Source organism: Rhodococcus sp. P4_E4 (assembly GCF_056401575.1).
The window spans coordinates 1-56,817 of record NZ_JBFUJB010000004.1; the positions used below are offsets into that span (position 1 = coordinate 1).

Consider the following 56,817-nt stretch of genomic DNA (forward strand, 5'->3'; position numbering starts at 1 on the left):
TGAAGAAAAACTGGATTGTGTTCGCCAGGCACTTCGTACAACCTCGTGTCACTCACCCTCGCAGGTGGGAGTCGGTGTCCGTGTCGCTCTGACCTGGACAAAGTTACGCGAAGATCAACACAACACCAAATCGCCAGGTCAGAGCACTGCGGTCGGTAAACTTCACGGAACCCAGTACCTCTCGGCCAGTTCTTCGACGATCGGATCGCCTTCCTCGGCCTGTTCCAACGCTTCGAGATCGTCGTTGATCGACACCAGCCGGGGATCGTCACCCTCAGCTTCCTGAATCGGGTGCCGACCGTCCTCGGCGAGTTGCCTCAGTAGCTTTTCCTTGACGCGCGCTTTCAACGAATCAGCCATACCGCCAGCATGTGCCGCTCCGGCCCAGTTGTCGAGGCCTACTCGTCGTCCTTCTTGCCGAAGACACGTCGTGCCGTCGGAATCAGGATGATCAGCGCGCCGAGCAGAACGATGAGCGAAAAAACCTGCAGTGCCATGTCGACCTCTTACCGTCACGCCGGCGCGAGCCAGCTCCCCCACGGGGTGTTTCGAACAACCGTAAATGCAACGAGAACTCCGAGCACCACGATCGTCACAGTCGGCCGAAGCACGATCATGCGATCCCGCGTGCCTTTCCAACGGCGCACTGTCCAACCGATCCACGCGATCACCAACACCGCGACAAACGGCACGATCAAGACATTGCTGGACACTGCGGCGCCAACATCCAGATTAGTCAGGTCATTGACCGCACGAAGGCCACCACACGCCGGGCACCACAATCCCGTCAACGCATACATCGGACAAACGCCGTAACTACCCGCACTGTGGGGATCACGGAAGTGGAGAACCGCGGCGGCCGCCACCGCCACTGCAGCAACACCGACGGGTGCGGCCAGCGCGCGTCGTCGACTTGCGACCACTTCCAACTCCATGACACCCACTGTAAGAGACCTCGGCAGCGACTAGCGCGCGCGAACGACTACCGACCGGACCACCATGTCGTGCCAGCACTGGTGCTTCGAGTCCCAGAGCGGCCAGAGATAGTTGAGGAAGCAGGCGCCACCCAGGATCGCCATCATGATCCAACGAAGCAGCGCCATCACCGGGCCGAGAGGCACACCGTCGGACTCCCGAATCACCGAAATTCCCAGCCACTTCTTGCCGAGCGTCTGTCCGGTGTTCCCTTGCCTGAAGACGAGATTCCACACCTCGATCAAGAAGATCGCCAGTATGCCGACGACCATGACGATCACCCCGACCGGATTACCGCCTTCAGCGCTCACGCTGCCGTCGTCGTATGTGGTCACTTCGGATCCGGAGAACGCGATCACTGCTCCGATGCCCGCGAGGATGACGCCGGGGAGCGGAACGACAAAGCCGTCGAGAATTGACGCGAGCACCCGAGAGATCCAGCTTGCGTACGGATAGGCGGGCGTCGGCGGCTGAAAACCCTGCGGCGGCATCGGCGGCATCTGCCCGTACGGCGGCTGATTCTGCGATGGATGGCCTGGTCCCCAGTTCTGATCCGACATCGAGGTCTCCCCTGTTCAGGCACGTGTTCGCCGAACTCAGGATAAACCGCACATACGCAAGAATTGGGAACTAACGACAAGAGCCCCACATCCGGATTTCCGGGTGTGGGGCTCTTGGCCGAGCTGCCTGAGAGAATCGAACTCTCGACCTTTTCATTACGAGTGAAATGCTCTACCGACTGAGCTAAGGCAGCGTGCCTTTCGGCGGTGGCGAGTCTATCTGGTCAACCCCCGGATCGCGAAAACGGGGGTCGGAAAGCGGCTCCGATGGAGGCAACCATCGCATCGAGCGCCCACTGCAACTTGACGTTGAAGTCGACGGCCTCGCGGCATTCGAGCACCGCTTCGATGCACTTGAGCAACCCCTCCGGGGACGTGCGTGCAGCCAACTCGGCGGCCTGCCGAGCCATGTCGGGATGGGTCGCCGTCGACGTCGACCCCAGCGAATAGGAAAGCGCGTCCCGGTACATGCCGGCCAGGTCGATCAGCGTCCGGTCGAGAAGATCGCGGCGGGCCCGGGTGTCGCGCGATTTCTGACGCGCTTCGAGGTCCTTGATCAGACCAGCCGATCCGCGCAGAGTCCCGGCTGTTCCCTTGCCGGTTCCACCACCACCCAAGGAGACCTTGAGCTCCTCGAGTTCCTGTTCCTTGAGTTCGGCGTAGAACGCCTTGGTGTCAGCCTCGATCGACTTCACCAAGTTCTCTGCGGCCTTGTACGCCGTCGAAGCACCGATCGCGTCTGCGGCCAGCCGAAGCGAACGCTGACGCTCGTCCCGCGCGCTCTCGTCAGTGGCGAGGCGCCGCGCCCGACCGACATGTCCGCCGCTGATCGATGCGGCGATTCTCGCTCGCTCCGGATCCAGCCCGTCGCGGTCGATCAGTACCTGGGCGATCGATTCGACGGACGGCGTCACCAACGGCATGTGCCTACACCGCGAACGGAGGGTGACAGACATGTCTTCCGGATCGGTCGTCGGCGCGCAGAGCAGGATGACCGTGCGGTCCGGTGGCTCCTCGACAACCTTCAGCAGGGCGTTGGCTGCGCCTTCGGTCAAACGATCGGCATCCTCGACCACGATGACCTGCCACCGCCCCGTCGTCGGCCGACGCGAAGCGATGTTGACTATCTCGCGCATGCCTTTGACGCTGATGCTCAGGCCGTCGGGGATGATCCGTCGTACGTCACCGTGGGTTCCACCCATCGTCGTCGTACACGCATGACACTCACCGCACCCTGGTGCACCGTCGGAGGTGCATTGCAGGGCTGCGGCGAAGCAGAGAGCAGCAACCGAACGACCAGAGCCGGGTGGCCCGGTGAAGAGCCACGCGTGGGTCATCTCCGAGCCGCTGGAATCGCCACGAGCCGACAGCGCAGCATCACGCAGGCTCTGCTCGACGTCGTGCTGACCCACCAGCCGACCGAACACACCTCGTTCGGCCACTTCAGTACTCATGCAAAAACCCTAACCGTCGGCACCGACGAAGCCTTACGAGTCCTTCTTCGCCGGAGCCTTCTTGGCGGCAGCCTTCTTGGCCGGGGCCTTTTTTGCGGCTGTTTTCTTGGCAGCGGCCTTCTTTGCCGGAGCCTTCTTGGCTGCTGCCTTCTTCTTGACGGGACCGCGGGCCCGACGATCAGCCAGCAACTCCGACGCACGAGCATCAGAAATGGATTCGACGTCGTCGTCCTTGCGAAGGCTGGCGTTGGTCTCGCCGTCAGTGACGTACGGACCGAAACGGCCGTCCTTGATCACCATCGGCTTCTCGCTGACCGGATCGACGCCCAACTCACGCAACGGAGGCGTTGCCGATGCCTGACGCCCACGACGCTTCGGCTCGGCGTAGATCTTGAGCGCTTCGTCGAGCGTGACGGTGAACATCTGCTCTTCGTTGGCGAGCGAGCGTGAGTCCGTGCCCTTCTTCAGGTACGGACCGTAACGGCCGTTCTGCGCGGTGATCTCTTCCTTGGATTCGGGGTCGACACCCACCACGCGCGGAAGCGACAGCAGACGAAGTGCATCTTCCAAGGTGATCGTCGCCAAATCCATGGACTTGAGCAGCGATCCCGTCCGCGGCTTGGGGCCCGCGACCTTCTTGGCAGCCTTCTTCGCGGGTGCCTTCTTGGCTGCGGCCTTCTTCACCGCAGTCTTGGTACTGCCCGAACTGATTTCTTCCGGCTCGGGAGCGGAGACGGGAACGATGTCCGGTTCCGGCTCGGCCGGCGGTTCGGGCAGGATCTCGGTCACGTAGGGACCGAAGCGGCCTTCCTTCGCGACGATCTCGTGGCCCGTCAGTGGGTCGACGCCCAGCTTGCGGCCCTCTTGAGGCGTCGAGAACAGTTTCTCGGCGTACTCGGGAGTGAGCTCGTCCGGCGGCAGGTCGTCGGGAAGATTTGCCCGCTGCGAGATCAGATCGCCTTCGGGATCGTCCGGGTTCTGAACCATGCGCTCGAGATACGGGCCGAACCGGCCGACGCGCACGTGCACCTCGCGGCCCTCGGCGTCGTCGAAGAGACGGATGGAGTTGACCTCGCGAGCGTCGATCTCCTCGAGGTTGACTCCGACCATCTTCTTCAGCCCGCCCTCGCGGGCGACCGAACCTTCTGCGCCTGTCTCGCCGCCGAAGTAGAAGCTGCTCAGCCAGTTGCCGCGCTGCTCACGGCCACCGGCGATCGCGTCGAGATCGTCTTCCATTCCTGCCGTGAAGTCGAAGTCGACCAGCCGGCCGAAGTGCACCTCGAGCAGTCCGATGACGGCAAACGCCACCCAGGACGGAACCAGCGCGCTGCCACGTTTGTAGACGTATCCGCGATCGAGGATGGTCTTGATGATCGACGAGTAGGTCGAAGGACGGCCGATGCCGAGTTCTTCGAGCGTCTTGATCAGGCTGGCTTCTGTGTAGCGAGCGGGCGGGTTGGTGCTGTGCCCGTCCGGATCGAGCTTGGTGGCCGTGACTTCCTGGCCCTTGACCAGTACCGGAAGCCTGGATTCGGCGTCGTCGGACTGACCGCCGGCTTCTTCGTCGACACTTTCGACGTAAGCCTTGAGGAAGCCGGCGAACACGATGGTGCGACCCGAAGCGGAGAACGTGCAGTCCTCGCCGGTGCCTGCCGTGCCGGAGATGCGGAGCGTCAGCGTCGTACCGCGGGCGTCGGCCATCTGCGAAGCGACGGTCCGCTGCCAGATCAGTTCGTACAGCTTGAACTCGTCGGAATCGAGCTTGGAGTGCAGCTGACCCGGGGTCTGGAACACGTCGCCGGCGGGGCGGATCGCCTCGTGCGCTTCCTGCGCGTTCTTGACCTTGCGGGTGTACTGACGCGGCGTCGGATGCACGTATTCCGGACCGTACAACTCGGTGGCCTGCGCACGAGCGGCTGCGATCGCCGACTCCGAGAGCGTCGTCGAGTCGGTACGCATGTAGGTGATGTAGCCGTTTTCGTACAGACGCTGCGCGATACGCATGGCGCGCTCGGACGTGAAACGAAGTTTGCGTCCGGCTTCCTGCTGGAGCGTCGACGTCATGAACGGCGGGTAAGGCTTGCGCGTGTACGGCTTGTCCTCGGCGGAGGAAACCGTGAGGTCGACGCCCTGCAACGCTTCCGCGAGACGACGCGCGTACGCCTCGTCGAGCACGGTGACCGCGCTGCCCTTGAGCTTTCCGTCAGCTCCGAAATCACGGCCGGAGGCGACACGCGAACCGTCGACGGAGACCAGGCGAGCACCGAAACTACGCGGGCTGGCCTCTGCACCGGCGTCGAGCGTCGCGGAAATGTCCCAGTACGACGCCGACTTGAACGCCATGCGCTCGCGTTCACGCTGGACGATGACGCGAGTGGCCACCGACTGGACGCGGCCGGCCGAGAGCTTCGGCATGACCTTCTTCCAGAGAACCGGGCTGACCTCGTAACCGTAGAGACGGTCGAGGATGCGGCGGGTTTCCTGAGCATCGACGAGGTCGGTGTCGAGTTCGCGGGTGTCTTCGGCGGCAGCACGGATTGCCGGCTCGGTGATCTCGTGGAAGACCATTCGACGAACCGGAATCTTGGGCTTGAGAGTCTCGAGGAGATGCCAGGCGATTGCCTCGCCCTCACGGTCGGGGTCAGTTGCGAGGAAGAGCTCGTCGGCGTCCTTCAACAGAGACTTGAGTTCGGCGACCTTGCCCTTCTTTTCCGGGCTCACGACATAGAGCGGCTCGAAGTCGTGATCGACGTTGACGCCGAGACGGGCCCATGACTCGCCCTTGTACTTGGCCGGAACGTCTGCTGCGCCTCGCGGCAGGTCGCGAATGTGACCGACCGATGCCTCTACGACGTAGTCCTTACCGAGGTAGGGAGCGATTTTGCGCGCCTTGGTCGGTGACTCGACGATCACGAGGCGACGAGGGTTACCGGACGCTCCCTGACCGCTGCCGTTGTCCGCTTTAGCCACCTGCTGCCCGAGCCTTCCTTTGGACGTTCACTGCCGTCGGCAGATCTTCAGAACTAGACGTGTGGAGCAAGTTATACCCCGTGTCTCTCTTTACAGAGTGACATACCCGCAAGACATTCGTGCAGATCAGTACAGTATGGGCTCCGTCGGACACGCGGCATGAGCACCGTCGGACACGAGGCAAGAGCACTGTCAGACGTGCGGCCAGGCGACCGAAGTGTCGACGTGTTTCGGCGCCTCACCGAGGTATTCGACGAGCTTTGTCAGTCTCTTCTTTCCCGACACACGGAGCCCCGGGCCCGGTGTCCGGTTACCCAGTTGAGTCGGCGCGATACCAACCCGCATCAAGGCCTGAGCCAGCGGTGCGTGCGTCTCCTTGGCATGGGGGTCGAGGCCGAACACGAATCGCTCGCCGCCTTCTTCGAGCCTGCCGGCCGCGACGGCCCACACCCGGAGTTGGCGGGAGTTCGGTACCCAACCGACCGGCACCGCCTTCACAGCTCCCTTGGTCCACTGCACGGACAGCGGAAGGAGTGCGGGCGTCGACTGAGTGCGGACCAATGGGCTGCCTTCTTCACTACGCGTCACCTCGGCCCCGAGTCCGCACTGCGCGATCAACTCGGCAACGGCCTGCGCTCTCCAGTCCCGATCCACGACGATCGAGATCCGGGCCCGGTCCTCCGAGGTCACGACCTGACCCGGTCCGGCCAGCATTCCGGCGAGGTCCGTCACGGCAGGTGGAATCGACTCGGCAGAGAAAAAGGACAGTTGGCTCACAGAGTGAAACGTAAGCCACGAAGGTACTGACGGCATAGACGACCGGCCGTGGTCGAACAGCTGCGTGCATTACCTCGGACAGAGAAAGACTGGCTCAGCCCGAAAAGATTTGTCCCCCACCGCACGGATGCGATGGGGGACAAATACTGTCCGAACTAATCGCTCAGCGAGTGAGCGGAAAAATCAGACCGCGCGAACGCCGGTAGCCTGGGGACCCTTGGTGCCCTGGCCGACCTCGAACTCCACACGCTGGTTCTCCTCGAGGGTACGGAAGCCGTTGCCCTGAATTTCGGAGTAGTGAACGAAGACGTCTGCGGAACCGTCTTCGGGAGCGATGAAGCCGAAGCCCTTTTCAGCGTTGAACCACTTCACAGTGCCCTGTGCCATGCTTTTCCTTCTCTTTCTAACACCGGATTCGGTGAACAGCCCTTACAGTCCACCGGGCCGGTTCCGACCGCTGTACGTCTTTATTTCCCCCTCAGGAAAGGCAGAGCACCGCGCCCGCAACAACGATCCTGCGAGCGTGCACTTTCTCAAGCCTACGAACACAGAAGCTGCGACCGATTGTCAGTCAACCATGTTCTCCGCGTGCACAACAGTCGAAAAGGGAACTAAAAACGTTAAAAGTTCGCTACGAGAAAAACGGCCCACGATCGTGGCTTCCCGCTTGCGCGCCGACCACCCGGTTCCACCAAGACCGCCGGCCGTTGCGTATCATCAAAACTGCAGGTAGCGACAGTTTCCGATTGCCGCCACACCCCAACGCCGAGCCCGGAGAGTCACGTGAACGCACCTTCCCCGATCCCCGCCCCGGGAGGGAAGCCTGGCGACACCTACGGGCAGATGCTGCTCGATCGCGTCGTCGCCGGGGTCAGTGGAAGCGAAAAACCACTGATGTTCACCGCGCAGTTGCCTGCTCGCGTAGCCGAGTTCACCGAATGGCCGGAGTGGGTGCACCCCAGCGTCGTACGCGCGCTCGCCGAGCACAGCGTGCGGTCCCCGTGGATCCACCAGAGTGAGGCCGCCGACCTTGCTCACGAGGGAAAACACGTGGTCGTGGCCACCGGTACGGCGTCGGGTAAGTCACTGGCATACCAACTCCCGGTGCTGACGGCCATGGCGACCGATCCGCTCGCAACTGCCCTGTACCTCTCCCCCACCAAAGCGCTGGGCTCGGATCAACTGCGAGCAGTGCTGTCCCTCACCGACTTCGACGTCGAACTTCGCAGCACGAACGCCAGTGCGTACGACGGCGACACCTCGCAGGAACTCCGCACCTGGGCACGCGAGAACTCACGCTGGCTCTTCACCAACCCCGACATGATCCACATTTCGCTGCTCCGCACCCATCAGCGATGGGCGCACTTCTTCCGCAACCTGAAATACGTGATCATCGACGAATGCCACTCCTACAGGGGAGTCTTCGGATCCAACGTCGCGCTCGTGATCCGGCGACTTCGCAGGATTGCAGCGCGCTACGGCGCCGAACCTACCTTCATCCTGGCCAGCGCGACCACGGCAGATCCCGGCGCAGCGGCCTCGCGGCTCATCGGCGCACACTGCACCGAGGTCACGGAAGACGGATCGCCGCACGGCCCACGCACCGTCGCACTGTGGGAGCCGCCGCTACTCGAGGCATTGACCGGCGAAAACGGTAGCCCGGTACGACGTCCCGCGGGCGCGGAAGCAGCGCGGATCATGGCTGACCTCATGATCGAGGGCGCCCGTACTCTCACCTTCGTCCGCTCCCGCCGCGGTGCCGAACTGACCGCGATGGCCACCAAACGTCTACTCGCCGAGGTGGACCCGGACCTCGCCGAGCGAGTCGCGTCGTATCGCGCCGGATATCTGGCCGAGGACCGTCGCGAACTGGAAGCTGCGCTCGCCGACGGCACGCTGCTGGGCGCAGCCACCACCAACGCGCTGGAGCTCGGCGTCGACATCGCAGGCCTCGACGCCGTTGTCGTGGCAGGCTTCCCGGGGACCGTTGCCTCGTTCTGGCAGCAGGCCGGTCGCTCCGGGCGACGCGGCGAGGGTTCACTCGTCGTGTTGATCGCCCGCGACGATCCACTCGACACCTACCTCGTTCACCATCCGTCGGCGGTACTCGACAAACCCGTCGAGGCGACGGTGACAGATCCCGGAAATCCGTACGTCCTGGGACCACAACTTCTCTGCGCTGCAATGGAACTCCCACTTTCCGATGTCGAGGTGGACGCTTTCGGGGCTCTCGAGGTTCTGACCAGGCTGTCGGAGGAAGGCAAGATCCGGCGCCGAAAGCACGGATGGTTCGTCACCGCCGATTCGAACCCCCACGGCTCTTTGGACATTCGCGGCGGTATCGGAACTCAGGTGGCCATTGTCGACGGTGAATCCGGCCGGATGCTGGGTACTGTCGATGCGGGCCGCGCTCCGGCCACAGTTCATCCCGGTGCCGTGCACATTCATCAAGGCGAGACCTATGTCGTCGATGAACTGGACCTCGACGTCGGACTCGCATTGGTACACACCGAGAATCCGGACTGGACCACCTCGGCCCGCGAGACCACCGAAATCACGATCACCGAACAACTCGAGCACAAGAACTACGGCGACATCGCCGTCGCTCTCGTCCAGGTCGAGGTGACACATCAAGTCGTCGGGTACCTACGACGGTTGACTTCGGGTGAAGTCCTCGACTCGATCGAACTCGACATGCCCGCACACACTTTGCCCACCAGGGCAGTGATGTACACGGTCACGCCGGAACTACTCGAATCCATCGGGGTGCCGCCCGAACGGTTCCCCGGATCACTGCATGCCGCCGAACATGCCGCGATCGGCCTGCTGCCACTGGTGGCGATCTGCGACCGCGGAGACATCGGCGGCGTATCGACGGCGATGCACGCGGACACCGGACTCCCGACCGTCTTCGTCTACGACGGTCACGCCGGCGGCGCCGGGTTCGCCGACCGGGGGCACAGCGAACTGTCACGGTGGCTCACCGCGACGCGCGACGCCATACTCTCCTGCGAGTGCGCTCACGGATGCCCGTCCTGCGTCTATTCACCCAAGTGCGGCAACGGAAACGACCCACTCGACAAAGACGGCGCGGTCAAGGTTCTGACCGCCGTCATCGATACGATCAGCTGAGACACGATCAGCCGATCGGACCCGCACGAGCGTAGGCCTGCGCATCGCCGATCCCGAAGCCCGACAACAACACCGGTGCACGTATCTCGACAACTACATCCCACCCCTGCACCTCACATTCCGCGAGCACCGTACGCATACGCTCCGCGATCGCCGCGGACTTCGCACACGCAGACGCCTCACCTCCGTCCAAGGCGCCCGCACCGCCGAGAGCCGAAAGATCAGCGGCCGACTGAGCAGTGTGCCGGGCCACCACCGCGGACCCGACATGCAGCGTCCCACCAGTCACCATCACGATCGCTGCCAGAACGCAGCACGCCAGAACCGTCGCAACACCTTCGTCGTCACGTAGGTTCACCCCTCTTCCACCCCTGACTCCACAGCTGCCACAGCCTCGGAAGAAATGTCGACCAACGGCAGCAACGTACTCTCGGCGCTGACAACGGCAACGGCAAAGCCGTCAACGATCTCCACCGAGATCGACGCATCTTGGGGTGCGATCCGGCGGGCCGTGGCGACCGCAGACTCACGATCACCACGTGCCACCAACCGCGCGGCCTCACGAGCGGCGTCGACACACCGAACCTGCATCGACACCGCGAGGACACCACCGATACACAGCACGACCACCGTGACGATCGAAGCCAGAGCAATCGCGGCCTCGACCGTCACGGCGCCGTCGTCGGCTTGCCGAATACCTCTCGTGGACAACATCACACAGCTGTCTTGAGCGCCTTGTCGATGATGCCCGTCAGCGCCGAGACAATGGAGTCGCCGGTGACAACCGTGTACAGGACGGCACCGAATGCGGCAGCCGCAATCGTGCCGATCGCATACTCCGCGGTAGACATACCGTCGTCCTCCGTTACCAACAGCGCAAATCTGGCCGACATCGTCCTGAACGTCTTCGAAATCATTTTTCCCCCTTCAATCAAAACCTGTGGCAGCAGTTCTGCCGCAGGAGCTTTCACACGGATCCGGCTCACAACAGGCCGTTACCGAGCACAGTCGTGGCAAGCCCGATCACCACCGGGACGATGCCCAAGGCGATGAACGCCGGCAGGAAACACAGTCCGAGTGGACCGCTGATCAGCACTCCCGCACGTTCGGCCGCGGCAGCAGCCAGATCCTCGGCGTCACCTCGACTGCGCTCGGCGAGTTCGGCCATGGACGAGGACAGCGACGAACCCGAACGGGCGGAACGCCGAGCCATTCTGGCGAGCGCCTCGGTATCGGGATCGAGAGCGGCTTCGCTCCACGCGGCGTCGGGGTCGGCACCGAGCGCGAGAAGGTCGGCCACGCGACTGAGCGTGTCGGCCATCGGTTTCGGCGCGGTCGACGCCATCGCTGTGATCGCGGCGGAGACGGGAAGCCCCGCTCGCAGGCAGGCCCCGAGAAGGTCGAGACTTGCGGCAACTGCGAGTGGATCCGGCTTGTCCGGGGCTGAAACCGAATTTTCTGTTGTTGTGTCCGCGAACAGAATTTCTGCCGCCCTGGCCGAAGCGCCGCGGCGAGCGGGAATGATCGCGAGCGCCAACGCGATCATCGCCACGGATGCCCAACTCACGACGTGACCTTCGCAGTTATCCGGTCGGTCCAGAGCAAACCAGCTGAGACACAGGCAGTTCCGATCACGAGCAGCACGCCGCCGAGCCCACCGCCGAACAGCACGCGCAGAGGCGACGCCCCCATCAACTGGCCGAGGCCGATCCCCAGCAGCGGTAGAAAAGCCAGCACCGCAGCCGTCGCCCGAGCGCCCGCCAACCCGGCCTCGGTGCGCTGACGAAAGCGTCTACGCCCCAACATGTCCGTCCGGACCGCGCCGAGTAGTTCAGCCAGAGCCAGACCGTGTTGGTCTGCGACCCGCCAGACGGATCCGATGCGGGAGAACTCACGCTCGATGCACGAATCCGGTACCGCGAAGGCCGCCGCGGCAGAACCACCGAGACGCGCCCTGGCCCCAGCGGACCGGAACACCGCACTTACTTCGCCGCTACATTCCTCGCCTGCAACAGAACTGGCAACTGCGGGATGCGCGCCGACGCTCAGCTCGGCGATCAGCACCTCCAGACCGGAGAGCAGCATCTTCTGTGAGAGGTCCCGGTTTTCGGCCGCCTTCGCGCGGCGCCCACGAAAGATCAAGGTTCCGGCGAGGACGACCGCCGCGCATCCTGCCGACAAGCCTCCGATTACCCATGCGGCCGACACCGCGAAAAATGCGGCGACGAACTCCCACGGAGTGCGCCGGGCGGGCCTGTGGATAGTCGGCCTGTACGTAGCGAGCCGCGCACGTGAATCCCGCACGGGTGCAAGCACGACCGCCAACGCGAGGACCAGGAAGGAAACTGTCACCTCCCGACCTCCCAGTTGCGAAGCCGGAACATCCGCTCGAGCCGCTCACGACCCGAATCGCCGTCCGGCCATGCCTGCATGATTTGTACGTATCCGTCCGCACCGCGGTCGATGACGCCGATCTGTTCGAGACGCCTCGATCCGTCGGCCGATCTGTGTACGTGCAGGATCACTTGAACTGCCGCGGCAAGTTGACTGTGCAACGCGTGGCGATCCATACCGCCGAGCGCAGCCAACGCCTCGAGTCTGGCCGGCACCTCTTCGGGCGAATTGGCGTGAACTGTGCCGGCGCCGCCGTCGTGGCCGGTGTTCATCGCCGTAAGCAGATCCGTCACCTCTGCACCGCGGACCTCACCGACGACGATGCGATCGGGACGCATCCGCAGTGCCTGCCGAACCAGATCGCGCACCGTCACCTCTCCGACGCCCTCGACGTTGGGAGCCCTGGCGACGAGGCGGACGACGTGCGGATGCGGCGGCGCTAGTTCGGCCGCGTCCTCGACGCAGACGATTCGCTCGCGCGGGTCGACCGCGCCGAGCATGGCGGACAACAACGTGGTCTTTCCCGCGCCGGTCCCGCCGATCACCAGGAAGGCCAAGCGAGAAGAGATGATGCGATCGAGGAGTTCGCGCGCGTCCGGTTCCACGGCGCCGTGAGCACACAGCGCGTCGAGACCCTGTGTTGCGGGCCGCAGCACTCGCAGTGACACGCAGGTTCCGCCCTGGGCCACCGGTGCGAGTACGGCATGAAGTCGCACCCCGAAGTGCCCGTCGCCGACGCCCCGCAGACGGCCGTCGACCCACGGTTGGGCGTCGTCGAGGCGTCGACCTGCCGACAGTGCCAACCGCTGCGCCAGTCGACGCACGGCTGCCTCGTCGGTGAACCGGACCCCGGACCTTTCGAGGCCGACCCCGCGGTCCACCCAGACCTGATCCGGCGCGGTCACCAGTACGTCGGCGACACCGGGTTCGTGCAGCAGTGGTTCGAGCGGCCCTGCGCCTGTCAGTTCCGTCTGGAGCACCCTGACGACCTCCAACAGATCCGTGTCCGCCAGAACGCCGGAGGACTCGGCTCGCACGGCGTCGGCAACGGTGGCCGCCGTCGGCTCGGCGACCGACGACGCCGTCAGCCGCTCGCGAACTCGGTCGAGCAGTTCTGTCGTGACCAACGCGCTCATGCCGCAGCCCTGCGCGGGCGTGCGCCGGATTCGACGGCGTCGAGTACCGCCGTTGCCACCACACTCAGCGGACAACCTCGGGTCAATTCGAGGCCACCGCGCTCGAGCATCGGCGCCAGCGAGCGGTGGCCGCGCATCACGGCCGTCAGCGGCAGGCCGAGCATGTCTGCCACATCGGCGCCGCGTAGGCCTCCCGGCGCCGGCCCACGCACGACGAGCCCGACATTGGAGTTGTGTCGCACCACCCAGGCTCCGACTTTCTCGGCAGCGACGCACGCAGCCACGGTGGCCGGAACCACCACGAGAACCAAATCCGACATCTCCAACGCGGCCTGACCTACCTCGCTGGGATGACGTGGCACGTCGCAGACCACGAGTCCGCCGGAACTGCGACCTGCGTCCAGCACGGCGCGAACGGCGGTCACTGTCGGACCGTCGATCTCGCGGCGACTGCTCGCCAGAACCCTCAAGAACTTTCCCTTTGCCGGCAGGGCATCGCGCAGCGCATCCGGGGCCAACCGCCCGCCCTCGACGGTCAGTGCACCCCAACGCAATCCGGGGGTCGTCTCGATGCCCAACAGCACATCAGCGCCGGAGCCGAGGGCGTCGACGTCCACCAGTAACGTCGGGACGTGACGTGCCGCCGACGTCAACGCGACAGCCGCAGCTGTTGCCGAGGCTCCGCCGCCGCCACAACCACCCACCACGCTCACGACGGTGCCGTCACCACTCACGTCTACGTGGCCGGCCAGAACTGCGACCAACGCGTTCTCCTCTTCCGGCAGGGACAGAACGCTGTCGGCTCCGATCGCGGTGGCGCTCTTCCAGTCGTCGACGGTCGGTGTGCCGTCGCACACGAGGAACACTCGCGTTCGTTTAGGGGAACGAGCCAGAGCATCCCGCGCAGCCGACGCGTCCAATACGACCGCCGAGGCCCGGTTCCACTGTTGCCGGGAAACGGGATGCTCGGCCTCGTCCAGACGGCGGTCCACCGCGGCAGCGACGCGTCGCACGCTCGCGAGGACCTTCGCGTCGTCGACGAGAACCAGAATGGGAGCCCCGGTTTCCCGAGAGTTGATCGTCGTGTTCATGACTGCAGAGCCTGAACGAGCACCGGCACCGAAAACAGTGGGTCGAGAGAGCCTGTGGACAACTGGGAAGTTGTGGAGAAACAGGCCTGAGACAGAGGACGACCCCCGCCAATGGGGGGAGGAGGCGGGGGCCGTCTGAGTTCAGCCCCGGGGGGTCGGGCTGAACTAGTTCGAACGAATCGAACAGCAACGATCTTACACCCGCCATTGGCGAGAAATGCAAGCCTGAGCTGCACTGAACTGCTGTTTTTCGCCGAAAGAGGACGCTTGCCGAGGAGCACACGAACCGCCTGTCGGACTATCCTCATTCCTGTGACCGACAAGCCTGCGAACGGACTGAATACCGGGCGGACAGCCGCTTTCTTCGATTTGGACAAAACGATCATCGCGAAGTCGAGCACCCTGGCGTTCAGCAAGCCATTCTTCGCCCAGGGTCTGATCAATCGGCGCTCGGTTCTCAAGAGCAGCTATGCGCAATTCCTGTTTCTTCTGTCCGGCGCCGATCACGATCAGATGGAGCGCATGCGCGAGCACCTGACTGCGATGTGCGCGGGCTGGGACGTGGAACAGGTGAAGGCCATCGTCGCGGAGACTCTGCACGACATCGTCGACCCACTCGTCTTTGCCGAGGCGGCCGATCTGATCGCAGATCACAAGCTGCGTGGACACGACGTCATCGTGGTGTCGGCGTCGGGCGAGGAAATCGTCGCGCCGATCGCCCGCGCCCTCGGCGCCACCCATTCCGTGGCGACGTCGATGAGGGAAGAAGACGGCCACTACACCGGCGAGGTCGACTTCTACTGCTACGGTCCGGGCAAGGTCGAGGCGATGGAAAAACTCGCCGCGGAATACGGCTACGACCTCGCCGCCAGTTACGCCTACTCCGACTCGGTGACCGATTTGCCCATGCTCGAGGCGGTCGGACATCCCACCGCAGTCAACCCCGATCGTGCATTACGCAAGGAAGCGGCCGTAAACGGTTGGCCCATACTGACTTTCTCGAACCCGGTCTCGCTTCGCGCGCGATTGTCAGCCCAGTCCACGACGACGGTCGCCACAACTGCCGCGGTGGGAATCGCAGCTCTGGTGGCCGGCGCCATGACCTTCGGGCTACTGCGTCGGAAACGCTGAAATCCAATGCCCACAAACAAAAATTGGTACTTGCTGTGAGCCCGGACACAGGGTACAAAGGAGTTACGGAAGAACGGAAGGCCAGGAACGGCTCGGAAGAGAAGGACCGTTTCCCCAACCGAAATTCCTAGCACGGGCACTAGGGCACCCACGCGGAGCACAAGCCACTATAAGGGCAGAAGCGTTGTGGGCCTGCGAGATTCGTTCAATTTGAGCGAGGACCCCGCACCGGTTGCGGGGACGACCTCAGAAAGTGCGATCCCTCGCCGAGGCCACCCACACAACCCACCGAGCACGCTTGGTAACGAGTAGTCCGTGCTGACGGGCGGCGAAGTCGATTTATCGGCAGCGCCGCCCGTTCGTTATGTGCCGGCCCCGCCCTGTTGCAGACTATCCAGTCGCCGCGTCGGCGATCGAAGTCGCTTCTCGCGCACCGGCTTCGAGAGCTCCGCAGCACAAGATCACCCAACTGCCGACACCCGCTGGATTTCCCGAAGCGAATCCAGCCGCGCCGTCCGTGTACGCCTGCGGCCGCCGAAGCCAACTGACCTCGGGGACTCCCAGATTGTGCGGATCCAACCCGGACGAGACCGCAACCAGACGCGAAGCCGCACGTGCAACGATGCCGTCAGCGGTGCCGAACGGGCTCAGCGCCAAGAGTTCTCCGTGTACGACGGCCGCCAGAACCGGCGCCGGCGCACTGGTTCCGCCGGTAACGAGTTGTGCGAGAGCGTCCAACCGCTCCCCCACTCCGCGATCCGACCGTGGCCGTCCCAGTTGATCCGCGTCCTCGACGAGGTCTGCCGCGGCCAGCAGGTGCAGCCGGGCCAAAGCCTGCAGCGGGGCGCGCTTCCACGTCGACTCCATGAGCGGAAGACTGTCGCCGTCCAGAGCCTGAGCCACGCGCAGAGCACCCGCGAGAATCGGATCACCGGCCATGCCCTCGGCCGGCAATTCGGTGGTGCCACCGGCGAGCGATGCGGAAGCTCGCGCAGCGCGAACCGCGGCTTCGGCGGCAGTGGTGGGCCAACCGCGACGGTTGGTCTTGTGCCGATGAACCTCACCCAGAGCGTCGCGCGCATGATCGGCGGCGGCGCGTACGCCTGGAAGATCGACGAGGGGCTGCAAGGGGTCCGTCACGATCAACGACGGTACCCTTGCAGCCCCTCTGCGGACTTGCCTACCTACCTGTTGCGTCAGCTTCCCAGCGTGATGGACCCGCCGGGAATCGCGTCGAGCAACTTGCGGGTGTAGTCCTGTTGCGGATTGCCGAACACATCGTCGATCGGTGCCGATTCGACGATCGAGCCACGCGACATCACCAACACGTTGTCCGCGATCTGACGAACCACGGCCAGGTCGTGCGTGATGAAGAGGTACGTCAACCCGAACTCTGCCTGCAGGTCGTTGAGCAGGGTCAAGATCTGATCCTGCACGAGTACGTCGAGAGCGGAGACCGCCTCGTCGCAGATCACGACCTCCGGCTGAAGTGCCAACGCTCGCGCAATTGCGACGCGCTGACGCTGTCCGCCGGAGAGCTCGTTCGGGAACCGTCGCATGACCGACTGGGGCAGACCGACCTTGTCGAGAAGTTCGCGGACGCGAGCCTCCCGTTCGGCTTTGGTCCCGACCTTGTGGGTACGCAGCGGCTCTTCGATCGTGCGGTAGATCGAGTACATCGGGTCGAGCGTGCCGTAAGGGTTCTGGAAGATCGGCTGCACTCGACGACGGAACGCAAAGGTTTCCTTCGCACCGAGTTTGGACACGTCCTGACCGTCGAAGACCACGTTGCCTGCAGTGGGCTCGAGCAAACCGAGAACCATCTGCGCGACCGTCGACTTACCGGAACCCGATTCGCCGACGATTGCAGTCGTGGTTCCGCGGCGGACCTTGAAGGACACGTCGTTCACGGCTGTGAAGTCGGTGGTCTTGCGGAAACCCTTGCGCAGCTTGAACACCTTGGTCAGATGATCGACGACAAGAACGTCGTCGGTCGCCTTGCCGAAGGACTCTGCCGCACTTTCCTCGGCCTTGACCGCTTCGGCGACCTCTTCCGCCTGTTCGCGAATCTCGGCGCGCGCCACCGACGAGCTGAGCCGCTTCGACGCCAACGACGGCGCAGCAGCGACCAGCTTCTGCGTGTACGGATGCTGCGGGCGCTTCAGAATCTCCAGTGCCGGACCGGATTCGACGATACGACCCTTGCTCATCACGATCAGATGCTCGGCGCGCTCGGCGGCCAAGCCCAGATCGTGAGTGATGAGCAGAACGGCGGTGCCGAGTTCCGTTGTCAGACCGTCGAGGTGGTCGAGGATCTGACGCTGGACGGTGACGTCGAGCGCCGACGTCGGCTCGTCCGCGATCAGGAGCTTCGGACGAGCGGACAACCCGATCGCGATGAGTGCGCGCTGACGCATACCGCCCGAGAACTCGTGCGGGTACTGCCCCAACCGGCTCTCGGCTTCGGCGAGTCCTGCCTCTTCGAGCAGTTCGGCGGCCCGAACCTTGGCTGCCTTGCCCTTGGCGATCCCGTTGGCGGCCAGTGCTTCCTCGATCTGGAAGCCCACTTTCCACACGGGATTCAGATTCGACATCGGGTCCTGCGGAACCAAACCGATCTGGCTTCCCCGGATGTGGACGAAGTCCTTCTCCGAGACCTTCGAGATGTCCTTGCCGTCGAAGATGATCTCGCCTGCCGTCACCTTGCCGGTGCCGGGAAGCAGATTGATGATCGAGTGGGCGGTGGTGGACTTACCCGAACCCGATTCGCCGACGATCGCGACCGTTTGACCCGGGTAGACGGTCAGGCTGACGCCTCGAACTGCCGGAACCGGACCGGAATTGGACTGGAAAGACACCTCGAGATCACGAATCTCGAGCAACGGAGTTTCCTCCGAGGTGAGAGTTTCCTTGGTGGTCATCGTGCTCACCGCTTCCGCGACTTGGGATCGAGGGCGTCGCGCAGAGCGTCACCCATCATGATGAATCCGAGAACGGTGATCGCCAAAGCCGTTGCCGGGTAGAACAGAATGGTCGAACCCTGACGCAGCGTCACCTGAGCGTTGCTGATGTCGCCGCCCCACGAAACCTCGGTGGACGGAAGACCGATACCGAGGAAGGACAGCGTCGCCTCGGCAACGATGTACGTACCGAGCGAGATGGTGGCGACCACGATGATGGGCGCCAACGAGTTCGGGATGACGTGGCGGATCAGTGTCTTGAGCTTCGAGACACCCAACGCTTCCGAAGCCATGACGTAATCGTTGTTCTTCGCCGAGATCACCGCGCCTCGAGCAATTCTTGCCATCTGCGGCCAGCCGAAGAGCGCCAGCACGCCGACGACGGTCCAGATGGTGCGATCGGTGAACAGCTGCATCAGGACGATGGCAGCCAGGATCAGCGGGATGCCGAAGAAGATGTCGGCGACACGGGAGAGGATCGAATCGGTCCATCCGCCGTAGAAACCGGACAGCGCACCGAAGATCACGCCGATCACCAGCACCGACGCAGTGACACCGACGCCCACGAGTACGGATGCGCGAGCACCGTAGATGGTGCGCGAGTACACGTCACAGCCCTGGCGGTCGAAACCGAACCAGTGCCCTGAGGTCGGCCCCTGCATGCTGTAGGTCAGGTCGCAGAACCGCGGATCGGTGCTCGTGAACAAGCTCGGAAACGCTGCGATGACGATGACCGCGAGGATGATGATCGTCGAGATGATGAACAGGGGGCGCTTGCGTAGGTCGCGCCACGCATCGGTCCACATGCTGGTCGGCGCCTGATCGAGTTTGACGGCGTCCGTCTCCCCCGGTGCCGCAACTTCGGGCGGTGCCACGAAATGACTTTGCCGGACTGCGCGTCCGGTCTTCACGGTCTCAGACATAGCGGATCCTCGGATCGAGCGCGGCGTACAAGAGGTCGACGAGCAGATTCGCGATCAGGTAGATCACGATCAGGATGGTGACGAACGAAACCACCGTCGGCGCTTCACCTCTGGTCACGGCCTGGTAGATCGTGCCACCGACGCCGTTGATGTTGAAGATGCCCTCGGTGACGATGGCGCCGCCCATCAACGTCGCGAGGTCGGCACCCAGGAACGTGACCACGGGGATCAGCGAGTTGCGCAACACGTGCACGCGAACCACTCGTCCACGGGAAAGTCCCTTGGCGGTAGCGGTGCGGACGTAATCGGCAGTCAGATTCTCCGCCACGGACGTTCGGGTCAGTCGCAGTACGTACGCAAACGAGACCGAACCAAGAACCAGGGCAGGGAGCAGGAGATTGGTGAAGCTGGTGTTGCCACCGACCGTCGGCGGGACGATGCCCCATTTGACGCCGATGAAGAACTGAGCCAGGAAACCGATCACGAAGATCGGGATGGCGATGAGAACGAGGCTGAACAGCAGGACGGTGCTGTCGAAGAATCCGCCCTTACGCAGGCCCGCGATGAGGCCGAAGCCGACACCGAAGACCGTCTCGACGATCAGTGCCATGAAGGCAAGTTTCATCGTGATCGGAAATGCCTGTGCCAGAACTTCACTGACAGGTCGTCCGGAGAACGACGTGCCGAAGTCCAGCGTGAAGATGCCCTTCAGGTACAGCAGGTACTGCTGATAGAAGGGGAGATCGAGGTGGTAGCGCTCCCGAAGCTGTGCTGCCACAGCCGGACTGAGCGCCTTGTCGCCCGCCAACGCGGCAATCGGATCACCGGGAAGCAGGAAGACCATGGCGTAGATCAGAAGAGTGGCCCCGAGAAAAACCGGGATCATTTGAAGCACTCGGCGACCGATGTACCAGAGCATCGGATCACCTCCTTGTCGATGATCGTGTACGTCAGCGGACAGTCCGGTGTGAACACGAGTTCGGGACGGCAGGCAGGGCGCCTGCCGCCCCGAACTCACGTTTCAGATGCGGATCGTTCTACGCGTCAGTTCTTTTCGATGTCTTCGTAGACCGGAACACCGTTCCAGCTGATGGTCACGTTGGAAACGTTCTCCGACCATCCACTGGCAGCGTTGCGGTACCACGTCGGAACTGCGGGCAGGTCCTTGAGCAGGACTTCCTGGGCCTGATCGAGCAGTTCCTGAGCCTTCGCCTGATCGGTCTGGCCGGCCGATTCGCGCAGGAGGCGGTCGAACTCGGGGTTGGAGTAGTCACCGTCGTTGGAGCTGCCGCCGGTCTGGTAGTTCTGCGCCAGGAAGCCGTACTGCTGCGGGTAGTCGCCCTGCCAACCGGAGCGGAAAGAGCTCTGGATGGTGCGGTCGGTGGCTTCGGTGCGGATCTGAGCGAAGGTGGCGTACTGCTTGCCCTTCGCGTCGATACCGAGGGTGTTGCGGATGCTGTTCGCCGTGGCATCGACCCATTCCTGGTGTCCGCCGTCGGAGTTGTAGGCGATCTCGAAGCTGCCGGACCACGGTGCGATGGCGTCGGCCTTGGCCCAAGCAGCCTTGGCCGCCTCGGGATCGAACTTCACGTTGCTGTTACCGGTCAGCGAGTCGTTCCAGCCCTTGATTGCGGGGCTGGTGAAGTCGAGTGCAGGCGTCCTGGTCTTGTTGAAGATCTGCTGGGTGATCTGATCGCGGTTGATCGCCATCGAGATCGCCTGACGGCGGAGCATGCCCTCTTCGCCGCTGAAGTGCGGCAGGCGACCCGGGATCGTGAACGTCTCGATGGTTGCCGACGGCTGGTTGACGGTGCGTCCGGGCAGGTCCGACTCGAAGGTCGTGACGGCGCTCGGCGGAACCTGGTCGAGAACGTCGACGTTGTTGGCCAGGAGATCGGTGTACGCCGTGTCGAGGCTGTTGTACATGATGAAGTCGACGCCGGCGTTCTTCGGCTTACGGTTGCCGTTGTAGTCCGGGTTCACGACGGTGTCGATGCGGACGTTGTGCTGCCACGCGCCGGTTCCGTCGAGCTTGTACGGGCCGTTGCCGATCGGGTTCTCACCGAAGGCGGTCATGTCCTTGAACGCGACCTCGGGCAGCGGGTAGTACGCCGTGAAGCCGAGGCGATCGGGGAACGCCGACTCGGGCTGCTTGAGTTCGATGGTGAAGGTGGAGTCGTCCACAACCTTCAGACCCGACATGGTCTGTGCCGTCGGAACCTCGGCGGCAACTTCGTCGTAGCCCTTGATCGGATCGAAGAACGATGCCTGAAGCTGAGCGTTGGTGGAGAGGGCTCCGTAGTTCCACGCGTCGACGAACGACTTCGCGGTGACGGGGGTGCCGTCCGTGAAGGTCCAGCCGTCCTTGAGCTTGACGGTGAAGTTCTGACCGTCGGTGCTCTCGATGGACTCGGCAACCTCGTTCTCCGTACCGCCGTCTGCGGTGTACGAAACGAGACCGGAGAACAGTGAGTCGAGGACGCGGCCGCCCATGTTCTCACTCGTGTTCGTGGGGATCAACGGGTTCTGAGGCTCGCCCGCCCAGGCGTTGACGACGCCACTGGACGATCCGCCCGACGAATCGCCGGACGAACATGCCGTGATCAGCACTGCCGTCATTCCGAGCGCGACCGCGCCGGTCGCTATGCGTGAGATACGCAAAGGAATTCCTTCCACATCTAAGTGACCCCGAGCATGCTCGCGGCCTGCCGACAGCCGTAACTGCCGGCGTCGTGTCGCCTACAACTGAAAGTGAACGTGACTTCGAGTTGCGGTCGAATAATGGTTTGACAATAGACACATCGAACCCGAAGCGCGCACCGCACCCATTGTTGGAAAATTGGGGGTAATTGAATTCGGGCACATTCATTCGTCGGCGGAAGTGACCACCCGTCGCATCGATTCGACCGATCGTCGCAGGACAACGGGTTGCAACGTGATGCAACGGTGCGTTTGAGCGAGCTTGTGACTACCCTCACACGGAGTCAGAAAAGTGTCGATCAATGTGGAAAGAAGGCCGTCAGCCATGACAAGCGCAGCCGAAACAGACGTCCCCCAGGCATATCCGCCGAGCGCAGAGTTCGCTGCGGCCGCCAACGCGGGACCGGAGTTGCAGGCTGCCGCAGATACCGACCGCCTCGCTTTCTGGGCGAATCAGGCTGAGCGCCTTCACTGGCACGAGAAATGGACCGACGTCCTCGACTGGACCGACGCCCCCGTCGCCAAATGGTTCGTCGGCGGAAAACTCAACGTCGCCTACAACTGCGTCGACCGCCACGTCCTCGCAGGCAACGGCGACCGCGTCGCCATTGCATTCGAAGGCGAACCAGGCGATTCCCGGAATCTGACCTACAACGACCTCCTCGCCGAAGTCAGCCGCGCCGCAAACACTTTCACCGACCTCGGCCTCGTCGCCGGTGACCGCGTAGCGATCTACATGCCGATGATCCCCGAAGCGATCGTCACCATGCTCGCCTGCGCCCGCCTCGGCCTGACCCACTCGGTCGTCTTCGCCGGATTCTCCGCCACTGCCCTACGCTCGCGCATCGACGACGCCCAAGCCAAGCTCGTCGTCACCGTCGACGGCCAGTGGCGACGCGGCGCCGCAGCACCCATCAAAACAGCGGTCGACGAATCCGTCGCCGGCGCCGACTCCGTCCAGAACGTGTTGGTGGTCAACCGGACCGGCATCGACGTCGAGTGGACCGACGGCCGCGACCTGTGGTGGCACGAGACCGTCGCGCAGGCCTCACCTGAGCACGAAGCGCAGGCCTTCGACGCCGAACATCCCCTGTTCATCCTCTACACCTCCGGCACCACCGGTAAGCCCAAGGGCATCATCCACACCTCCGGCGGCTACCTCACCCAGGCGTCGTACACCCACCACAACGTCTTCGATCACAAAGCGGGACAAGACGTCTACTGGTGCACCGCCGACATCGGCTGGGTCACCGGACACTCTTACATCGTCTACGGCCCCCTCTCCAACGGTGTCACCCAGGTCGTCTACGAAGGCACCCCCAACTCCCCGAACGAGCACCGCCACTTCGACATCATCGAGAAGTACGGCGTCTCCATCTACTACACCGCACCCACCCTCGTGCGCACGTTCATGAAGTGGGGCCGGGAAATCCCCGACGCCCACGACCTGTCCTCGATCCGCTTGCTCGGATCTGTGGGCGAGCCCATCAACCCCGAAGCGTGGCGCTGGTTCCGCGACGTCATCGGCGGCAACAAGGCCCCCATCGTCGACACCTGGTGGCAGACCGAGACCGGCGCGATCATGATCTCCCCGCTGCCCGGTATCACCGCCACCAAGCCCGGATCCGCGATGGCACCGCTGCCGGGCATTTCCGCGAAGATCGTCGACGACGACGCCAAGCCCCTCGGCCCCGGCGGCAACGGTTACCTCGTCCTCGACGAGCCGTGGCCGGCGATGCTCCGCGGCATCTGGGGCGACATGGACCGCTACCGCGACACCTACTGGTCCCGCTACGCCGAAGAAGGCTGGTACTTCGCCGGTGACGGCGCCAAGTACGACGACGACGGCGCCCTCTGGGTCCTCGGCCGCGTCGACGACGTCATGAACGTCTCCGGTCACCGCATCTCCACCTCCGAGGTGGAATCGGCACTGGTGAACCATCACGGAGTCGCCGAAGCCGCCGTCGTCGGTGCCGCGGACGAGACCACCGGACAGGGCATCGTCGCGTTCGTCATCCTGCGCGAAGGCGTCGAGAACACCGGTGAGGTTCTGATCGCCGAGCTCAAGGCGCAGGTCTCCACCGACATCAGCCCCATCGCCAAGCCGCGTCAGATCACGATCGTGCCGGAACTGCCAAAAACCCGATCAGGCAAGATCATGCGCCGCCTCCTGCGCGACGTCGCCGAAGGCCGCGACCTCGGAGACACCTCAACCCTGGTCGATCCCAAGGTATTCGACGCAATCCGCGGCAAGTAGGGCCTTCGGCCCCCGTGCGCCTTTCTGGTAGTCCCCACTACCGGAAAGGCGCACAGGGGCGGAGCCCCTCTCGCAACTTCACTTCCTCTTTCGACGTCAGCCAAGACTCCTCGGCCACGCGAATGTCTGCGGCAACCCGCTTGTGCAGAGACTTTCCACGCGAGGAGAGAAACACGCGCACCTTCCGGCGATCGTCCTCACCGACCTCCCGATAGATCAGCGCAAGCGAGACCAACTTGTCCGCAACTCGCGTCAGCGTCGGAGCCGGTGTTCCCGTTCGATCGCGCAGCTCAGCCATCGTCAGCCCCTCGGTCGACGCCAAGGCTTCGAGCGTCATCCAGTGATCGAGAGTGAGATTCTCAGCCGCCAGCGTCTTCTCCGCCGCTGCCGCGGCCATTCGAGCCGCTCGGACCAGCGCGGTCGTCAGCGAAGCATCAAGAATTCCGGAGTCACTTTTTCCCACTGATCGCTCCCCCGCTGTTGCGTACTTCACACTTCTCGGGCAATACTTTCAAATGAAATGATAGTAACCCAGGCCAGGCCGCTGACTTCCGATTCCGGCGGCGACGCATGAGCGCTACCGGCGCGCTCGAACGCGCGCGCAGCGCCGTATGGCGCCTGGGCATGGTGGTTCCCCTCCAAGGACCGGCCGGACTGTTCGGTCCGTCGTGTGAGGCGATCAGCGAATTGGCCGCCCGCGACCTCAACAACTCCGGCGGCGTACTGGGACGCGAAGTCCAGATCGAAGTGATCGACGGCGGCGCCTCGCCGGGCGTCGTCGCAGCCCGCGTGCAACAGCTACTCGACGCAGGTGACATCGACGCCGTCAGCGGTTGGCACATCTCCTCGGTCCGCCACGCACTCGCACCGGTGGTCGCAGGCCGTATTCCGTACTCGTACACCTCGCTCTACGAGGGCGGCGAGGTCAGACCAGGAATCTACTGTTCAGGCGAAACACCACGACAGCAGATCGCGCCGGCACTGAAGTGGCTGCGCGACAACGTCGGAGCGCGCAAGTGGTTCGTCGTCGGCGACGACTACATCTGGCCTCACAGCTCGCTCGGGGCCGTGAGGCAATTCGCCACCGAACTCGACCTCACCCTGGTCGGCGGTTCGTTTGTCGATCTGGGGCGCGGCAACATGAAGCAGTTGGTCGAGACCGTCTCGAACTCCGGTTGCGACGGCGTGATCATGCTCCTCGTCGGGCAGGACGCCGTCGACTTCAACCGAGCCTTCGCCCGCCGAGGCCTCGACGAGTCGATGATCCGGTTCAGCCCGTTGATGGAAGAAAACATGCTGCTCGCAAGCGGCCCCCGCGCAACCCGGAACCTGTTTGCCTCGGCAGCGTACTTCCGCTCGATGGTCGACGGTAACTCCATGGACCTGCTCGGGCGCTACATCGCACTGCACGGCGCGCACGCCCCGGCACTGAACAACGCTGCCGAGTCGTGTTACGAAGGGATACATACCCTTTCGGCCCTGGTTCGACGCGCCGACAGCACCCACCCGCACGCCCTGGACGCCGTCGTCGAAGGCGCCGCGTACGACGGCCCTCGCGGAACCGTCGAGTTTCGCGATCGCGTTGCACGACAGAAGATTCAGCTGGCCGTCGCCGACGGACTCGACTTCTCGATCATCGCCACCCTCTGAAACCTTCCCCTGAGATCCACCTCTTGACTTCTGTGGCGCGCATCACTTAGTTTCATTTGGAATCATTTCATTTGAAAGTAACCCGTCCCGAAAGTAACCGGAGGTGCCCGATGGGCAGTGTTGGTTTGCTTTACGTGGGAGCCGTCCTCTTCGTCAACGGACTGATGCTGCTCGGCACAGTTCCCGTTCGATCCGCCTCGGTCCTCAACCTCTTCGTCGGCGCACTTCAATGCGTCGTCCCCACCGTTTTGTTGATTCAGGCACAGGGAGATTCGAGCGCCGTCCTGGCGGCCTCAGGTCTCTACCTGTTCGGATTCACCTACCTCTACGTGGGAATCAGCAATCTCGCCGGCTTCGAACCGGAAGGAATCGGGTGGTTCTCACTGTTCGTCGCGTGCGCCGCGCTCGTGTACTCCTTCCTCTCGTTCACGGTGAGCAACGACCCCGTCTTCGGGGTCATCTGGCTCGCATGGGCAGCACTGTGGACGCTGTTCTTCCTGGTGCTCGGCCTCGGCCGCGAGAACCTCAGCCGCTTCACCGGCTGGGCAGCAGTCCTGCTGAGCCAGCCCACCTGCACTGTTCCTGCCTTTCTGATCCTGACCGACAACTTCCACACCACACCCGCGGTAGCCGCCGGTTGGGCCGGAGCGCTTCTGGTTCTCCTCGGCCTGGCCAAGATCCTCGCCGCACCCAAAGCCGCAGTACCCCAGACTCATCCAGTCTTCAACTGATCCACACAACCAAGGAGTGAAAGACAATGCGACACGGTGACATCTCCTCGAGCAACGACACGGTCGGCGTAGCAGTAGTCAACTACAAGATGCCCCGCCTGCACGATCGCGCCGGAGTTCTCGAGAACGCGCGCAAGATCGCCGACATGATGATCGGCATGAAGACCGGACTCCCCGGAATGGATCTGGTGGTATTCCCCGAATACTCCACGCAGGGAATCATGTACAACGAAGAGGAGATGTATGCGACAGCGGCAACCATCCCCGGTGACGAGACCGCAATCTTTTCCGCCGCTTGCCGCGAGGCCGATACCTGGGGAATCTTCTCCATCACCGGTGAACAGCACGAAGACCACCCGAACAAGCCGCCGTACAACACGTTGATTCTCATCGACAACAAGGGCGAAATCGTTCAGAAATACCGAAAGATCCTGCCCTGGTGCCCCATCGAAGGTTGGTACCCCGGCGACACCACGTACGTATCCGAGGGTCCCAAGGGCCTGAAGATCTCGCTCATCATCTGCGACGACGGCAACTACCCGGAGATCTGGCGTGACTGCGCGATGAAGGGTGCAGAACTCATCGTCCGCTGCCAGGGCTACATGTACCCCGCCAAGGACCAGCAGGTGATGATGTCCAAGGCAATGGCCTGGGCCAACAATTGTTATGTGGCAGTTGCCAATGCGGCCGGATTCGACGGCGTCTACTCCTACTTCGGACACTCCGCGATCATCGGATTCGACGGTCGGACGTTGGGTGAAACCGGTGAGGAGGAATACGGAATCCAGTACGCACAGCTGTCCGTTTCCGCCATTCGCGATGCACGCGAGAACGATCAGTCCCAGAACCACATCTTCAAGCTCCTTCACCGCGGATACTCCGGCGTGCACGCTGCAGGAGACGGAGACAAGGGCGTCGCGGACTGCCCGTTCGAGTTCTACAAGCTGTGGGTCACCGATGCCCAGAAGGCTCAGGAACGCGTCGAGGCCATCACCCGAGACACAGTGGGCGTAGCGGACTGCCGCGTCGGAAACCTGCCGGTCGAGAAGACAATCGAAGTTTAAGGATCTCGCTGTGCCGTATATCACCGACATGCTCCATGACCGGAACAGTGCAGCACCGCCACCAGCCGAGGAACGATCCGAACCCGTACCGGTCGGGGCCTTCGACGCTCGCAAGCTCTCGAAAGCCCTCAGTTCCAAGATCGTCGGACAACAGGCCGCCGTCGACGCAGTGGTTCGGGCGATTTCGATCGCGCATGTCGGTGCCACGGATCCGACGCGTCCGCTCGCCAACATCCTTCTGGTCGGCCCCACCGGCGTCGGCAAGACGGAGTTGGTGCGGCGCGTGGCCGCGGAACTACGGTCCGGGCCCGACGATCTGTGCCGCATCGACATGAATGCTCTTGCTCAAGAGCATTATGCGGCGTCGTTCTCCGGGGCACCGCCTGGGTACGCCGGCAGCAAGGAGTCCTTCACACTGTTCGACAAGAACACCGTCGAGGGCGATCCGTACACCCCCGGAATCGTCCTGTTCGACGAAGTGGAGAAGGCCGACCCCACCGTTCTACGTGCGCTCCTGCAGGTCCTCGACAACGGCGAACTCCGGTTGGCGAACGGTCAGCAGAAGATCTCGTTCCGCAACAGCTACGTGTTCCTGACCTCGAATCTCGGTTCTGCTGCGGTGGCGGAACGTCGACGGTCCCGGGTGCGGCAGCTCGCCGATCGCGTCCGGATCGATCGACCACACCATGGTCACCACTTGGTGCAGCGCGCTCTCGAGAAGTTCTTCGACCCCGAGTTCTTCAACCGCATCGACGAAACCGTGATCCTCGACGAGTTCGACGAACAGACCGCAGAACAAGTGACCCGGCTCGAGATCGAACTGATCACGACTCGGTTGGCCAGGAGAGGCGTCGACGTCGACGTGGACGACAGCGCCGTCGCACTGTTGCAACGGCGCGGATTCGATCCGGTGTACGGAGCACGTGGCCTGCGCCGAACCATCCGAAACGTCTTGGCCGACCCGGTGGCCGCCGCCGTTCTCGACCTACGACCAGTCGGGACGCAGCCACTCGCCTTGCAGGCGCGGGCAGTTGGTGATCAGATACAGGTAAAGAAAGTCCCATGAGTGCTCGCTCACGTTGCGGATCGAATCCGCAACGTGGGCGACACATTTCAAACATGTCCGCGTAACGCCACCTCCCTAGGTTGGGTGCCTGCACCACAAAGTGCACATGCACAGGCACCCAGGGGAAGTGACGTCATGACAGCAGTGAACGAGCAGGTGTCCGCCGGCGCACCGGACAGGGCAGATCTCGGTGAGAACGCCGCACTGAAGGAGACTCTGGAGGACTACACCCTCCGATTTGCGCCACGCAGCTACCGCAAATGGGGAACCGGCGTCGTCGCGACCTCCGCACTCGGCGGAATCGCGTATCTCGCAGACTTCTCGATCGGCGCCAACATCGGCATCTCGTACGGCACCGGTAACGCATTGCTGGGCATCGCCGTGTTTGCCGTCGTCATCATGGCCACCGGCTTCCCACTCGCCTACTACGCCGCGCGATACAACATCGACCTCGATTTGATCACGCGCGGAAGCGGTTTCGGCTACTACGGCTCCGTGGTCACCAACGTCATCTTCGCGACGTTCACCTTCATCTTCTTCGCGCTCGAAGGTTCCATCATGGCCCAGGGTTTGAAACTGGGGCTCGGGATCCCACTCTCGATCGGCTACGCGGTCTCGACCCTGATGGTCATTCCACTGGTCATCTACGGAATGAAGGCTCTGGCAAAGCTCCAAGTGTGGACGACGCCTCTGTGGCTCGTCATGATGGTGCTGCCGTTCCTGTATCTGCTGTTCAAGCACCCAGATTCGGTGAGCGCGTTCTTCGCCTTCGGCGGTGAGGACGGCGCAAACGGCAAGGGCGTCAACTTCGGATCGGTGATGCTGGCCGCGGGTGTCTGCCTGTCGCTGATCGCACAGATCGCCGAGCAGATCGACTACCTACGCTTCATGCCGCCCAAGACGCCGGAGAACACCCGTCGTTGGTGGGCTGCAGTAATTCTCGCGGGGCCCGGCTGGGTCATCTTCGGCGCGTTCAAGCAGATCGTCGGACTGTTCCTCGCCGTGTACATCATCGCGAACGTCGTCGACGGATCTTCGATCGCCAACCAGCCCGTGCACCAGTTTCTCGAGATCTACCAGGACATGATGCCGCACTGGCTGGCCATGACCCTTGCCGTGATCCTCGTGGTCATCAGCCAGATCAAGATCAACGTCACCAACGCGTACTCCGGCTCACTGGCCTGGACCAACTCGTACACCCGCGTCACCAAGACCTACCCGGGACGCATGATCTTCGTTCTGGTCAACCTGGCGATCGCACTGATCTTGATGGAAGCCAACATGTTCGACTTCCTCAACACGATCCTGGGCTTCTACGCCAACTGCGGTATCGCCTGGGTCGTGGTCGTCGCCTCCGACATCGCGATCAACAAGTACTGGTTGAAGCTCTCCCCGAAGGTCCCCGAGTTCCGACGCGGGATGCTCTACGACGTCAACCCCGTCGGCTTCGTGTCGATGCTGCTGGCCGCGGGCATTTCGATCCTGGTGTTCTTCGGCGCATTCGGTTCGGCGATCAAGCCGTTCTCCCCAATCGTCGCGATCGTCATCGCACTGGTGATGCCGCCGGTCCTCGCCGTCGCCACCAAGGGCAAGTACTACCTACGACGCACCGACGACGGCATCGACCTGCCGATGTTCGACGAGTACGGGAACCCCTCGGGTGAAACGCTTCTGTGCTGCGTCAGCGGCATCGAGTTCGAGCGACCCGACATGCTCGCGTCGAACGTTCCCGGCCCCAACGGCGAGAAGCAGTACATCAGTTCCTTGGCCTTGAGCACCGACAAGACCGGTGAGCACGTCCTGCCTGCTCAGCTTCCCTGACAACTGCTGTGCGCCTTTATTAACCGCCGGGGGTTAATAAGCCGTAGTTCTTCGCGAGGTAGACGGCGATGAACGGCGCCACCGCAGCGCCCAGAATGCTGGCGGTGTTGTACGCGATTCCCGAGCCCGTGTAGCGGACGTTGGTCGGGAAGAGTTCCGGGAGAACGGCACTCATCGGTCCGAAGGTCAGGCCCATGAGCAGCATGCCCACGATGAGGAACGCCAACATACGACCGTCGTTCATTCCGTCCGGTTCGAGGAACACGCCGAAGGTCAAGCCGAACACCATGATCAGGCCGGTGATGATCAGCAGTGTGATACGACGCCCGTAGCGGTCGGCAAGCCAACCCGAGACCGGCACGGCGGCAGCGAAGAACACGACTGCGATGAGCTGCAGGACAAGGAAATCGGTGTACTTGAAGCCGGCGCCAGTTCCGCCGTCGGCCGCCGTCTTGCCGGTTCCGTGGCTGAGTACCCAGGTGGTCATGATGTAGAAGAGCGTGTACGTCGCGAGCATCACGAACGTACCGATGATGAGCTGACGCCAGCTGGTCTTGAATACCTCGGCGACCGGGGTCTTGACCTTCTCGCCGCGCTCGACTGCACGCGCGAACACCGGGGTCTCTTCGAGCTTGAGCCTGACGTACAGGCCGATCATCACCATGATTGCGCTGAGCAGGAACGGAATTCGCCATCCCCAGCTCAGGAAGGCACCCTCAAGGTCCGGGCTGGAATTGTCGTGGTTCATGAACAGCGTGATGATCAGGAACAGTCCGTTGGCCATGAAGAAGCCGATGGGTGCACCGAGCTGCGGCCACATGGCTGCCCAGGCCCGCTTGCCTTCCTTGGCCGTCTCGGTCGCGAGCAGAGCCGCGCCCGACCATTCGCCGCCGAGTCCGAGGCCCTGACAGAAACGCATGAGCGCCAACAACGCCGGGGCCAGCAGACCGATCTGGTGATAAGTGGGCAGCAGTCCGATGAGGAAGGTCGCGATACCCATCGTCAGCAGCGAGCCGACCAGAGTTGCCTTGCGTCCGACGCGGTCACCGAAATGCCCGAAGAGAATCGAGCCGAGGGGACGGGCGACAAACGCGAGGCCGAACGTCGCCAACGACGCGAGAAGCGCGGTGGTGTCGTTGCCCTTCGGGAAGAACAGGTGCGGGAACACCGATACTGCCGCTGTTGCATAGATGTAGAAGTCGTAGAACTCGATGGACGTACCCACCATGCTGGCAACCACGATTCGGCTGCGCGGCACTCCGGCGACGGTATCTGCGTCGCTGCCCTCCGGCTTGGGTGGGTTCTCACTGACTGACGTGCTCAAAACATGCTCCTGCGCCGTTATACGAAAATTGTCCAATTGGTGGGATGGTGTCCCAATCAGTAGGAATTGAACACCCGCGGGGTTTTCCGGCGCAAATTCGGTTCGCTAATTCGGCTCAGCGAGCAATCCGCGATAAAATCCCGTAAAGGTGAGCCGGGAAGTCTGGTCGGCACGTGCATTCGATGCTTTACAACGTCGATCACGTTCATGTCTGTTGCATCCGAACTCGGGTGCACGAACAAAGGTCGTCCCCACGCGTGATCTCCACTTTGCGTTCCGAACTGTCCCGCTATCTCCGCACCGAAACGGTGGGCGGATCGATACTGCTCATCGCCGCTGCCGTCGCTCTGATCTGGGTGAACTCACCTTTCGGTGAGAGCTACATCGCACTGCGCGACTTCCAGATCGGCCCGTCTGCACTCCATCTGGACCTCAGCCTTGGCACCTGGGCGCAAGACGGACTGCTTGCCGTCTTCTTCTTCGTCGCCGGCCTCGAACTCAAACGCGAACTGGTGGTCGGCGAGCTCGCGGACCGCAAAGCCGCGATGCTCCCGATCATCGCGGCGTGCGGCGGCGTCCTGGTCCCCGCGATCATCGCGGCGTCCATCGGCTTCGGCACTCCAGGTATGGACAAGGGCTGGGCCATTCCCGTCGCGACGGACATCGCTTTTGCCCTCGGCGTGCTCGCTCTCACCGGATCGAAGATCCCCGCAAGCGCCCGAGTCTTCCTGCTCAGCCTGGCCGTCGTCGACGATCTGCTCGCCATCATCCTCATCGCCGTACTGTTCACCGGCTCCCTCGCGATGTTGTGGCTGCTGACCGCGGCCGCAGCCCTCGCTGTCTACGCCTACGCCCAGCACAAGCGCATCACGACGCCGTTCCTCTACGTCCCGCTGGCACTACTGACCTGGTACGCGATGCACGAAGCGGGGATACACGCCACACTCGCGGGCGTCGCGCTCGGCCTACTCACCCGTGTCAGGCGCGATCCGGACGAGGAATACGCGCCGGGCAGCCGCCTCGAGCACCGCATTCAGCCGTACTCCGCAGGCTTCTGCGTCCCCGTGTTCGCACTGTTCGCCTCCGGTGTTCCGATCAACGCCGCGGTACTCGGCGACATTTTCACCGACCCCGTCGGGCAATCGGTTGTCGTCGGCCTTCTGGTCGGAAAGACCGTCGGAATCTTCGGAATTTCCCTGCTCGCGATCAAATTGGGCATAGCCACCAAGCCCAAGACACTGGAATTGAGAGACATGTTTGCCCTCTCAGTTCTCGGTGGCATCGGGTTCACCGTTAGCCTGCTTGTAGCAGACCTCGCATTGGACGGGGTCGGCGATGGCAGCGAGGCCGAGATAGCGAAGGCCGCAGTTCTCGTGACATCGTTGGTGGCATCGCTGATCGGATCAGCGCTGCTGTGGCGACGTGGACGAGTTCATGCGGCTCGAGACGACGCTTCCACCGCCATTGCCACGGACGCGAGAGAACTACCTGGAGAGGTCGACAAGTGAGCTTGACCAACGGAGAGAGCCAGCGCTTCACCGGAGATGGAGTACCGAACACGGTCTCGTCCATCCCTCTCACCGATGTGGACGCCCGCACGCCGGGTGAGGCCACCATCGGGGCCCTCGTCAAGGACGCGACCGCACAGGTCTCCACCCTCGTGCGCGCCGAGGTTGAACTTGCCAAGGCCGAGGTCACGGGCGAGGTCAAGAAGGGTCTGCAGGGCAGTGTCTTCTTCATCCTGGCCTTCACGGTTCTGCTGTTCAGCTCGTTCTTCTTCTTTTTCTTCTTGGCCGAGATGCTCGATACCTGGGTGCCGCGCTGGCTGGCGTTCCTCATCGTCTTCCTGATCATGGTGGTGACCACCGCGATTCTGGCGCTGCTCGGTTATCTGCGTGTGCGCAAGCTGAGGGCTCCGGAGAAGACGATCGAATCGCTCAAGCAGGCCAAGAACGTCCTTCCCGGCAGCCATGACGACGCAAAGCCGTCTGTCGATTTCAACGCGCGCCGGTAGCGAGTCTGATCGAAAGTGGCAGCCCCAGATCCATCCACCGTCAGGTTCGACGGCCCCTGGATTCACCGGGACATTCACGCCAACGGCATCCGGTTTCACGTCGTCGAGGTAGGCGACGCGGAGCCGGATGCTCCGTTGGTGGTCCTGTTGCACGGATTCGCCGATTTCTGGTGGTCCTGGCGCCATCAGTTGACGGCACTGTCGGAGCAGGGATTCCGCGTCGTCGCCATGGATCTTCGTGGGTACGGCGATTCCGACAAGCCCCCTCGCGGCTACGACGGTTGGACGCTCGCCGGTGACGTAGCCGGTCTCATTCGTGCGATGGGTTACGGCAAGGCCACGCTGATCGGTCATGCCGACGGCGGGTTGGTGTGCTGGGCGACCGCGCTCCTGCATCCACGCCTGGTGCGGTCGATCGCGTTGATCTCGTCGCCACACCCGATGGCACTCAAGAAAGCAGTCGTGCGCGACCCATATCAGCGCCGCGCGCTTTTGCCCTCGTTCCTGGCCTATCAGGTACCGCTACGCCCGGAACGTCGGTTGACGGCCGACAACGGCGCCGAGGTGGAGCGTCTGGTTCGCTCGCGGTCCGGCCCCACCTGGCCGCAGCAACCCGAGTTCGCGGACGTGATGACCAAGATGCGGGCCGCGATCCGGATCCCGGGCGTCGCGCATTCCACGCTGGAGTACCAGCGCTGGGCCTTCCGCAGCCAGCTCCGGCCCGAGGGTCGTCGTTTCATGCGTTTGATGGATCAGGTTCTTCGCATTCCGATCGTCCAGATTCACGGCGAACTCGACCCGTACGTGCTCACCCGTACCGTGCGGCGCGACAAGCATTGGGCTCCCGGCGAAAAACTGCGCACCATTGCCGGAGTTGGTCACTACGCGCATCAGGAAGCCCCCGAGCGCGTCAACCGCGAACTCGAGGACTTCCTCCTTACGGAGAAGTGACCGCTACAGAATGCAGGCGCCTGTCGGCACCGGCGTCGACGCCGAGGCAGCCGCGTTCAACTGGCGCGATACTTCCTGGGCGGTGAGGACGAATCCGGTGTCGCTGTCGTCGACGGCAGCACCGAACACGACGCCGAGGACGCGCCCCTGATCGTCGACCATCGGCCCACCAGAGTTGCCCTGCCTGATGGATCCGCGGACGGTGTAGACCTCACGTTGAGTGGTTCCGGCCTTGTAGATGTCCGGTCCGTTCAGGTTCAGGACCTCACGAACGCGGGCTGCGCTGGCCGTGTACGGACCGCCGCCGGGGTAACCGAGCACCAACGCGTTGTCGCCGGTCTGAGCCTGCTCCGGAGCAAACGGCAGCACCGGTGCGTCCAGTCCGGGAACCGCCAGAATCGCGATGTCGACGGCGGAGTCGAAGAGAACCACCTGCGCGGGCAGCGCGCCCTCCATGGTGTCCACCGTGATGCTCTCGGTTCCGGCAACCACGTGTGCGTTGGTCATGACGCGTTCGGGGGCGACGATGAATCCGGATCCCTCGAGCGCGCGCTGGCAACTCGGTGCGACACCGTTGATGCGTAGAACACTCGGACGCAACTGCGCCGCCAACGGACTGGCCAGAACGCTCGCGTCGGGTGCTTCGACCTCGGTGATGGGCGTACGCCCGAACGGGCCGATGACGTCCGGCAGGCCGGAGGTGTCGAGCAACGCCGAAAACTCCGTCGGGATGCGGCGCAGCCACTGCGGCGCCAGTTCGTCCACGCTGGCGAGAACATCCGAACCACGAACAGCGGCGGCAATATTCGGCTGCGACGAAGAAGTGAGCGGAATCGCGAGCAACCACGCCGCGACCACGACGGCCACCGCCTGTAGACCCGCACCGATGACACTGTCGACGGATCGCGCCGTCGGACTGTGCATTCCGCTGCGCGCCGCGCGTCCGAGCACCATGCCGGCGACTTCGCCGATGATGACCAACACCACGATCAGCGAGATGCCCGCGAGGATGCGCAGCTTGCCTTCGGTGACGTGCACGAGCAGGTGGGGCGCCAACAGAATTCCGGCGACGGCACCGAGGATCACGCCGACAAACGCCAACGCCGACGCCACCGCACCCTGACGCCATCCGGATGTGGCCGCGATGAGGGCGACCAGAACGATGGCGATGTCCACCCAACGAGAACCTGTCATCGCGGCACCGCCGAATCCTCGACACCTTCACCGAACTCGGACAGCGCTGTGTCCAGGTCTCTCACGTCCTCGTAGTTCCACGGAATCTCCCAGCCCGACACCGTGAACAGCGCCGCGAGGATTCCTGCTGTGAACCCCCAGACCAGCATGCCGTCGGCGCGGAACGCCGGGCCCTGGTATCCGAGGGGATGGCGAACCTGAAACCGGTTGTCGGGGTCGAGCAACGTGCGCAGCGGCACCCTGGCCACCCGTCCGACCTCGCCCTCGTCCTGAATCCCCACCGTCGTCGGCTGCTCCCAGTAGCCGAGCACCGGCGTCACGTCGAAACCCGACGGCGGGATGAAGATCTCCGGCAGCACGGTGAGCGGCTGAACTCCGCTCGGATCGAGCCCGGTTTCCTCCTGCGCTTCACGCAGCGCGGTGCCGATGGGGCCGTCGTCGCCCGGATCAGCGGCGCCGCCCGGGAATGCGACCTGTCCGCTGTGCTGACGCATCGTCGACGCCCGTTGGGTCAGCAACACGTCTGCGCCCTCCGGCAAGCCGCCGACTGCGAGAGGGTCTGCCTCACGCGGTCCGCCGAAGAGCACGAGCACCGCGGCCGGACGCGTCACGGTCCCGCGCGGCGCGCGACGCTCGAGGACGGGGTTGATCCGGTGTGGATCGGTGGGCTCGGTGCTGGCGACAGCTCGCAACCACTCGGGAACCGGTGTGCTCATACGACGACTCCCAGATATTGCGCCGCAGCGGCGGCGATTTCGTCCGCACTGCGGAAAGGTTGAGGCAAGACCTTGGCGACTGTTCCATCCGCGCGCACGAGCACCGACACCGGCAGCACCGGCGGTGCGCCCACTGCGATCCGTACCTTGCCGTCACCGTCCTGGACGCCAGGCAAACGCACCGAGTAGTCGATGAGTCGCGTCAAAGCGTTCTCCTGATTCGGATCCGAATGCACCGTCAGAACGTTGATGCTGCCCTCGGCGCGCTCCGCGAATTCCTGAAGGTACGGAAGCTCTTCGGCGCATGGCGCGCACCAGTACGCCCACAAGTTGAGCAGAGTCGGTTTTCCGCCGACCGCTGCGGCAAGGTCGACGGGCCGACCGTCTGACACGCAGTCGAGGGTGATTCCGGCCAGAGCCGAGCCGGCCGGAGCTTCGCCCGTCGGAGTCGGACAGGGAGCCAGTGAGGCCTGGCTACGGAGTTGATCGAGCGATTCCGACGACGGAGTGAACGTCGGCGGCTGATACGCGGACGACGACGGACCCGTGGACGTGGGCGCCGTGTCGTCTCCCCCACGCGGCCAGATCGCCACGACGAGAGCCGCGACGACCACGAGCGCAGCGAGAGACCATCTTCCAGCACTTGTCATCGGCGATCACAACCCTGCCAGGGCGAGCAGATGGTCGGTCTCGGGGCCTTTCACCAGGGCCGCGGCCTCGGTTTTGTCGGTCGGGCCGAGTCCGTACGACGGGCAGTCCTTGGCCAGAACGCACACCCCGCACGCGGGCTTGCGCGCGTGGCAGACCCGTCGGCCGTGAAAGATCACGCGGTGCGAGAGCAGTGTCCATTCCTTACGTTCGATCAGTGCCCCGACGGCGTGTTCCACCTTGACGGCATCTTCTTCCTCGGTCCACTTCCACCGGCGCACGAGCCGACCGAAGTGGGTGTCGACGGTGATTCCCGGGATGTCGAAGGCATTGCCCAGCACGACGTTCGCGGTCTTGCGTCCGATGCCTGGGAGTTTCACCAGATCTTCGAGCTTGTTCGGGACCTGACCGTCGTGGCGTTCGAGTAGCGCCTGACCGAGTCCGATCAACGACGTCGTCTTGTTCCGGTAGAAGCCGGTGGAGCGGATGTACTCCTCGAGTTCGGTCCGATCGGCTTCCGCGTATGCCTTCGCGTCGGGATAGCGGGCGAAGAGCGCCGGCGTGACCATGTTGACGCGGACGTCGGTGCATTGCGCCGACAGGATTGTCGCCACTGCCAGTTCCAACGGAGTCGTGAAGTCGAGTTCGCAATACACGTGCGGGAAAGCCACAGCGAGCTCGCGATTCATCCGACGCGCCCGGCGTACCAATCCGAGGTGTGATTCTTCCTTCCGCGCACCCCCCGAACGCGGTTTCTTCCGCTGCTCTGAACTGCCTGTCGGGGTGGTCTGCACTCAGACAACTGTACGGATACGACATGAGTGGAGACTCCGTCGTGTCGATTCTGAGACCTTCGACGTGTTTACTTCCCCCTATGCAAGGACTCGCAGTAATTCTCTTTCCGCTACTGCTGATGCTCTTTGCCCTGGCGATGGAACGAGTCGAAGGGCGATTGCGTCGGCTCTCGGTTCAAGAGCACGAAGTAGAAGACTTCCTCGATCAGGCAAGTCACGACGACGTCGCCCGCCTGGCAAGCGATGGGTTTCCCCATGCGTTCGCTCGCTTCCACCGGAAGCGGAAGGGCCGTCAGTCGGAGGCTCCCGAGAGCGCCAGCCTGGGCGAAATCCGGACACAACGGGCAAGTTGACGGCCATACAAAGTAGTCACCGCAGCGGATTCCGGAAGAATTTTCGGCTCTTACGTGGCATCAATCACTCGTCGCGAGCTATCGGGACGTAGACTTCGATGCCGTACCTGTTGCATTGAACACAGATTGCATTGGACACAGTGTCTCACTCATGAGGGCTGAGCCTGTGTACGACGGTTTGTGCGCAGCGCGGGTACAAAGATAGTTAGCGCAAAAATGACACCACAAACGAACAAATCCCAACAAGGAGCGCACGTGGACGACGTCCTGGCAAGAGCCGGCATCTTCCAAGGAGTCGAGCCCTCAGCGGTAGCGGCGCTGACAAAGCAGCTGCAGCCCGTCGACTTCCCCCGTGGACATGTCATCTTCAACGAAGGTGAACCCGGTGACCGCCTGTACATCATCGTGTCCGGCAAGGTGAAGATCGGTCGACGCTCACCCGACGGTCGCGAGAACCTACTGACGATCATGGGCCCGTCCGACATGTTCGGCGAACTGTCCATCTTCGACCCCGGCCCCCGCACCTCGACGGCTACGACCGTCACCGAGGTTCGCGCCGTGAGCATGGACCGCGACGCTCTCAAGGCATGGATCCAGCAGCGCCCCGAGATCGCCGAGCAGCTGCTGCGCGTTCTCGCCCGCCGACTGCGTCGTACCAACAACACCCTGGCCGACCTGATCTTCACGGACGTTCCCGGCCGTGTTGCCAAGGCGCTCCTGCAGCTCGCGCAGCGCTTCGGCACTCAGGAAGGTGGCGCCCTGCGCGTCACTCACGACCTCACGCAGGAAGAGATCGCCCAGCTCGTCGGCGCTTCCCGCGAGACCGTCAACAAGGCGCTCGCCGATTTCGCACACCGCGGATGGCTGCGCCTCGAAGGCAAGAGCGTTCTGATCTCGGATTCCGAGCGTCTGGCTCGTCGCGCCCGCTAGTTTCTTCCTTCTCGACTCTTTCGGCCGCTCCCACTTCGGTGGGGGCGGCCGAAGTCATTCCCTGGACTCTTGTTGTACCTATCGGTAAAGTATGTACCGATAGGTACACATCCGATCGAGAGGCCACGCAATGACCGTCCGAGCACCGATTCCGCCCTTCACCCACGAAACCGCCGTCCAGAAGGTCCGCCTCGCCGAGGACGGATGGAACTCACGCGATCCGCACAAGGTGTCGCTGGCCTACACGCCGGACAGTTGGTGGCGCAATCGGTCGACGTTCGTCACCGGCCGATCCGAAATCGTCGAACTTCTGACCGAGAAGTGGACCCGCGAGCTGGACTACCGGTTGATCAAAGAGTTGTGGGCACACGGCGACGACCGCATCGCCGTGCGATTCGCGTACGAGTGGCACGATCACGACGGGCAGTGGTTCCGCTCCTACGGCAACGAGAACTGGGAATTCGACGCGGACGGCCTCATGCACCACCGTCATGCCAGCATCAACGACGTCCCCATCGCGGAGTCCGAGCGAAAGTTCTTCTGGGATTCGACCGGACCACGCCCGCACGATCATCCGGGCCTGAGCGAGTTGGGTCTGTGATGAAAGGATGAATCCATGGCCAGACAGGTAGCTGAACGCTCGGACACGATCCCCGCCCTCGCGAACGTGTTTCGAACCTACGGGTTCGACGGAGCAAGCCTGGCCGTCATCACCGAACACACCGGTTTGGGCAAAGGCAGTCTCTACAACTTCTTTCCGCGAGGAAAGGAAGAGATGGCCGAGGCCGTACTCGACGAGGTCGACGGATGGTTTCGCACCGAAGTCTTCGAACCGCTTCGAGCAGAGTCGGTTCCACCGCGGCAGCGTATCCAGAGCATGTTCGCTACCGTCGCCGACTACTTTCGGTCAGGGCAACGCATTTGCCTGTTCGGCGCATTTGCACTCGGTGAAGAGCGAAACCGCTTCGGCGCCAAGGTGCGAACCTACTTCGACGAATGGACAGCAGCTCTCGAGGCGGCACTCGTCGGCGCCGAAGATTCCACCGGACTCGCCGAAGAAGCCGTGGCCGGAATCCAAGGCGCAATAGTGATGTCCCGAGCCCTGGACGACGGTGCCGTATACAGCCGAGTAACGACGCGACTCGAAGATCGACTGGTTCAGGCACTCACGCCGTAACGCATACCGCACGACCACAAAGGCATTTGTGCCGCGGCATGCACCTGGCATGCTCGAAAAGGTATGCACAAGAGGAAAGGAACCCATGCCCTCGTCCGAGACGGTGATCGCATCCACAGCTTCGGGGAAGATCCGCGGCCTAAAGCGTGACGGTTTCTACTACTTCGGTGCGATCCCCTACGCCCGCGCACCGCGCTTCGAGAAGCCGCGGCCGGCGGGACCGTTCTCCGACGTCTTCGACGCCACAGCGCTTGGAACGGTCTTCCCCCAACCACCTTCACGGCTCGAGCGCATCATGGGGCCACCGCTCCCCGAACCGGAGCAGAGCGAGGACAGCTTCACCGTCACCGTCACAACCCCGTCGCTGACCGGTCATCGCCCGGTGATGGTCTGGCTTCACGGTGGCGGTTACTCCAGTGGCGGCGGCTCCCTCCCCTGGTACGACGGCGGCGCTTTGTCAGCCGAGGGCGACGTCGTCGTGGTGTCGGTCAACTACCGCGTCGGCGTGCTCGGATATCTCCTCCTCGACGGCGTGAGCGAAGGCAATCTCGGGGTCCACGATCAGATCGCAGCGCTCGAGTGGGTGCGCGAGAACATCGAGGCATTCGGCGGCGACCCAGACTCGGTCACCGTGTTCGGGCAGTCGGCCGGCGCTCATTCGATTGTGAATCTGTTGAGCAGTAACAACTCTCGAACTCTGTTCCATCGAGCAATTCTGCAGAGCACCCCACGGCCGGACCTCAACTTCACGCAGGTTGCCGCGATCGAGAACGGTGAAACATTTGCCCGACTGCTCGACGGAGATCCTCGGACCGCGCCACTCTCCCGCATTCTCGACGCATTCCGCAGCACCGCAATCGAGTTCAGCCGGCGGTCCCCTAACGTCGTGCAACCGCCCTTCGCACCGATTTCCGAACTGGATCCGGTGATCCGAACTTTCGAAACAGCGCCGGACGTCATCGTGGGATACACCCGCGACGAGGGATCCGCTTTCGTGCGCGACGTGGCGGGAGTACCCGATCCCGAACGCGTCGCCGAAAAGGCACTGACACAGAACATGTTTGCCGAACCGGCGATGGAGCTGGCCGACGCCTTCACAGCGGCCGGCGCGTCGGTGTACACGTATCGCTTCGACTGGGCACCGACGGACGACGTCTTCGGAGCCACTCACTGCATCGAACTACCCTTCATGTTGGGAACCGAGCAGTCCTGGAAGAGCTCACCGATGCTGGGCAGCAGCGACTGGCAGAGCATCGACGCACTGGGCCGTCGGATACGCCGGCACTGGACGTCGTTTGCGCACACGGGAAGTCCGGACAGCAGCGAAACCTGGGAGAAGTACACCTCGGCCCAACCGATCGGAATCACCTTCTTCTGAGCAACTTCGGGCGCCTACCCACTCGCGGCAATCCCGTCTAGGATTGCTCCATGGACATGCCCAAGCTCCTCGACGGGCGACTCAAACTCCGCCATCTCCTGCTCGTCGACGCATTGAGCCGTCAGGGCAGCGTGGTCGGCGCCGCTGCCGCACTTCACATCACACAACCCGTCGCGACCCGCAGTCTGCACGACATCGAGTCCATTCTCGGTGTCTCGCTCTTCGACCGCGGGCCACGCGGAATCACCCCGACCATTTTCGGCGAGGCCTTCACAACTCATGCGCGGGCCGTGATCGCGCAGCTGACCGAAGCCGGGCGGCACGTCGTCGAACTTGCCGACGCCAATCGCGGAACCGTCATCGTGGGAACACATCTCGCCGGATCCAACGTGCTGCTTCCCGGTGCTATCGCGCGCCTGAAGGTTCACCACCCGCTGCTCACCGTCATCGTGCGCGAAGGCACGCCCGAACAGTTGCTCACCGATCTGGAAGCGGGCCGAATCGATCTGATCGTCGGCCGGCTCACCTCACCTACCGATGACACCGCGATAAGACGGAACCTCTACGCGGAGTCCGTCGAACTCGTCACCCGCGTGGATCACCCGCTCGCTCACCGCGAGGACGTCCAACTCGAAGAACTACGCGGCTTCCCCTGGATCCTTCCCGGGGTCGAGACAGTGCTCCGCCGCGAGCTCGAGGAGTTCTTCGCCCGCAACAGCCTGCCGTTGCCCGAAAACCGCGTCGAGGCAACCTCTTTCCTCACCGTGCGCCAACTGCTGGTCGAGACCGACATGATCGCGGTCCTACCGAGCCTCATCCCCCGCGACGACGCGCGCTTGACCACCCTGTCCATCACACTCGATCCGATCGGGCACAGCGTCGGCATCACCTCCTCGGCGACTCGCACGTCGAGCCCGTCCGCACAGGCCCTGATCGCGACGCTGGAGTCCTTTGCAGCTGAGCTCATGCGACCGTGAAACGCCGATCGGCCCGTTCCCCGCGAGGGGGAACGGGCCGATGTCGGATCAATCCAGTACTCAGGCGTTTTCGGAGACGCGAATCTCCTCGTGCTCCAAGCCCCGCGACGAATCGGGGACAATCTTGAACAGTGCGATGGCGCCGACCAGGCTGATTGTGCATATCGAGGCGAGGTACCAGGTGACGCCTACCGAAGACCCGGTGGCGTCCAGCAGTGCGGTGGCGATCATCGGCGCCAGTCCACCGCCGAGAATCGCACCACTCTGAAGGATCAGAGACGAACCGGAGTAGCGGACCTTGGCCGGGAAGGTATCGGCGATGATGCTGCCCTGAACGCAGTGGGTGACCGGCACGATCAGACCCATACCCAGGAACGCGATGACAGCGACCACTTTGTTCTCGGTGTTCAGTAGCGGGAAGAACACGATGCACCACAACAGGATTGCGGCAGATCCGCCGATGAACATGTGTCGACGCCCGTACTTGTCAGCGATCTTGGTCCAGAACGGGATGGAAAGGAACCACAGGACTGCGGCCGCGGTCACGCTGAGCACCAGGAATTGCTTGTCGTAGCCCAGATGTTGAGTTCCGTACGACAGGGTGAACACCATGAAGGCGTACGCCACGGCGGAGTTCGCCAAGCACGCGGCAAGCGTGAGAGACAAACGGGGGAAGCCGACCTTGAGCGACTCACGCAGCGGGAAGCGGACTATTTCGCCCTTCTCCATGATCCCGGCGAATGACGGCGACTCGGTGACGCGCAGGCGAATCACCAGACCGATCGCCACCAGAACGAAGCTGAGCAGGAACGGGATTCGCCAACCCCACGAAGCGAATGCCGAGTCCGACATCACGGCGTTGGTCGTCAGGAATATGCCGTTGGCGAGAACCAGTCCGGCGGGTGTGCCCATCTGCGGGAAACCTGCATAACGATTCTTCTGCCCTGCCGGCGCGTGCTCCATCGACATGAGTGTCGCACCGGCGCCTTCACCGCCCAGACCGATGCCCTGAACGACGCGCATGGCCACCAGGAGGACGGGCGCCCAGAATCCGATGGAATCGTAGTTCGGGATGAGGCCGATGAGTGTGGACCCGACGCCCATCATCACCAGGGAGACCACGAGTGTGGCCTTGCGCCCGATCCGGTCACCGAAATGCCCGAACACGAGCCCACCTACCGGCCGTGCGATGAATCCGACGGCGAAGGTGCTGAAGGCAGCCAGCGTGCCGGCCGTGGGGCTCAGGCTCGGAAAGAATTGTTTGTTGAAGATCAGCGCGGCGGCTGTGCCGTAGAGGAAGAAGTCGTACCATTCGAGAGTTGTGCCGGCCAGAGTTGCCATGGCAACTCGGCTACGGGCAGCTCTCTCCGGCAACGGCTTTCCGTCACTCGTTGTGCTGTTGGATATCTTGTCTGACATCGCGGAACCTATCGATTGGATGGGGCAGGCGGACGATGAAATCTGTAGTCACCGACCCCGTCTTCGGGATTGTCGGCATCACGAGCGTCGTCGATCGTTGTGTTTGGAATTGTGCTCGCTCGAGACATGACTCACAAATGCCGAATTCACCGTCCGCCATACCGGAAAGGGTATAGCCGGGGTCTCAGACGAGACCCAGGAAGCGTTCGGCATTCCCCCGCGAAATCAGTTGGCGCGCAGTATCGTCCAAGAACTCACTCTTGCGAACCACCTCACCGACCGGACGCTCCCCCAAGGGGTACGGGTAATCACTACCCACCATCACACGGTCCACCCCCACCGTGTCCACCAGCAGTCGCAGTGCGCGCTCGTCGAAGACGACGGAATCCACGTAGAACCTACCCAGGTAATGCGAAGGCGGGAACTCCGACGTACCGATGATGTCGTTGCGGCCGTGCCAGGCGTTTTCCATCCGGCCCAACCAGAACGCGAAAGATCCACCACCGTGCGCAAATCCGATCTTGAGACGATCGTCGATCTTGTCGAACACCCCACCGAGAATCAGCGCGAGTATCGACAGATGCGTTTCGGCCGGCATCGCGGTGAGCCACTGCGCCATCCAGCGATCGAGGCGCGGAGAGTTGGCCATGTCCCACGGGTGCACGAATACCGGCACGTCAAGCGACGCGCAGTGCTGGAGAAACGTCACCACGCCCTCACTGTCGAGATCCAGATCGCCCACATGATTGCCGATCTCGACACCGCGGTGCCCGTTCGCGATGCACCGCTCGAGCTCACGGCACGCTGCGTCGGTGTCTTGCAGAGGCACCTGGCAGAACGGAATCAACCGATCCTTCGCCGGCTCCACGATCTCGAGCGCGAGGTCGTTGAAGATCCGTGCGATGCGACTTGCCTGCTCGCCGCTTCGGCCGTAATTGAAGAATGCCGGCGTCGGCGAGACGACCTGCGTGTGCACGCCGTCGGCATCCATGTCCCGAAGCCGCACCTCGGCGTCCCAGGCATCGGACTGGATGCGGCGGAACTCCTTGGTGCCCATCATGATCATGGCTTCGGTCTCCGACTCGACCTTCAGCCACGGCGCTTGCGGCCCCGCGTCTTCGGTCAGATCGGGCCACCCGTTGGGCACGTAGTGGGTGTGGATGTCGATCAGGTTGCTCATCACTCAGCCCTTGCCGGGATGGAGCGTGCCGCACTTGTCACACGTGCGGGCTTCTTCGCTCTCGTAGAACTTGACGAACACCGGCGGAAGGTCGGCCACGATGTCGCGCACCTGAAGTTCGACCTCGTGAATCTTGTGATCGCATTCGAGGCAGTACCACTGGAACTTCTCGAGCGTGCCTTCCTTGCGGACGCGTTCGATGACCAGGCCGATGGAGCCCGCAGTGGGACGCTGCGGCGAATGCGGAATGTCTCCCGGCAGCAACCAGGTTTCGCCCTCACGAATGTCGACACGCTGAGGACCGTCCTCGGTCATGACGTTGACGTGGATGTCGCCTTCGAGCTGGTAGAACCACTCCTCGTACGGATCGAGGTGGTAGTCGGTCCGCTGGTTCGGTCCGCCGACGACCTGCACGATGAAGTCGTCTCCGAGCGCCATCGTCTGATTGTTGACAGGCGGCTGCAGCAGGTGGCGGTTGTCGTCGATCCACTTCTTGAAGTCGATGACGGGAGGAATCGTGGTCATGATGCATTCTCCGTATCTTCGGACGCTGAGCGCTTGGAGGCGGGCACGTACGCCACGCCGGAAATTTCGATGAGCAGATGCGGGTGGGGCAGTTGGTGAACAGCCACAGTCGTTCTCGTCGGACCGTTTTCGTCGAACAGTTCGGCGTACACCTCGTTGTATCCACCGAAGTCGTTCATCGACACCAGGTAGGAGGTGACCTGAACCAGATCACTGAGTTCTCCACCCACTTCGGCGAGGATTGCCGCGATGTTTTCGATGACGGCGCGCGTCTGCGCCCGAATGTCGAGCGCCGTCGTCCCCATCTCGTCGACCTCGACGCCGACAAACGTGTTGTCGGGTCGACGCGAACTGGTCCCGGAGACATAGACGAAATCGCCGACCACCTTGACGTGGGGGAACTTTCCGCGCGGCTTCGCCAGCTTCTCGATGACCTGCGCCCCACTCATCGCTTCACACCTTTCACCGTGACGGTTCCGAGTCCGTCGATCGTGCACTGTGCGACGCCCTCGTCGAGTCGCACAGCTGCTGTGGCGGCACCGGCCAGAATTACCTGACCGGCGCGCAACGGAATTCGGCGTCGGCGGGCGATGTCGAGCAGTGCATGCAAAGCGCGCGCCGGATCGCCGAGAATGGCCGACGTGGAACCGACTACCGTCTCGCCGCCGACCTCCATACGTACGGAACGGTCTTCGACGTTCTGTAGCGGCAGCCACCGCCCGATCACATACCCGGCAGCGCTGGTGTTGTCAGCGACGACGTCGGTGTAGGTGAAGCGGAAGTCGCGATAGCGCGAGTCGATGATCTCCATTGCGGGAGCCAGTGCATCGACGCAGGTTTCGATGTCGACGTTCGGATCGTCGAGATCGACGTCCTTCGACAGACGGTATGCCACTTCGGGTTCGATCTTGGGATGAATGAACTTCCTCAGGTCGACTTCGCCGCCGTTGCTCACGCACATCGCGTCGGTCAACTGACCGACGATCACTTCGGAGACACCCATCTGCGCCATCTTCGCCTGGCTTGTGAAGCCGAGCTTGATACCCACAATCGATTCGCCACGGCTGGTTCGTCGTTCGAGGAGTTCGTTCTGGATCCGGTAGGCCTCGTCGATGTCGATGGTGTATTCGTCGGCGAGGCTCGGGGTGTCGGTGCGAGTCTGCGCAGCGTCGTCGAGGCGACGCGCGAGCGCGGATACGGTGTCTTCGGGGGCTGTCATCACGCCTCGCTCATTTCTGGAAAACTTTTGCGGTTTCGATGTTCACAGTTGCACACATACATTCGTCGGTTCGGTGTAGAAGTGCAGCGAGGACTCGCCACCCTCACGTCCGATACCGGACAGGCCCATACCGCCGAAGGGAGATCGCAGTTCACGGGTGAACCACGTGTTGACCCAGGAGATTCCGACGTTCATCTTCTGCGCGACGCGGTGTCCACGGCGCAGGTCGTTGGTCCACACGGAGGCCGCCAAGCCGTACTCGGTGTCGTTTGCCAAGGCGATCGCTTCTGCCTCGGTATCGAACGGAATGAGTGCTGCGACGGGTCCGAAGATCTCCTCGCGCACGACGCGATCCTTGTTGGTCAAGCCAGTCCACAGGGTGGGTTCGATCCACGATCCGCCCGACAGTTCCTGTCCGAGGTCCGGAATACCGCCGCCGGTCAGCACTTTCGCGCCTTCCTGCTCGGCGATCTCGAAGTAGTCGAGAACCTTCTTCCGGTGCGCCTGCGAAATGAGCGGTCCGGTCGTCGTTGCATCGAGCGTCGGGTCGCCCAGACGCAATCCTGCTGCCCGCTCGACGAGTCCACCGGCGATGTCGTCGAAAATGCTGCGGTGCACGTACACCCGCTCGGTGCACAGGCAGACCTGGCCGGTGTTGGTGAACACCGACTTGGTCAGACCCGTCAACGCTTCGTCGATGTCGACGTCGTCGAAGACGATCGCGGCGTTCTTGCCACCGAGTTCGAACGAGACCGGACGGACTCGCGGCGCAACGGTTTTCATGACATGGGAACCGGTTGCCGAAGAACCGGTGAAGGTGACGCCGTCGATGCCGGGGTGCGTGGTGAGGAACTCGCCGGCGGAGTTCGCACCGAACCCGTGGACGACGTTGTAGACACCGGCAGGCAGGCCGACTTCTTCGAGTACCTCGGCAAGCAACGACGCCGTCGCTGGGGTTTCCTCGGAGGGCTTGACCACCACGGAGTTCCCGCACGCGAGCGCGGGCGCTACCTTCCAGGTCAGGAGAAGCAGCGGCAGGTTCCAGGGAACGATGACAGCGACGACGCCGAGCGGCTTGCGGATCGCGTAGTTCAGCGCCTGCTTGCCACCCGCGAGATCCGTGACAAACGATTCCTGTCCGGCCGCGGCGACGATGTCGGCGAAAGTGCGGAAGTTCGTCAGGGCGCGCGCGACGTCGAGTTCGCGTGCCTGTGTGATCGGCTTGCCGGTGTCCGCCATTTCTGCGGCGACGAACTCTTCGAATCGCTCCTCGATCCGGTCGGCGGCGCGTCGCAGCAGAGCCGTCCGCTCGCGGACCGGCGTATCGGCCCAACCGTTGTCCAGAGCACGTCTGGCAGAGGTCACGGCCCGATCGACCAGGGCCTTGTCGGCCTCGTGGACCCGGGCGAGAACACGGCCCGTTGCTGGGTCGACCTGATCGAAGCTCGACGACTCGTCGGGTTCGACATAGGAGCCGTCCACGTAATTGCGGATCCATCCGTCGCATTGTGAGGTCATGGACTAACTATTGGCCCGTGACCCATATCAAACAAATGCAAAAACTGCCGCCAGCTATACCTCGATCGGCATAGATGGCGGCAGTTCGGCTACACAACTCAACTCTTTATGTCGGCGCCGAGCGCCTCAGCGGCGCAGAATGTCGGCGCCGAGCGCCTCAGCGGCGCAGATACGCCAACTGCACGTTGACGGATTTCTCCGCCACCGGCCACAGCTTCGGGTCCACGTCGGAGTAGACGTGCTCGACAACATCGCGCACCGATGCCGACTCCCCCAACGTCGTCAGAGCGTCCCGCACCTGGGCTAGACGCTCCTCGCGGTGGGCGAGGTACTGCTGCGAAATCGCCTGCAGATCGGGCAGGTCCGGACCGTGCCCGGGAAGAACCGTCAGTCCTTCGCCGAGTGCGGCCAACGACCGCAGTGATGTGAGGTAATCCCCCAGATCGCCGTCGGAGTCGTCCAGAACTGCGGTGCCGCGGCCGAGAATGGTGTCGCCCGTCAGCACGCTCGCATCGTTCTCGATGACTATCGACACCGAGTCAGCGGTGTGTCCCGGAGTCGCGAGGATCCGCAGCTTCAGACCCGCCACCTCGATCACTTCACCGTCGACAAGCGCCGAAGCACCCCCGCGCAGAAAAGTGGGGTCGACGGAACGCACCGGAGCCGAGGTCAATTCATGGAAACGGTCCACCCCGCCGGTGTGGTCGTAGTGCCGGTGCGTGATCAAGGTCAGCGCAACCGGACCGATACCAGCGACACGTTGCAGGTGTTCCTCGTCGTTGTCGCCCGGATCGACGACTACACACTCGACGCTGCCGGGAGCATGCAGAATCCAGGTGTTCGTACCGTCCAGCGTCATCATGCCCGGATTGTTCTCGAGCAAGACCGAAGCGATGTCGGTGACGCGGCGAAGCTGCGCGTAGGCGGGATGGACCGTCGACATCAGCGAACTTCGACGATCAGTTCCACCTCGACCGGAGAGCCGAGGGGAAGCTCTGCCACGCCGACTGCCGAACGAGCGTGGATACCGGCGTCGCCGAGCACCTCACCGAGGAATTCGGACGCGCCGTTGATCACGCCGGGCTGACCGGTGAATCCTTCGGCGGATGCCACGAAGCCGACAACCTTGACAACGCGAACGACGTTGTCGATGCCGACCAGGGCGTCGATGGCAGCGAGAGCGTTGAGCGCGCAGGTGCGAGCCGCAGCCTTGGCGTCCTCATCCGACACGCCCGCACCGAGCTTGCCGGTCAGCGCCAGTTTTCCGTCGACGAACGGGAGCTGACCCGACGTGTACACGTGGTTGCCGCTGCGAACCGCGGGAACGTACGCAGCAACGGGTGCCGCGACGGCGGGAAGTGCGATGCCCAGTTCGGCGAGACGCTCCGACCAGGTCTGTGTTGCCTCTGCCATGTGATTCAGCCCTTCGGACGCTTCATGTACGCGACGTGCTGCTCGCCCGACGCGCTCGGCAGGACTGCCACGAGTTCCCAGCCGTCGACACCCCAGTTGTCGAGAATTGCCTTCGGATTGTGGACCAGCAACGGAGTCACGGTGTATTCCCAGGAAGTTATTTCGCTCATGCGGTGAGCCTATCCCGCGTACATCTTCGGCCCCAGACTTATAGGCTCGCGGTGTGGTTGCATCCCAAGATGAGCTGAGCAGGACCTGGCCCGAGTCTGCGACGAAGGCCCGCCTGCACTTTGTGTCGGGTAAAGGCGGAACCGGTAAGTCCACGGTTGCCGCCGCGTTGGCGCTCGCGTTGGCCGAGGGCGGCAAGCGCGTTCTCCTCGTGGAGGTCGAGGGCCGCCAGGGAATCGCGCAGCTCTTCGACGTACCGCCGCTTCCACCGCAGGAGACCAAAGTCGCGGCCGCCGAAGGTGGCGGTGAAGTGATGGCTCTGGCCGTCGACATCGAGACCGCGTTCCTCGAATACCTCGAAATGTTCTACAACCTCGGCTTCGCCGGCCGGGCAATGCGTAAGTTCGGCGCCATCGAATTCGCCACCACCATCGCTCCCGGCCTTCGCGACGTTCTGCTCACCGGCAAGATCAAGGAGTGCGTCATCCGCACCGATCGAACCGGCAAACGCGTGTACGACGCCGTTGTCGTCGACGCTCCCCCGACCGGACGAATCGGCAGCTTCCTCGACGTCACCAAGGCGATGGCCGATCTCGCCAAGGGTGGCCCGGTGCACTCCCAGAGTGAAGGCGTCGTTCGGCTGCTGCACTCGCCGGAGACCGTCGTACATCTTGTTGCACTTCTCGAAGCGCTGCCGGTTCAGGAAACTGCCGACGCCGCCGCAGAACTGGCGCGCGACGACCTCAACCTCGGTGCCATCATCGTCAACCGCGCCAGCCCGAGGTTCTTGCCCGAAGACCAACTCTCCGGTGCCGCTGCCGGCGATATCGACGCGGCTTCGATCCGGTCGACACTCTCGGACGTCGGCATCGATCTGTCCGACGACGACTTCGCAGGCCTGCTCACCGAGACGATCGAGCATGCCTCGGTGCTCGAAGCTCAAGAATCCAGCGCCGAGAAGCTCCGCGAGATCGACGGGGCTCGGGTGCAACTTCCCGCACTCGCCGACGGCGTCGATCTCGGTGGGCTGTACGAGCTTGCCGAATACCTCACGGAACAGGGCGTGTGATGACCGAGACCACCGAGAACGTGACGGTCGGCAGTTCCAGGACCGGCCGACGCGCAGCTCCTGCCCTCGATATTTCGGCGATCATCAAGGACCCGACGGCCCGGATCGTGGTTTGTTGCGGCGCAGGTGGCGTCGGCAAGACCACGACGGCCGCGTCCCTGGCGTTGCGTGCAGCCGAAGAGGGCCGACGCGTAGTCGTCCTCACCATCGATCCGGCCCGCCGCCTCGCACAGGCCCTGGGTGTGGCCGAACTCGACAACACTCCGCAGCCGGTGAAGCTGGGTCCCGAGGCCACGGGCGAACTGCACGCAATGATGCTGAACATGCGTCGGACTTTCGACGAGATGGTCATCGAGCATTCGAGCCCTGAGAAGGCCGAGCAGATCCTGGCGAATCCCTTCTATCAAACCGTTGCCACATCGTTCTCCGGAACGCAGGAGTACATGGCGATGGAGAAGTTGGGGCAGCTGGCGTCGAACGACGCGTGGGATCTGGTGATCGTCGATACCCCGCCGTCGCGCAATGCGCTCGACTTCCTCGACGCCCCGCAGAGGCTCGGCACATTCCTCGACGGACGGATGATCCGGCTGCTCTCCGCACCCGGCCGTGGCCTGACCAGGCTCGTCGCCGGCGCGATGGGATTGGCACTGAAGGGTGTCTCCACCATCGTGGGAAGCCAAATGCTTTCGGATGCATCGGCATTCGTGCAGTCGCTCGACTCGATGTTCGGCGGTTTCCGTGAACGCGCAACGAAGACCTACGAGTTGCTACGTCAGCCGGGGACTCATTTCCTGGTGATCGCAGCGGCCGAACCCGACGCTCTGCGCGAGGCGGCGTTCTTCGTCGATCGCCTTGCGGGCGACTCGATGCCGTTGGCCGGTCTGGTTCTCAACCGCACGCACCCGACATTGACGGCTCTGCCTGCCGATCATGCGGTGACCGCCGCCGACAAACTGGAAGCGAAGGAAAGTGCGACCGAGGCCGAAGCCCTCACCGCAGCCGTTCTCCGCATCCATGCCCATCGGGCAGTGATCGCGAAGCGGGAGATCGCCTTACTGAGTCGATTCACCGCAGCTCACCCGAGGGTGCCGCTGATCGGTGTTCCGTCGCTACCGTTCGAGGTCTCGGACCTCGAGGCGCTGCGCGCGGTGGGAGATCAGCTCACTCGTAAGGGCTGATCCCCCCGATCGACCTGGATCAGACTGCTGAGTGATGCTGGCGCTGGTCTTCGAAGAACTCGGACCAGGAGTCGACGTCGGGGTGCTGCTTGAGCAGTGCGCGGCGCTGACGCTCGGTCATTCCGCCCCACACACCGAACTCGACACGATTGTCGAGAGCATCTGCTCCGCACTGCATGAGGACCGGGCAGTGACGGCAGATGGTGGCCGCCTTGCGCTGCGCGGCGCCACGAACAAAAAGTTGGTCGGGGTCGACCTCGCGGCATCGTGCCTTAGTTACCCAGGCAATTCGTGCCTCGGCCTGCTCGATGTCCAAACGGCTACTCGGGGTGGCTGTGTACATTCTGGGTCCCCTCTACAAAGTCTGACCGTCGCCATAGGGCGAGCAGCGCACCATCTCAGCCGTCCCCGCGGTAGCACGGTGAAAGCTGAGACACATTCGTGATCGAGTGTTACGTCGATCACACTGATCACAATTTAGGTAAAGAACGGCCCTAACGCAAGACGCTCGGGAGCATTTTTTGGTACGGCAGTACAAAGCGCGTGTTCAGAAGGTTTTGAACACCCCCAAAACACTGAAACCGGTTCCAATGGGTGGGCACACGTACTCTGTAGATCGTGTCGATTGCAAAAACAGTGGCGAAGCTCGCCGGAAGCTCCGCATTGGCGGGTGTCCTGGTCGCAGGGGTGATGTTCCCAGTGGCGGGCGGATTCGGATTCGCGTCCAACCGCGCCGCCGATACCGTCGACAACGTCTCGGCCGAACTGGTCGAAGGCACGGTCCCCGCGGTGTCCACCATGGTCGATGCGGCAGGCAATCCCATTGCCTGGCTCTACGACCAACGACGCTTCGAAGTCCCGAGCGAGAAGATCTCCAACAACATGAAGTTGGCGATCGTCTCCATCGAGGACCGCCGGTTCCCCGACCACAAGGGCGTCGACTGGCAGGGAACGCTGCGTGCCTTCCTCACCAACACGACGACCGGTGAAGTGCAGCAGGGCGCGTCGACACTCGATCAGCAGTATGTGAAGAACTACCAACTGTTGGTCGTGGCCAAGACGGATGCCGAGCGCCGCGCTGCCATCGAGACCACCCCGGCCCGAAAGATCCGCGAGATCCGGATGGCCCTGACGCTGGACAAGGAACTCACGAAAGACGAGATCCTCACCCGGTACCTCAACCTCGTACCGTTCGGCAACGGATCCTTCGGCATCCAGGACGCGGCTCAGACCTACTTCGGCGTCGATGCCGCAGATCTGACCGTTCCCCAGTCGGCGATGCTTGCCGGCATGGTTCAGTCCAGCTCCGCACTGAACCCGTACACGAACGTCGAGGGCGTGACCGAGCGTCGTAACACCGTGCTCGACACCATGATCACGAACATTCCGGATCGTGCCGACGAGTTCCGCGCCGCCAAGGAAGAGCCCCTCGGCGTCCTGGAAACCCCCAACAACTTGCCGCGCGGCTGCATCGCTGCAGGCGATCGCGGATTCTTCTGTGACTACGCACTGAAGTACCTCTCGGACGCCGGAATCACGCGCGACCAGATCAACGAGGGTGGTTACCTCATCAAGACCACTCTCGATCCGCAGGTCCAGGCGTCCACCAAGGCCGGACTGAACGCGAACGCGAGCGCCAACCTCGACGGCATCGCGAACGTGATGAACGTGATCAGGCCGGGCCAGGATTCACACAAGGTCATCGCGATGGCCAGCAGTCGCACGTACGGTCTCAATGCCGACGCCGACGAAACCGTCCAGGCACAGCCGTACTCCCTTGCCGGTGACGGTGCGGGTTCCGTCTTCAAGATCTTCACGACGGCTGCGGCGATGGAGAAGGGCCTCGGTATCAACGCGACGCTCGACGTGCCCAAGCGATTCGAAGCCAAGGGCATGGGTAGCGGTGGTGCGGCCGGTTGCCCGGTGTCGACCTACTGCGTGGAGAACGCCGGCAACTACCCGCCGACGCTGTCCGTGACCGACGCGCTGGCACAGTCCCCCAACACCGCTTTCGTCAAGCTCATCGAGGCAACCGGCGTCACGCCGACCGTCGACATGGCCGTCCGTCTCGGCATGCGCTCGTACGCTGATCCCAACACCTCGGGCTTCGACGAGCGCAGCATGGCCGACTTCCAGAAGGAACAGAACCTCGGTTCGTTCACCCTGGGCCCCACCTGGATCAACCCGCTCGAACTCTCCAACGTCGCGGCCACTCTCGCCTCGCACGGCAAGTGGTGCCCGCCGAGTCCCATCGATTCGGTCTTCGACCGCTACGGCAAGCCGGTGGCCGTCACCGAGCAGGGCTGTGAGCAGGTTGTCGAGCCCGGCTTGGCAGACACACTCGCCAACGCCATGAGCCGTGACGACGTCGGCGCCGGTACGTCTGCCGGAGCTGCAAGCAGCGCCGGATGGAGCCTGCCGATGTCGGGCAAGACGGGTACCACCGAGACCCACAAGTCCTCGGCGTTCCTCGGCTTCACCAACAACCTCGCTGCTGCCGTCTACATCTTCGGCGACTCCCCGACGCCGGGAGAGATCTGCTCGAGCCCGCTGCGCCCCTGCTACAGCGGCAACCTGTACGGCGGTACCGAACCGGCGAGATCCTGGTTCGCGGCAATGAACCCGGTCGCCAACAACTTCGGGCCCACCTCGCTGCCTCCGATCGACGAGAAGTACGCACGGGGATCGCAGAACGGCCAGGTTCCCGAGGTTGTCGGCCTGAGCCAGTCGGCGGCGACGTCGCGGTTGCAGGCGTCCGGCTTCACGGTCAATTCCGTGACGACGGCGTCCGGAGCACGCGCGGGAACGGTCACCGGAGTTTCGCCGTCCGGGTCCGCGATCCCGGGTTCGACCGTCACGATCTACATCAGTGACGGTTCCGTGAGGGCTCCGGCAGCACCCGCATCCCCGGCAGCTCCAGCAGCTCCGGCACCGGGCGCGACTCCCCCGGATGCGACTCCGCCCGGAGGTGAACCCGCACCGCCTGCGGGGACCCCGCCGAACTGACGGCCCTGAAAACTGACGGCTCTGAAAACAAGAACGGCCGCGATCTCCGAGTGACTCGGAGATGTGGCGCGCTTCTACAGGCGGGACTTCACTGCTGCAGAGATACGGGCGCCATCGGCCTTGCCCTTGGCCAGCGCGCTGGCGGCCTTGATGACCTGGCCCATCTGACGCATCCCCGGACGCTCACCGAGCTCCTCGGACACCTGAGCGAGGGCGGTGTCGACGACGTCGACAAGCTCGGCGTCGGTCAACGGCGTCGGCAGGTACTCGTCGATGATCTGAGCTTCGGCGCGCTCTTTCGCGGCAAGCTCACCGCGGCCGTTCTCGGTGTAGATCTCGGCCGATTCGCCGCGCTTCTTCGATTCCTTTGCAAGGACTTTGATGATTTCTTCGTCGGTGAGGACTCGTGCTTCCTTACCGGCCACCTCTTCGGTCTGGATGGCTGCCATGAGCATCCGAAGGGTGGCTGTACGTAGCGGATCCTTCGCCTTCATGGATGCAACCATGTCGGTTCGGAGGGTGGCTTTGAGCGATGGTGTCGTGTCGGACATGGTGGAAACGTTACGCGCTCGGCGTTTCGAGCGTGCCGATAGTTACCTCCGCCCGGACACAATTCTCTGTGGAATAGCTGTAAAAGGCGGCGAGAGCGACGCAGAAGAACGCCACACCCGTATCCTTGAGAGGTGTCTTCCCAGTTCCGCACCAATCTGACCCGCACCGCACTTGGTGCCGCGGGCGCCGCTGCACTAGGGATCGGGTACGCATCCGGCATCGAACGCAATGCATTTGCACTGCGTGAGGTGACGATGCCAGTCCTGGCGCCCGGTTCGTCGTCGCTGCGGGTCCTCCATCTCAGCGACCTGCACATGATGCC

The 56,817-nt window shown here is 63.2% G+C and carries 56 protein-coding genes, 1 tRNA gene and 1 pseudogene (1 of these 58 only partly in view); 21 read left to right on the forward strand and 37 right to left on the reverse strand.

Annotated features, from left to right (window positions below; translation table 11 throughout):
- Nucleotides 1-162: 162 nt before the first annotated feature.
- The 8 genes from AC1DVN_RS06085 to cspE form a co-directional block, all read right to left on the reverse strand.
- Entirely contained in the window at nt 163-360 is a 198-nt protein-coding gene (locus tag AC1DVN_RS06085) for a hypothetical protein (RefSeq protein WP_003946112.1), read from the reverse strand.
- Between the two features lie 152 nt (nt 361-512).
- A complete protein-coding gene (locus tag AC1DVN_RS06090; RefSeq protein ID WP_069147164.1) occupies nt 513-935 on the reverse strand; it encodes a DUF2752 domain-containing protein in 423 nt (140 codons plus the stop codon).
- A gap of 30 nt (nt 936-965) precedes the next feature.
- Nucleotides 966-1,535 carry an RDD family protein gene (locus AC1DVN_RS06095; RefSeq protein ID WP_030535670.1) on the reverse strand — a complete coding sequence of 190 codons (570 nt, stop codon included), beginning with the start codon at nt 1,533-1,535 and terminating at the stop codon, nt 966-968.
- Between the two features lie 121 nt (nt 1,536-1,656).
- Nucleotides 1,657-1,729 (reverse strand) — tRNA-Thr (locus tag AC1DVN_RS06100).
- A gap of 30 nt (nt 1,730-1,759) precedes the next feature.
- A complete protein-coding gene (locus tag AC1DVN_RS06105; RefSeq protein ID WP_019746652.1) occupies nt 1,760-2,989 on the reverse strand; it encodes a DNA polymerase III subunit delta' in 1,230 nt (409 codons plus the stop codon).
- A 33-nt stretch (nt 2,990-3,022) separates the two neighbouring features.
- The gene (gene topA, locus AC1DVN_RS06110; protein ID WP_019746651.1) at nt 3,023-5,959 is read right to left on the reverse strand and encodes a type I DNA topoisomerase; all 2,937 of its coding nucleotides are present in this window, start codon (nt 5,957-5,959) and stop codon (nt 3,023-3,025) included.
- A 192-nt stretch (nt 5,960-6,151) separates the two neighbouring features.
- A complete protein-coding gene (locus AC1DVN_RS06115) occupies nt 6,152-6,736 on the reverse strand; it encodes a hypothetical protein (RefSeq protein WP_003946106.1) in 585 nt (194 codons plus the stop codon).
- A 183-nt stretch (nt 6,737-6,919) separates the two neighbouring features.
- Complete coding sequence (gene cspE, locus AC1DVN_RS06120; protein ID WP_003946117.1) at nt 6,920-7,123, reverse strand: transcription antiterminator/RNA stability regulator CspE; 204 nt, start codon at nt 7,121-7,123, stop codon at nt 6,920-6,922.
- Nucleotides 7,124-7,579: 456 nt separating this feature from the next.
- Here cspE and AC1DVN_RS06125 point away from each other — a divergent pair, with 456 nt between their 5' ends.
- Nucleotides 7,580-9,868 carry a DEAD/DEAH box helicase gene (locus AC1DVN_RS06125; RefSeq protein WP_029537450.1) on the forward strand — a complete coding sequence of 763 codons (2,289 nt, stop codon included), beginning with the start codon at nt 7,580-7,582 and terminating at the stop codon, nt 9,866-9,868.
- A 7-nt stretch (nt 9,869-9,875) separates the two neighbouring features.
- On the opposite strand, the gene AC1DVN_RS06130 is transcribed toward AC1DVN_RS06125, so the two are convergent.
- The 7 genes from AC1DVN_RS06130 to ssd all read right to left on the reverse strand — a co-directional run bounded on the left by AC1DVN_RS06130 (nt 9,876) and on the right by ssd (nt 14,489).
- Complete coding sequence (locus AC1DVN_RS06130; RefSeq protein ID WP_172932532.1) at nt 9,876-10,226, reverse strand: Rv3654c family TadE-like protein; 351 nt, start codon at nt 10,224-10,226, stop codon at nt 9,876-9,878.
- A complete protein-coding gene (locus tag AC1DVN_RS06135) occupies nt 10,223-10,582 on the reverse strand; it encodes a TadE family type IV pilus minor pilin (RefSeq protein ID WP_020968274.1) in 360 nt (119 codons plus the stop codon). The genes AC1DVN_RS06130 and AC1DVN_RS06135 overlap by 4 nt, the downstream gene beginning before the upstream one ends.
- Nucleotides 10,582-10,785, reverse strand: a complete 204-nt coding sequence (locus tag AC1DVN_RS06140; protein ID WP_020905984.1) for a DUF4244 domain-containing protein — start codon at nt 10,783-10,785, stop codon at nt 10,582-10,584. The genes AC1DVN_RS06135 and AC1DVN_RS06140 overlap by 1 nt, the downstream gene beginning before the upstream one ends.
- Before the next feature lie 65 nt (nt 10,786-10,850).
- The gene (locus tag AC1DVN_RS06145) at nt 10,851-11,435 is read right to left on the reverse strand and encodes a type II secretion system F family protein (RefSeq protein ID WP_060939215.1); all 585 of its coding nucleotides are present in this window, start codon (nt 11,433-11,435) and stop codon (nt 10,851-10,853) included.
- On the reverse strand, nt 11,432-12,220 hold the full coding sequence (locus tag AC1DVN_RS06150) for a type II secretion system F family protein (protein WP_446695077.1): 789 nt from the start codon (nt 12,218-12,220) through the stop codon (nt 11,432-11,434). Before AC1DVN_RS06150 ends, AC1DVN_RS06145 begins: the two co-directional genes overlap by 4 nt.
- A complete protein-coding gene (locus AC1DVN_RS06155; RefSeq protein WP_477993625.1) occupies nt 12,217-13,398 on the reverse strand; it encodes a TadA family conjugal transfer-associated ATPase in 1,182 nt (393 codons plus the stop codon). The genes AC1DVN_RS06150 and AC1DVN_RS06155 overlap by 4 nt, the downstream gene beginning before the upstream one ends.
- Nucleotides 13,395-14,489, reverse strand: coding sequence for a septum site-determining protein Ssd (gene ssd / locus AC1DVN_RS06160; RefSeq protein ID WP_092765748.1), 1,095 nt, complete (start codon nt 14,487-14,489; stop codon nt 13,395-13,397). Before ssd ends, AC1DVN_RS06155 begins: the two co-directional genes overlap by 4 nt.
- Before the next feature lie 312 nt (nt 14,490-14,801).
- Between ssd and AC1DVN_RS06165 the strand changes: the two genes are divergently transcribed.
- Entirely contained in the window at nt 14,802-15,620 is an 819-nt protein-coding gene (locus AC1DVN_RS06165) for an HAD-IB family hydrolase (protein WP_019746641.1), read from the forward strand.
- 390 nt (nt 15,621-16,010) lie between these two features.
- Here AC1DVN_RS06165 and AC1DVN_RS06170 read toward each other — a convergent pair whose 3' ends face one another.
- From AC1DVN_RS06170 to AC1DVN_RS06190, 5 genes are all read right to left on the reverse strand, one after another.
- Nucleotides 16,011-16,760 (reverse strand): Fic family protein, encoded by a 750-nt coding sequence (locus tag AC1DVN_RS06170; protein WP_020905979.1) that lies wholly within the window; start codon nt 16,758-16,760, stop codon nt 16,011-16,013.
- A gap of 56 nt (nt 16,761-16,816) precedes the next feature.
- Complete coding sequence (locus AC1DVN_RS06175; protein ID WP_020968270.1) at nt 16,817-18,541, reverse strand: dipeptide ABC transporter ATP-binding protein; 1,725 nt, start codon at nt 18,539-18,541, stop codon at nt 16,817-16,819.
- A 5-nt stretch (nt 18,542-18,546) separates the two neighbouring features.
- Nucleotides 18,547-19,503, reverse strand: a complete 957-nt coding sequence (locus AC1DVN_RS06180) for an ABC transporter permease (protein WP_019746638.1) — start codon at nt 19,501-19,503, stop codon at nt 18,547-18,549.
- The gene (locus AC1DVN_RS06185) at nt 19,496-20,422 is read right to left on the reverse strand and encodes an ABC transporter permease (protein ID WP_019746637.1); all 927 of its coding nucleotides are present in this window, start codon (nt 20,420-20,422) and stop codon (nt 19,496-19,498) included. Before AC1DVN_RS06185 ends, AC1DVN_RS06180 begins: the two co-directional genes overlap by 8 nt.
- Before the next feature lie 125 nt (nt 20,423-20,547).
- Entirely contained in the window at nt 20,548-22,164 is a 1,617-nt protein-coding gene (locus AC1DVN_RS06190) for a peptide ABC transporter substrate-binding protein (protein ID WP_020968269.1), read from the reverse strand.
- A gap of 364 nt (nt 22,165-22,528) precedes the next feature.
- On the opposite strand from AC1DVN_RS06190, the gene acs reads away from it, so the two are divergent.
- Complete coding sequence (gene acs / locus AC1DVN_RS06195; protein WP_021342686.1) at nt 22,529-24,460, forward strand: acetate--CoA ligase; 1,932 nt, start codon at nt 22,529-22,531, stop codon at nt 24,458-24,460.
- 37 nt (nt 24,461-24,497) lie between these two features.
- Here acs and AC1DVN_RS06200 read toward each other — a convergent pair whose 3' ends face one another.
- A complete protein-coding gene (locus AC1DVN_RS06200; RefSeq protein WP_041815521.1) occupies nt 24,498-24,923 on the reverse strand; it encodes a MarR family transcriptional regulator in 426 nt (141 codons plus the stop codon).
- Nucleotides 24,924-25,030: 107 nt separating this feature from the next.
- Between AC1DVN_RS06200 and AC1DVN_RS06205 the strand changes: the two genes are divergently transcribed.
- The 5 genes from AC1DVN_RS06205 to AC1DVN_RS06225 all read left to right on the forward strand — a co-directional run bounded on the left by AC1DVN_RS06205 (nt 25,031) and on the right by AC1DVN_RS06225 (nt 30,792).
- On the forward strand, nt 25,031-26,110 hold the full coding sequence (locus AC1DVN_RS06205) for a substrate-binding domain-containing protein (protein ID WP_020905975.1): 1,080 nt from the start codon (nt 25,031-25,033) through the stop codon (nt 26,108-26,110).
- 110 nt (nt 26,111-26,220) lie between these two features.
- The gene (locus AC1DVN_RS06210) at nt 26,221-26,841 is read left to right on the forward strand and encodes an AmiS/UreI family transporter (RefSeq protein WP_019746631.1); all 621 of its coding nucleotides are present in this window, start codon (nt 26,221-26,223) and stop codon (nt 26,839-26,841) included.
- Nucleotides 26,842-26,867: 26 nt separating this feature from the next.
- Nucleotides 26,868-27,905, forward strand: coding sequence for an aliphatic amidase (locus AC1DVN_RS06215; protein WP_019746630.1), 1,038 nt, complete (start codon nt 26,868-26,870; stop codon nt 27,903-27,905).
- A gap of 10 nt (nt 27,906-27,915) precedes the next feature.
- Complete coding sequence (locus AC1DVN_RS06220; RefSeq protein WP_019746629.1) at nt 27,916-28,971, forward strand: AAA family ATPase; 1,056 nt, start codon at nt 27,916-27,918, stop codon at nt 28,969-28,971.
- A 135-nt stretch (nt 28,972-29,106) separates the two neighbouring features.
- Nucleotides 29,107-30,792 carry a purine-cytosine permease family protein gene (locus AC1DVN_RS06225; protein ID WP_019746628.1) on the forward strand — a complete coding sequence of 562 codons (1,686 nt, stop codon included), beginning with the start codon at nt 29,107-29,109 and terminating at the stop codon, nt 30,790-30,792.
- A gap of 37 nt (nt 30,793-30,829) precedes the next feature.
- Here AC1DVN_RS06225 and AC1DVN_RS06230 read toward each other — a convergent pair.
- A pseudogene (locus AC1DVN_RS06230) lies at nt 30,830-32,116 on the reverse strand (MFS transporter); the annotation flags it as partial.
- A gap of 173 nt (nt 32,117-32,289) precedes the next feature.
- Between AC1DVN_RS06230 and nhaA the strand changes: the two are divergent.
- From nhaA to AC1DVN_RS06245, 3 genes are read left to right on the forward strand one after another with little or no spacing between them, the layout of a single operon-like run.
- Nucleotides 32,290-33,624 carry a Na+/H+ antiporter NhaA gene (gene nhaA, locus AC1DVN_RS06235; RefSeq protein ID WP_019746626.1) on the forward strand — a complete coding sequence of 445 codons (1,335 nt, stop codon included), beginning with the start codon at nt 32,290-32,292 and terminating at the stop codon, nt 33,622-33,624.
- Nucleotides 33,621-34,130 (forward strand): phage holin family protein, encoded by a 510-nt coding sequence (locus AC1DVN_RS06240; RefSeq protein WP_019746625.1) that lies wholly within the window; start codon nt 33,621-33,623, stop codon nt 34,128-34,130. The genes nhaA and AC1DVN_RS06240 overlap by 4 nt, the downstream gene beginning before the upstream one ends.
- 15 nt (nt 34,131-34,145) lie before the next feature.
- Nucleotides 34,146-35,081, forward strand: a complete 936-nt coding sequence (locus tag AC1DVN_RS06245) for an alpha/beta fold hydrolase (RefSeq protein WP_019746624.1) — start codon at nt 34,146-34,148, stop codon at nt 35,079-35,081.
- Between the two features lie 3 nt (nt 35,082-35,084).
- Here the strand turns inward: AC1DVN_RS06245 and AC1DVN_RS06250 are convergent, their stop codons facing one another.
- The 4 genes from AC1DVN_RS06250 to nth are packed head-to-tail and all read right to left on the reverse strand — an operon-like array spanning nt 35,085 to nt 38,433.
- Nucleotides 35,085-36,275: a MarP family serine protease gene (locus AC1DVN_RS06250; protein WP_019746623.1), complete on the reverse strand. Its 1,191-nt coding sequence runs from the start codon at nt 36,273-36,275 to the stop codon at nt 35,085-35,087.
- On the reverse strand, nt 36,272-36,991 hold the full coding sequence (locus AC1DVN_RS06255) for an NUDIX hydrolase (protein ID WP_019746622.1): 720 nt from the start codon (nt 36,989-36,991) through the stop codon (nt 36,272-36,274). The genes AC1DVN_RS06250 and AC1DVN_RS06255 overlap by 4 nt, the downstream gene beginning before the upstream one ends.
- Entirely contained in the window at nt 36,988-37,641 is a 654-nt protein-coding gene (locus AC1DVN_RS06260; RefSeq protein ID WP_019746621.1) for a TlpA family protein disulfide reductase, read from the reverse strand. Before AC1DVN_RS06260 ends, AC1DVN_RS06255 begins: the two co-directional genes overlap by 4 nt.
- Before the next feature lie 6 nt (nt 37,642-37,647).
- A complete protein-coding gene (nth, locus tag AC1DVN_RS06265; protein ID WP_003943471.1) occupies nt 37,648-38,433 on the reverse strand; it encodes an endonuclease III in 786 nt (261 codons plus the stop codon).
- Nucleotides 38,434-38,513: 80 nt separating this feature from the next.
- Here nth and AC1DVN_RS06270 point away from each other — a divergent pair, with 80 nt between their 5' ends.
- The 6 genes from AC1DVN_RS06270 to AC1DVN_RS06295 all read left to right on the forward strand — a co-directional run bounded on the left by AC1DVN_RS06270 (nt 38,514) and on the right by AC1DVN_RS06295 (nt 43,248).
- Nucleotides 38,514-38,786, forward strand: coding sequence for a hypothetical protein (locus AC1DVN_RS06270; protein WP_019746620.1), 273 nt, complete (start codon nt 38,514-38,516; stop codon nt 38,784-38,786).
- Nucleotides 38,787-39,041: 255 nt separating this feature from the next.
- Nucleotides 39,042-39,716, forward strand: a complete 675-nt coding sequence (locus AC1DVN_RS06275; protein ID WP_003943506.1) for a Crp/Fnr family transcriptional regulator — start codon at nt 39,042-39,044, stop codon at nt 39,714-39,716.
- 130 nt (nt 39,717-39,846) lie between these two features.
- Nucleotides 39,847-40,317 (forward strand): nuclear transport factor 2 family protein, encoded by a 471-nt coding sequence (locus AC1DVN_RS06280; RefSeq protein WP_019746619.1) that lies wholly within the window; start codon nt 39,847-39,849, stop codon nt 40,315-40,317.
- Nucleotides 40,318-40,332: 15 nt separating this feature from the next.
- Nucleotides 40,333-40,893, forward strand: a complete 561-nt coding sequence (locus AC1DVN_RS06285) for a TetR/AcrR family transcriptional regulator (protein ID WP_020968259.1) — start codon at nt 40,333-40,335, stop codon at nt 40,891-40,893.
- 85 nt (nt 40,894-40,978) lie between these two features.
- On the forward strand, nt 40,979-42,271 hold the full coding sequence (locus tag AC1DVN_RS06290; protein WP_092765743.1) for a carboxylesterase family protein: 1,293 nt from the start codon (nt 40,979-40,981) through the stop codon (nt 42,269-42,271).
- Nucleotides 42,272-42,321: 50 nt separating this feature from the next.
- Complete coding sequence (locus AC1DVN_RS06295; RefSeq protein WP_019746616.1) at nt 42,322-43,248, forward strand: LysR substrate-binding domain-containing protein; 927 nt, start codon at nt 42,322-42,324, stop codon at nt 43,246-43,248.
- Nucleotides 43,249-43,308: 60 nt separating this feature from the next.
- On the opposite strand, the gene AC1DVN_RS06300 is transcribed toward AC1DVN_RS06295, so the two are convergent.
- The 9 genes from AC1DVN_RS06300 to AC1DVN_RS06340 all read right to left on the reverse strand — a co-directional run bounded on the left by AC1DVN_RS06300 (nt 43,309) and on the right by AC1DVN_RS06340 (nt 50,692).
- A complete protein-coding gene (locus AC1DVN_RS06300) occupies nt 43,309-44,667 on the reverse strand; it encodes an MFS transporter (protein ID WP_092765742.1) in 1,359 nt (452 codons plus the stop codon).
- Between the two features lie 184 nt (nt 44,668-44,851).
- Nucleotides 44,852-45,847 (reverse strand): amidohydrolase family protein, encoded by a 996-nt coding sequence (locus AC1DVN_RS06305; protein WP_020968257.1) that lies wholly within the window; start codon nt 45,845-45,847, stop codon nt 44,852-44,854.
- A gap of 3 nt (nt 45,848-45,850) precedes the next feature.
- A complete protein-coding gene (locus tag AC1DVN_RS06310; RefSeq protein ID WP_003943511.1) occupies nt 45,851-46,372 on the reverse strand; it encodes a 3-hydroxyanthranilate 3,4-dioxygenase in 522 nt (173 codons plus the stop codon).
- Entirely contained in the window at nt 46,369-46,821 is a 453-nt protein-coding gene (locus AC1DVN_RS06315; RefSeq protein ID WP_019746612.1) for a RidA family protein, read from the reverse strand. The genes AC1DVN_RS06310 and AC1DVN_RS06315 overlap by 4 nt, the downstream gene beginning before the upstream one ends.
- The gene (locus AC1DVN_RS06320) at nt 46,818-47,591 is read right to left on the reverse strand and encodes a 2-keto-4-pentenoate hydratase (RefSeq protein WP_019746611.1); all 774 of its coding nucleotides are present in this window, start codon (nt 47,589-47,591) and stop codon (nt 46,818-46,820) included. Before AC1DVN_RS06320 ends, AC1DVN_RS06315 begins: the two co-directional genes overlap by 4 nt.
- A 42-nt stretch (nt 47,592-47,633) precedes the next feature.
- Nucleotides 47,634-49,109: a 2-hydroxymuconic semialdehyde dehydrogenase gene (locus AC1DVN_RS06325; protein WP_092765741.1), complete on the reverse strand. Its 1,476-nt coding sequence runs from the start codon at nt 49,107-49,109 to the stop codon at nt 47,634-47,636.
- A gap of 157 nt (nt 49,110-49,266) precedes the next feature.
- Nucleotides 49,267-50,052: an MBL fold metallo-hydrolase gene (locus AC1DVN_RS06330; protein WP_029254328.1), complete on the reverse strand. Its 786-nt coding sequence runs from the start codon at nt 50,050-50,052 to the stop codon at nt 49,267-49,269.
- Nucleotides 50,052-50,522 (reverse strand): RidA family protein, encoded by a 471-nt coding sequence (locus AC1DVN_RS06335; protein ID WP_003943508.1) that lies wholly within the window; start codon nt 50,520-50,522, stop codon nt 50,052-50,054. Before AC1DVN_RS06335 ends, AC1DVN_RS06330 begins: the two co-directional genes overlap by 1 nt.
- Nucleotides 50,523-50,527: 5 nt before the next feature.
- On the reverse strand, nt 50,528-50,692 hold the full coding sequence (locus AC1DVN_RS06340; RefSeq protein ID WP_003943454.1) for a hypothetical protein: 165 nt from the start codon (nt 50,690-50,692) through the stop codon (nt 50,528-50,530).
- A gap of 53 nt (nt 50,693-50,745) precedes the next feature.
- On the opposite strand from AC1DVN_RS06340, the gene bagA reads away from it, so the two are divergent.
- Together bagA and bagB are read left to right on the forward strand one after the other, a co-directional pair.
- The gene (bagA, locus tag AC1DVN_RS06345) at nt 50,746-51,759 is read left to right on the forward strand and encodes an ATPase BagA (protein WP_019746607.1); all 1,014 of its coding nucleotides are present in this window, start codon (nt 50,746-50,748) and stop codon (nt 51,757-51,759) included.
- On the forward strand, nt 51,759-52,937 hold the full coding sequence (bagB, locus tag AC1DVN_RS06350) for an ATPase BagB (RefSeq protein ID WP_029254327.1): 1,179 nt from the start codon (nt 51,759-51,761) through the stop codon (nt 52,935-52,937). Before bagA ends, bagB begins: the two co-directional genes overlap by 1 nt.
- A 19-nt stretch (nt 52,938-52,956) precedes the next feature.
- Here the strand turns inward: bagB and AC1DVN_RS06355 are convergent, their stop codons facing one another.
- A complete protein-coding gene (locus AC1DVN_RS06355; protein ID WP_019746605.1) occupies nt 52,957-53,280 on the reverse strand; it encodes a WhiB family transcriptional regulator in 324 nt (107 codons plus the stop codon).
- Between the two features lie 293 nt (nt 53,281-53,573).
- Here AC1DVN_RS06355 and AC1DVN_RS06360 point away from each other — a divergent pair, with 293 nt between their 5' ends.
- Nucleotides 53,574-55,943 (forward strand): penicillin-binding protein, encoded by a 2,370-nt coding sequence (locus AC1DVN_RS06360; RefSeq protein ID WP_003943525.1) that lies wholly within the window; start codon nt 53,574-53,576, stop codon nt 55,941-55,943.
- Between the two features lie 74 nt (nt 55,944-56,017).
- Here AC1DVN_RS06360 and AC1DVN_RS06365 read toward each other — a convergent pair whose 3' ends face one another.
- Nucleotides 56,018-56,494, reverse strand: a complete 477-nt coding sequence (locus AC1DVN_RS06365; protein ID WP_003943491.1) for a GatB/YqeY domain-containing protein — start codon at nt 56,492-56,494, stop codon at nt 56,018-56,020.
- 132 nt (nt 56,495-56,626) lie between these two features.
- Here AC1DVN_RS06365 and AC1DVN_RS06370 point away from each other — a divergent pair, with 132 nt between their 5' ends.
- On the forward strand, nt 56,627-56,817 hold the beginning of the coding sequence (locus AC1DVN_RS06370) for a metallophosphoesterase (RefSeq protein WP_003943461.1). It continues 778 nt past the right edge of the window; only the first 191 of its 969 coding nucleotides appear in the window; the start codon lies at nt 56,627-56,629; its stop codon lies beyond the right edge, outside the window.

What these genes read in the sequence shown, in the direction of transcription:
- cspE (WP_003946117.1), bottom strand. Translation starts at nt 7,123, where the DNA reads ATGGCACAGGGCACTGTGAAGTGGTTCAACGCTGAAAAGGGCTTCGGC.
- AC1DVN_RS06085 (WP_003946112.1), bottom strand. Translation starts at nt 360, where the DNA reads ATGGCTGATTCGTTGAAAGCGCGCGTCAAGGAAAAGCTACTGAGGCAA.
- AC1DVN_RS06180 (WP_019746638.1), bottom strand. Translation starts at nt 19,503, where the DNA reads ATGTCTGAGACCGTGAAGACCGGACGCGCAGTCCGGCAAAGTCATTTC.
- AC1DVN_RS06270 (WP_019746620.1), top strand. Translation starts at nt 38,514, where the DNA reads ATGCAAGGACTCGCAGTAATTCTCTTTCCGCTACTGCTGATGCTCTTT.
- bagB (WP_029254327.1), top strand. Translation starts at nt 51,759, where the DNA reads ATGACCGAGACCACCGAGAACGTGACGGTCGGCAGTTCCAGGACCGGC.
- AC1DVN_RS06185 (WP_019746637.1), bottom strand. Translation starts at nt 20,422, where the DNA reads ATGCTCTGGTACATCGGTCGCCGAGTGCTTCAAATGATCCCGGTTTTT.
- AC1DVN_RS06335 (WP_003943508.1), bottom strand. Translation starts at nt 50,522, where the DNA reads ATGGCAGAGGCAACACAGACCTGGTCGGAGCGTCTCGCCGAACTGGGC.
- AC1DVN_RS06310 (WP_003943511.1), bottom strand. Translation starts at nt 46,372, where the DNA reads ATGACCACGATTCCTCCCGTCATCGACTTCAAGAAGTGGATCGACGAC.
- AC1DVN_RS06210 (WP_019746631.1), top strand. Translation starts at nt 26,221, where the DNA reads ATGGGCAGTGTTGGTTTGCTTTACGTGGGAGCCGTCCTCTTCGTCAAC.
- AC1DVN_RS06090 (WP_069147164.1), bottom strand. Translation starts at nt 935, where the DNA reads ATGGAGTTGGAAGTGGTCGCAAGTCGACGACGCGCGCTGGCCGCACCC.
- AC1DVN_RS06135 (WP_020968274.1), bottom strand. Translation starts at nt 10,582, where the DNA reads ATGTTGTCCACGAGAGGTATTCGGCAAGCCGACGACGGCGCCGTGACG.
- AC1DVN_RS06215 (WP_019746630.1), top strand. Translation starts at nt 26,868, where the DNA reads ATGCGACACGGTGACATCTCCTCGAGCAACGACACGGTCGGCGTAGCA.
- AC1DVN_RS06205 (WP_020905975.1), top strand. Translation starts at nt 25,031, where the DNA reads ATGAGCGCTACCGGCGCGCTCGAACGCGCGCGCAGCGCCGTATGGCGC.
- AC1DVN_RS06300 (WP_092765742.1), bottom strand. Translation starts at nt 44,667, where the DNA reads ATGTCAGACAAGATATCCAACAGCACAACGAGTGACGGAAAGCCGTTG.
- AC1DVN_RS06250 (WP_019746623.1), bottom strand. Translation starts at nt 36,275, where the DNA reads ATGACAGGTTCTCGTTGGGTGGACATCGCCATCGTTCTGGTCGCCCTC.
- AC1DVN_RS06155 (WP_477993625.1), bottom strand. Translation starts at nt 13,398, where the DNA reads ATGAGCGCGTTGGTCACGACAGAACTGCTCGACCGAGTTCGCGAGCGG.
- AC1DVN_RS06305 (WP_020968257.1), bottom strand. Translation starts at nt 45,847, where the DNA reads ATGAGCAACCTGATCGACATCCACACCCACTACGTGCCCAACGGGTGG.
- AC1DVN_RS06105 (WP_019746652.1), bottom strand. Translation starts at nt 2,989, where the DNA reads ATGAGTACTGAAGTGGCCGAACGAGGTGTGTTCGGTCGGCTGGTGGGT.
- AC1DVN_RS06125 (WP_029537450.1), top strand. Translation starts at nt 7,580, where the DNA reads ATGCTGCTCGATCGCGTCGTCGCCGGGGTCAGTGGAAGCGAAAAACCA.
- AC1DVN_RS06225 (WP_019746628.1), top strand. Translation starts at nt 29,107, where the DNA reads ATGACAGCAGTGAACGAGCAGGTGTCCGCCGGCGCACCGGACAGGGCA.
- AC1DVN_RS06285 (WP_020968259.1), top strand. Translation starts at nt 40,333, where the DNA reads ATGGCCAGACAGGTAGCTGAACGCTCGGACACGATCCCCGCCCTCGCG.
- AC1DVN_RS06325 (WP_092765741.1), bottom strand. Translation starts at nt 49,109, where the DNA reads ATGACCTCACAATGCGACGGATGGATCCGCAATTACGTGGACGGCTCC.
- AC1DVN_RS06260 (WP_019746621.1), bottom strand. Translation starts at nt 37,641, where the DNA reads ATGACAAGTGCTGGAAGATGGTCTCTCGCTGCGCTCGTGGTCGTCGCG.
- AC1DVN_RS06330 (WP_029254328.1), bottom strand. Translation starts at nt 50,052, where the DNA reads ATGTCGACGGTCCATCCCGCCTACGCGCAGCTTCGCCGCGTCACCGAC.
- AC1DVN_RS06255 (WP_019746622.1), bottom strand. Translation starts at nt 36,991, where the DNA reads ATGAGCACACCGGTTCCCGAGTGGTTGCGAGCTGTCGCCAGCACCGAG.
- ssd (WP_092765748.1), bottom strand. Translation starts at nt 14,489, where the DNA reads ATGAACACGACGATCAACTCTCGGGAAACCGGGGCTCCCATTCTGGTT.
- AC1DVN_RS06290 (WP_092765743.1), top strand. Translation starts at nt 40,979, where the DNA reads ATGCCCTCGTCCGAGACGGTGATCGCATCCACAGCTTCGGGGAAGATC.
- AC1DVN_RS06355 (WP_019746605.1), bottom strand. Translation starts at nt 53,280, where the DNA reads ATGTACACAGCCACCCCGAGTAGCCGTTTGGACATCGAGCAGGCCGAG.
- AC1DVN_RS06315 (WP_019746612.1), bottom strand. Translation starts at nt 46,821, where the DNA reads ATGAGTGGGGCGCAGGTCATCGAGAAGCTGGCGAAGCCGCGCGGAAAG.
- AC1DVN_RS06140 (WP_020905984.1), bottom strand. Translation starts at nt 10,785, where the DNA reads ATGATTTCGAAGACGTTCAGGACGATGTCGGCCAGATTTGCGCTGTTG.
- AC1DVN_RS06095 (WP_030535670.1), bottom strand. Translation starts at nt 1,535, where the DNA reads ATGTCGGATCAGAACTGGGGACCAGGCCATCCATCGCAGAATCAGCCG.
- AC1DVN_RS06365 (WP_003943491.1), bottom strand. Translation starts at nt 56,494, where the DNA reads ATGTCCGACACGACACCATCGCTCAAAGCCACCCTCCGAACCGACATG.
- acs (WP_021342686.1), top strand. Translation starts at nt 22,529, where the DNA reads ATGACAAGCGCAGCCGAAACAGACGTCCCCCAGGCATATCCGCCGAGC.
- AC1DVN_RS06175 (WP_020968270.1), bottom strand. Translation starts at nt 18,541, where the DNA reads ATGACCACCAAGGAAACTCTCACCTCGGAGGAAACTCCGTTGCTCGAG.
- AC1DVN_RS06340 (WP_003943454.1), bottom strand. Translation starts at nt 50,692, where the DNA reads ATGAGCGAAATAACTTCCTGGGAATACACCGTGACTCCGTTGCTGGTC.
- AC1DVN_RS06295 (WP_019746616.1), top strand. Translation starts at nt 42,322, where the DNA reads ATGGACATGCCCAAGCTCCTCGACGGGCGACTCAAACTCCGCCATCTC.
- AC1DVN_RS06320 (WP_019746611.1), bottom strand. Translation starts at nt 47,591, where the DNA reads ATGACAGCCCCCGAAGACACCGTATCCGCGCTCGCGCGTCGCCTCGAC.
- AC1DVN_RS06280 (WP_019746619.1), top strand. Translation starts at nt 39,847, where the DNA reads ATGACCGTCCGAGCACCGATTCCGCCCTTCACCCACGAAACCGCCGTC.